This window comes from Desulfitobacterium sp. LBE (genome assembly GCF_007830365.1).
In the GTDB taxonomy this organism is placed as follows: Bacteria; Bacillota; Desulfitobacteriia; order Desulfitobacteriales; family Desulfitobacteriaceae; genus Desulfitobacterium; species Desulfitobacterium hafniense.
Genome location: NZ_VLKD01000001.1, coordinates 1338792 through 1396462 on the forward strand (window position 1 = coordinate 1338792; position 57671 = coordinate 1396462).

The window sequence follows — 57671 nt, forward strand, 5'->3', positions numbered from 1 at the left end:
TCTGCTTCTTTCAGCTCCTTCAGGAAAGCAGCAACACTTTCCCGGGAATTAAAGGTAGCTGTACAGGTAGAGTTTCTATCCTGAATCTTCTCCAGCAATTCCGCCAAGGTGTGCCTGTAGATATGCCCCAGACGCAAGCTGCCCACATTAACAGCCCCAACATTTGAAGCCTTTTCCAAAAAAATCTTAACCTTGGGGCCGGAACCCTCCACATTAATGCACTTGGAAGGCATAATCAGGACCACAAAATCCTGTTGTCTCTCTTCTTCAGTACCCAATCTATGCAAAGTATGTGTCATGATCAGTTTCCTCCTTTAGCGGGAATTCTCCCCAATCCTACGTTAATCTTCGTTCTGTCAGCTACTGGAAATCCGCATTGCTTAGCTATGTCCTCTACAGGAGACTTGCCGTTTTCATCAAGAATAGAAATCAGTGAGACACTGAACACGGTATCGACTTCATCTGCCAGCTTCCTGAGCCTCTCCAGAACTTTAGGCAGAGCTTCAAGTGGGGCAGTAAATTCGACAATAGCGGATAAAACTTTTTCTCCTAGAGCATCGTCACGGAATTTACCGGTTTGGGTATCAACCATCAGCTGTGTCACAGGATTCACCGGCTCGAACTCTTCTGCATATTCGGCCAAAGCCATGGATACCTTTTCCACTTCAGTCAGTCTGGTTCCGATACCCGGTCTGCCCAGCTCGATACCCAGGCCAAACATTCCCGGCTTAAATCTGCCCGTAACGTCATTGGATTTCATTTCCTCAGTCCCACGGCCGGTAATACCGGTGGAGGCGTGAGGCACCAAAGGATTGCTGAATTCTGCCCTCAGGATCCGCGGCCAGGAAAGCTCATCCTGATAGAAGGCGCCTTTAGGGCATTTGGCACAATTGAGGCAGATACCACACTCCACACATTCGTCATGATCAATGGACATTGTTTCGCCGTCTTTGTATAGAACACCCATTGGGCAATAAGGTGCGCATAGTCCGCATCCGCTACATTTATTAACATCAATTTTCATGTTATCGCTCCTAAGCTTTTTTCTTTATAAATCTTCCTTTAATTAAAGGCCAAATAACGACCAGGATACTGATGATAATCAAGGTGCAGCTGATAGGGCTTGTGAAAAATACACCGAAGTCACCATGGGAAAGGGCCAAAGATCTCCGTAAAGACTGTTCTGTGATAGGACCTAATACTAAGGCCAGAACCAAGGGTGCTCCCGGATAATCCATCTTCTTCATGAAGTAGCCGACGATGCCGAAGAAAATCATGATCCAGACGTTAATCATGGTAAACTCGAGGCTGTAAACTCCAAGAATCAAAAAGATGACGATACAAGGCATCAAAATGGAATAAGGAACCTTCAGGACGCTGGTAAAGGCAGGGATGCCGACAAGATTAAGAATGACCAGCATGATATTGGCGAAATATAAGGAAGCGATAATGGTAAAGACAAATTCAGGATTATCTCTGAACAAGAGGGGACCGGGGTTCAGTCCCAGCATTAATAATGCTCCCAGCATAACTGCCGTTGTCCTTGAACCCGGTAGCCCAAGAGTGAGCAAAGGAACCATAGCACCCGAGGCGGCCGCATTATTGGCCGATTCAGGAGCGGCAACTCCTTCGATAGCGCCTTTGCCGAACTTTTCAGGATGCTTGGAGATCTTTTTCGCCGTACTGTAAGAGATAAACGAGGCAATGGTGGCGCCTGCCCCCGGCAGAACCCCAATAAAGAAACCCAGTATGGAACCGCGGCTTAAAGCACCTATAGAGTCTTTCATATCCTGCTTGGAAGGTAAGATATTGCGCAGGGTAAGTTTCATCTTTTGCATAGTAATCTTAATATCTTCCTCACAGTTAATTAAAACTTCCGATAGACCGAATAACCCCATAACCACCGGGATAAAATCTATACCAACCCACAAGGAAGGGATGCCAAAGACAAAACGCTGCTGACCGGTCATAATATCGGCACCGATTACCGAAAGAAAGAGACCGAGGAGAGCCATCATAAATCCCTTCGTCGCATCCTTTCCCGTCATACCGGCTAAGGTGGTCAGTCCCAGGACCATCAGACCAAAGTATTCCGGAGGACCGAATGAGACGGCAAACTTAGCAATGATCGGCGCTATCAGGGTAAGGGCGATCACTCCAACGGTCCCGCCTATAAAGGAGGCAATGGTTGACATCCCCAGGGCAGGTCCGGCCTTTCCCTGTTGGGCCAGGGGATAGCCATCCAGAGAGGTCATCACCGCTGCAGAATCTCCGGGGGTATTGATAAGAATGGCACTGATCGCCCCCCCGAACATAGCTCCGAAATATATTCCACAGAGCATGATCATTGCCGTACTGGGGGGCATGCCAAAGGTCATCGGCAGCAAGATGGCAACACCGGCCGCGGGGCCGAAACCCGGTAAGGCACCAATGATAACTCCCACAACTATACCAAGCAGACATACCATAATATTAGTGAAAGAGAGTGCCAGCTGAAAACCCATTAACAAATTGCTTATATTCTCCAAAAGTATCACTCCCTTCTATTCTAAAAATGAGAAAATCCCCAGCGGTAACGGCACATTCAGGAATTTCTCAAAAAGCAAATAGACTGCGGCAAGGAAACCGATGGTAATGAGTGTTGATTTCTTCCAGGTGTGTTTTCCCATAAAACGCAAAACATAGACCATATAAACAGCCATCACCGGTATGGCGCCCACCATCGGGAACAAAATACCTACGACAATAATCAACAAGATCATTAAAAAGACTCGGGACATCTGACTGGCTCTAAAGAGCTTCTCATCATTCTCAGCTTGAAGTTTGAAATATTTCTTATAGATATTCCAAGCAATAATTGCACAGCAGAGCAGCATGGCCATGCCGATCCAGAAAGGCATAAAGCCGGGGCCGGGGCCGAAATTGCTGCTATACTCCAACTGAAGGGAGTTGTAAATGATGAATAACGCCATAAGGGCTAAGATAATAACGGTAATAATCTCACCATTTTTCCTGCTTCCCTTTTTTTCCTCTGCCTGTTGAATAAAAGCCACCTTCTTTCCTTAGATTTTGAGCTTTCCAGATTTCACTCAGGGGTTGAAACCAGGAAGCTCTTTAATCGTTTTAACTCCCTTGGCGGTATAGGTCTGCAGAGCGGCAACATCCCCCGACCACAGCAGCATCCGTGCTCCCCGCTCTACAGCCCAGCCCATTTTGGCAGCATCTGCCGCAGTGAAAAAGCCTTTGACAACTCCCTGCCGGTCGGCGGCCCCATAGACCTTTTCATAGCACTCGTAAACCTTAGGATGTTCGGTTTGTCCGATGATTCCCAGATCATTGGAAAGATCCCGCGGGCCAAAAATTACGGCATCCACTCCCTGGACAGCGAGGATGCTGTCTATATCCTCCACTGCCTTGACATGCTCAATCTGGGCCATAATGAAGATTTCATCATTGCGCTCCTGTACCCATTCCGCCCAGTTAACAGGTTTGAAATCCGTGACAATACTGCCGCCTACTCCTCTTTCCCCCAGGGGAGGGTATTTGGCCAGACGGACGGTCTCTCTCATCGTCTCAGCCGATTGGACACCTGGAATCATAAAACCCTCTGCGCCAATGTACAGTAACCTCTGCACATGGGCCCGATCTACCTGAGGAATCCTGACCAATACAGAGACCCCTGCGTTCTTCGCCACAGAAACCAAGTGATTTATTTCGCGAAATGTGTAGGCCGCGTGCTCGCAATCGACAATGAAATAATCGAGACCGGCTTCGGCGTAGATGCGGACGATATCAGGGTTGTAAACAAGATTGAGCATGGTTCCCACCACGGATTTCCCAGCGCTTAATTTTTTCTTTAAAAACATTCCGTTTTGCCCCCATTACTTTAGTATTGGTTAAATTGGATACCGGCTGCTGCAAACACCCCTTTCGATGGATATCTTGCCGAAGACCCTAAAGCCTCCTCGATGCGCAACACTTCATTCCACTTAGCTGTTCTCTCACTGCGGGCTGCCGACCCTACTTTCAGCTGTCCGGCATTGGTGGCAATGGCAAGATGAACGATGGTACAATCCTCCGTTTCTCCGCTTCTGGCCGATACAACCGGTAAATAACCATGGTTTTGTGTAAATTCGATGGTTTCGATGGTTTCCGTAATCGTTCCGATTTGGTTCATTTTGATCAGAACGGCATTGTCAACCTTCATCTCAACGCCTTTTCTAATGCGCTCTATATTGGTTGTGAACAAGTCGTCCCCGATTAATTGAATTTTTTTACCCAGTTTTTGCGTTAAAAGAAGGTTGCCCTCCCAGTCCAGCTCGCTCATTCCATCTTCTATGGAAATGATGGGGTAGTTATCCACCCAATCAGAGAGCATGCCCACCATCTCTTCCTTGGTCAGAGTTTTCTTTTCCAGCTCAAGGCGGTACGTGCCCCGCTCTGGATCATAAAATTCACTGGAGGCTATATCTAATGCTATCCCCAGATCCTGACCCGGCGTATACCCGGCCAATTCGATACTTTCACAGAGGAGTTTTAGTCCTTCTTCGTTTGATTGGAACCCCGTAGGCCATAAACCACCTTCATCAGCTATAGAGACAGGTTTGCCGGCCCCCTTAAAGATCATCTTAGCGGCGTTATAGACATTGACCACCATCTCATAGCCCTCACTAAAGGTTGAGGCACTGGTTGGGATGACCAGAAAATCCTGAATATCTATGGTGTTGTCGGCATGTGCACCTCCACCTATAATCTGAACCATGGGCACGGGCAGCTTATTCGCCGCCGAACCTCCCAGATATCTGTAAAGAGGTACTTTATAATAATTAGCACCTGCCCAGCAAGCAGCCATAGAACATCCCAGAATCGCATTGGCACCCAGGCGGGATTTGTTAGGGGTCCCATCAATTTCTATCAACCTGCTGTCAATGGCTTTTTGGTCGCGAACATCCATATCCAGAAGCAGCGGTGCCAGCTGTTCATTAACATGATGGATAGCCTTGCTTACACCTTTACCGTCGAAGGTTTCCTCACCGTCTCTTAATTCCACCGCTTCAAAGAGACCTGTGGAGGCGCCGGAGGGGACGATGCCGCGTCCGACTGTTCCATCCTTTAGGGTTATATCAACTTCTACGGTCGGATTAGCCCGGGAATCGAAAACCTGACGTGCCTTAACGCTTTTGATCTTAAACCCTTCCATTCTGTCATCCTCCTAATATTTCTTAGACTTTCTTAATACAGCGGCAAGTTCACTAATAACATCGTCGTAACAGGAACTGTCTTGCTCGATGATTTTAAAGGCAACCGCCCTGACTATGTCCTTATCCAAGCTGTCGGTAATGTACTCGGCAGGTGATTTCCCATCTATACGGGCAAGCATGTGGTAAGCCAGGATTTGTACTGCCTCATGTTCAAATTCCTTAGCATCCGCAAATTCAATCGCTTTAAGATAGCTTTGCGCAATAAAATCCAACATGGTTAGATAGGCGTTATACCACCGGCTGTTTTTTACAGCTTTAAGTACGAAATGGTTTGTGAAGAAAGCAAGATCAAACGCAGGATTACCATAATGGGAAACCTCGAGATCCAGTACATATAAGCGGTCCTGATCGACAAGTATATTTTTGGGACTATAATCTCCATGAACTAAGGCAATTTTTTGATTCATAAGTCGATCCACGATTCTATCCGCATGCTCTTTGAGCTGGGGATGAACTTTAACAACGGTTTCTATATAAGGTTCGATTCTTAAATCATAAAAGAACTTAATTTCTTTAAATTCTTCGGCCACCTGTTGGTCACCGGCAGTTCTGTTATGGATAGCGGATAAAGCTTGGGCCGCCTTTTCGGCGACTGAGAAATCCAACACTCCTTTTAGTAATTGCTCTTTCCACATGGAGCTGCTTCTCGGTGCGGCCTCACGCACCATGATATAGTTTTCTTCATCATAGAAAATTGGCGCAGGCACATACTCTTTAATGATCTTAGAGTAGGTAGTAAGCGCCTTTTGTTCAACCAGCATACGGCTTTGGTCACAAGCCCAATCCGCCGCTACATTGAGCTTTGCCAAGGCCTGTTTGGCAATGATGCTCTTTTTGTCATTTTCAATCATGGCCACCGTGGCGGAAACTCCATTGTTAAAGTATCTGACCGAGTAGTTCTTTCCCTCAATCAGTCCGTTTTTTTGCAAATAATCAAGCAGTTCTCTTTCCCTCGAAATATCATACATAAGCCCTTAAAACCACCATTTCTATGTATATTTCTCATTGATTACCTCACCTTGTCAATCATTATACCTTTGTGAAGTCGTTTACGTACAGGGCTTAAGGAAGACATAATTGTTATTTTTATCAGAAATTTTTGAAATAAATGTGCATATTGCACAAGACAAAATAGACACCAAGTTAAAGATGTCAATTTATTCTAAATTATGAGGATAAAAATAAACAAAATATTGCAATTTCAGTTTATCTTTCTTATACTCAAGATCAGCAGGAAACATTTGGTGGTGATTGTTTGGATATCCTCTGGTACGTTTTGGAAGAGACAATTCAAAAATACAGTTCTTTTTTTGAAGCTACTGCTTACATGCTGGATCGCAACGGTACTGTAGTGATCAGCTCGGACGGCTCTCTTCTTGGCAGCAAGCTGTTTCGCTCCCATCCTCATGCCAATCTTAATCGTGTCATAGAAGGCGGGGCAAAAGAACTGGGGGTTGCTCAGGATTTTCTATACTGTGTCTCCGTTATGCAAAACGACATGTTCTATTGCTATATAGCTGCCAAAAGCGAAAAAGTTGCCGCAGTTTCACTCTGCTGCCAAACAGCCGCCATAGCTGTCGGGGAGCTGCTGGTTGCCAACCCGGACAGGCCATTGCCGGATATACTTAAGGTATCCGAAGGTTCCCGGCACAGTATGCTGGTGGATTCTTTACTGGCCCAACCCTATAATCACCAGAAAACTCTTGCCCTGTTCCAAACCGCTGAGCTGGATGGCACTTTACTGAGGTCAATCATCTGCATTGAAATGGTTTTTCAAACCAATCAATATTTTAATATCAACCTTAACCTTGGCTATCAGCCTATTATTGAAGATGCCCGTTCAAAGATCATTTCTATAGTTGAAGCCAATAAATACTTTAATACACAAGATATCTGTGCCTATCGGGGCGAAAATAAAATTGTCATCGTAAAATCCTTTATCAACAATCATGACATTTCCAAAGTTTATCTGGCCCTGGACAAAATTTGCGAGAGTCTATGCGAGGAATTATCGGGGGCTTATTTATTGGATTTCAAGATCGCCTATGGTAACCTTTACAACACTATCTCCAAGCTTCGCTGCAGCTACGAAGAAGCAAAGGAAATCATCTCCATCGGTAAAATTGAATACCCCGATAAAAACTTTTATAATGTTGACAGTATCATAACCGATATCATTTGCCGCTTTTTGCACCCCCAAGTTGTCAATAAGGTCTTTATCCCTTTGATAAAGCGCCTGACCAACTCCGAAGGGGTTCTGGAACATAACCTTCTTGAGTCCTGCGAAGCGTTTATCGACTCTTGCATGAATCTTAACCGGGCGGCCCATGATATTATGGTTCATCGCAATACTCTCAACAACAGAATCGCCAAACTCAATTCCTTAACAGGACTTGATCCTGCCAACTCCTTTCAGGACGCCTTAATATTAAAATTACTGATTGTTTATCTAAGGCAGCAAAATAACCTGACGATTATTGAACCGTAACCATAGATCTTACTGTTTCGTGCTGTCAGTACAGCAGACTGGAGCGATTTTATGTCATTAGGAGACATGACCCCCAAAGAACGGGTAATGGCAGCCATTTATGATCATGATCTGGACTTTTTTCCGGCAATATGCCCTACATCAGTCGCAAACTTTGAGTGTATGCGACTGACCAATTCATTTTTTCCCAAGGCACACTTTGATGCCCAAAGCATGGCAGATCTTGCCGCATCCGCTCACCATGTATTGGGTTTTGATACGGTAATGCCTTATTTTTCGGTACATCTTGAGGCTGAGGTGCTGGGCTGTACTATATCCTGGGGGGACGGCACCGTTATGCCGGTCATAACTAAACGCCCGTTCGATCGGGTAGAACAGTTTGAACCCCCTGCCAATTTTCTGAATCGTCCCTTATGCAAACAACTTCTTAAGGCTATCCGCTTGTTAAAAAAGCAATCAGGAGGAGAGGTCGGGATCATTGGTAAAGTTGTTGGCCCCTGGAGCCTTGCTTATAATCTTTATGGAGCGGAAAACCTATTGCTCGATACCATACTTGAGCCAAAACGGACCTTTAATTTCATCAATGAATTGTCCAGTATTCCCATTGAGTTCGCCAAAGCTCAATTTGAAGCGGGTGCCGATATGATCACCTGGGCGGATCATGTTACTTCCGACCTGATTAGTGCCAAGTTGTATGAGGAATTCGTCTTGCCAATCCATAAAATTGCCGCAGCTAAACTTGAAAACCGGGGACCGATTATTTTGCATATCTGCGGCAATGTCATGGATCGTTTGGATTTGATCAAAAAGACAGGCTTTAAAATCTTCCATATTGATTCCCGCAACGATATCCAAAAAGCCGTAGAGATCTGCTCTGACAACATTTTGCTTACCGGCAGCATCAATAATCCCTATACCCTTACGAACGGTTCAACCAGTGATGTCAAAAAGGAAGTGCGAAGGAACATCGAACAGGGGATAAAGCTCATTTCGCCGGAATGTGCCATTCCCTTTAAGGTACCCAACGCCAATTTACTCGAATTGGTTAATTCCATACACCGCGCTCCCCTATCGTCCCTTGGCAAAACAAAGTCTTAGCCATGAACGATAGTCAACGAAGTGGAACAAACTCAAAAAGACCTGTAGAAAGCCCCTTCTCAGCAAGGGTTTCCACAGGTCCTTTTCTTATTGCAGGTCACCTTAAACTCTTAAAGATAATTTTGAGGATATTCTTAAAGGATAGCGCCAACTCGTCTTAAGTCTAAAAAAGCCCTTCACTGGGAGTATACTCTAAGCCTTGAACCTCAGCAACCGTCTTAATCGTCAGTTTTCCTTTGTAGGCATTCAGCCCTTTTCTCAGGGCTTCATCTTCAATCATGGCTTTTTCTGCACCCAAATCAGCGATTTTCAAGACATAGGGCAACGTAGCATTGGTTAAAGCCATGGTGGAGGTCCGGGGCACTGCACCCGGCATATTGCCCACTGAATAGTGAATGACATCATGCTTAACGAAATAAGGATTATCAAGGGAGGTAACCCGATCCATACTCTCAATGGCTCCACCCTGGTCAATGGCCACATCGACCAGCACCGCGCCGGGTTTCATGGTTTTGACCATCTCTTCCGTGACCACCTTAGGGGTCCTGGCCCCGGGAATCAACACGGCACCAATGACTAAGTCCGCTCTCTTGACCGCTTTAGCGATATTATAATTATTGGACATCAAAGTGACCACCCGGCCGCCAAAAATATCGTCCAGATAGGCCAGTCTGGCGCCGCTGATATCCAGCACGATAACCTGAGCGCCTAATCCCACAGCGATCTTCACCGCATTAATGCCCACATTACCACCGCCGATGATCACGACCTTAGCCGGTTCCACCCCTGAGACACCGCCCAACAGCATGCCTCTGCCGCCATTGGTCTTTTCCAGCAAGTGGGCCCCTACTTGAATGGCCATGCGGCCGGCTACTTCACTCATCGGTGCCAGCAAAGGCAAGGATTTATTGGGAAGCTCCACTGTTTCATAAGCTATGCCGACGACCTTAGCATCTAAAAGGGCTTGGGTCAGCTCCTGATTCGGTGCCAAATGAAGATAGGTGAAGAGAATTTGATTTTCCCTTAAAAAAGAATACTCCGATTTTAGGGGTTCCTTGACTTTAACGATCATCTCCGCCCGCTCATAGACTTCCTGGGCGGTCTCAAGAATAACGGCGCCGGCCTCTCGATATTCCTCATCTGTAAAACCACTGCCTAAACCCGCCGATTGCTCCAGATAACATGTGTGACCGGCCTTAACCAGAGCGTCAACACCGGCGGGAGGCATGCCTACCCGATTTTCATAGATTTTAATTTCTTTTGGTATGCCAATAATCATTTTACTCACCTTTTTATCCAGTTTCTTTTCTATAAGAAATAACACAACAATCTAATCATATATAATAGAAGAAAAATTGTAAATAGAAACAAAGAGAGTACGGCAAAACTAGAGCCAATAGTCCTGCGGTACTCTCCTTTACCTTAAAGGCAGCCGTTTATAATTTGGGCAACCGGGTACGTTTTGATTGTTCTCCCCCCTTTCCGTCAGGGCAGCGCTCACAGCGTTTTCGATGTCTTTTAGGTGGTTAATCATTCGTTGACAGGCTAATTCGGGATTGCGCTCCCGGATCGCCTCCACAATTTCCTGGTGATCGCGCACCGATAGACGCTGTCGCCCCGGTATCATCAGGACTTTTTCCCGGACCTCACCCAAAAGATCCAGAACATTAATCATGAGCCGGACCAGGACACGGTTTCCGGCAGCTTCACAAATCTTAAGATGGAACTCGGCATCGAATAGGGCCAATTTAGAGTCATTCTCCGAATTTTCAGCACTCCGGACGATATCCTCAAGCTCAGCGATACCCTCATCCGTGGCATTTTGCGTGCACCAAAAGACTGCCTTGCTTTCCAATATGCCCCGGACCTGGAACAGCTCTTCCATGGTTCCCCAGGTTATTTGCAGCAATGATGCCAACCTGCTGATATCGCCCGGTTTATCCGCCACTTCATTGATGAAAGCACCCATCCCGTGCCTGATCGTTACTACGCCAAGACCGGCAAGGGTCTTTAAGGCGTCACGGATCACCGTCCTGCTGACCGAAAACATTTCACACATTTCCCTTTCGGGAGGAAGCTTATCACCGGGCTTCAGATTTCCCGTGTTTAAGGCCTGAATGATTTGACTGACGACACTTTCAGATAAATTTCCATAAGGTTTAAGCGGCATAAACATACAAATCGATCCTTTGATCCTTTTGTTAATCCTTTTGCCTCCACCCGGCCACACTTTCGACCAAATCTTCCAAGCTTACGGCAATTCGTACTCCGGCTTGTCTCAGCTTATCCTCTTTGCTTTGGACTGTTCCTGCACTTCCCTGGATAATCGCACCCGCATGGCCCATTTTTTTGCCGGGGGGAGCGTTACGGCCAGCAATAAAGCAGAAGACCGGTTTTCCATAATCACAGCTTTGCAGGTATTCCGCTGCTTTCTCCTCACGGTTGCCGCCGATTTCCCCCAACATCACGACGGCTTCCGTATCTTGATCCTCTTTAAAGTCTTTTAAAGCGTCGACAAAGTCGGTGCCAATAATCTGGTCCCCGCCAATGCCAATCACCGTGCTTACCCCTAACCCTTTGAACATCAGATTGGAAGCGGTCTCATGACTCAACGTTCCGCTACGGGATATGAGGCCAATCTTCCCTGAGCCGTAAAGGAAACCGGGCATAATCCCTATTTTTACTTTTTCCCGGCAATTAATGACGCCGATCGTATTGGGACCCAGCAGTCTGCATCCCTTTTCCTGGGCCAGAGCTTTTATCTTCATCGTATCCCTAACGGGTATATGCTCCGTTACAATAACGATCAGCGGCACTCCCGCGTCGATTGCTTCAATTGCCGCGCTTAATACAAAGGGAGCCGGTACCATAATCAGGCTGGCGTCAATTTTATGCCTTTCTTTGGCCTCTCGGACCGTATCATAAACGGGAAGACCCCCGACCTGATTCCCCCCTCTGCCGGGGGTTACCCCCGCTACCACTTTAGTGCCATACTCCAGCATGGCTTTTACGTGATAGGAACCCTGCTTCCCGGTCCCCCCCTGGACGATAACATGGGTATCCTTATTGATGATGAGTCCCACCGGCCGTCACCTCCTTCGCCAACACTTGCATTAACAGCCTGATTGCTACATCAGTCGTCTCGAATTTAACCGTCGGAATACCATACCGCTCCAAGATCCGCCAGCCTTCTTCCTGTTCATGACCCCGCATTTTAACAACAATTTTGATATCGGTTGGCTTTTCATCCAGAAAATCCGCCAGCCCCGCGGCCATGGTCAGGCAATTATTGATCCCGCCGAATACATTGATCATGATCCCCCGCAGATTCGGGGTCTCCGTCATCAAAAGCAGGCTTTCTTTCATTCTTTCCCGGGATATCCCGCCGCCAAGATCGATGAAAGCGGCCGGTTTGGCCCCAATCGAATAGACCGCATCCATGGTCGCCATGGATAGCCCGGCTCCCCCGGCGATAATTCCGATATCTCCCCCTTCCTCAATGCTCACATAAGTCACATTTAAATCCCCGGCCCTCTTTTCCAGTGGATTGATCTCCGGGCGGGAAGCATTCCTGATGATTTCACTGCGGAAAGAAGCTTCATCGTCCAGGATCAATTTGGCATCCGCCGCTATGATCTTTCCCTCCCGTGTCATCACCAGCGGATTTATTTCTGCGGTCAGGGCATCCGTTTCCAGAAAAACCCTTACCAGCCTGCCTAAAATATTCTCCAATTCAACAACCTGTCCGCCGCGAAAGCCTGCTCTGCGCCACAAATCCCTTAACCGGTAGCCGAACACCTCCCGCCAGGGATCGATATGCTCTTTGATCAGCAGCTCCGGGTTGGCTGCCGCCAAGCTCTCAATTTCCATCCCGCCTTGGGCCGATACCATCATAACGGGTTTCCCTTCAGTAAAGTCCATGGTAATGCTGGCATAAACCTCCCGGGCAATCTCAATCTGCTCTTCTATCAACAGCTTTTTGACTTGCTCGCCATGGTGCTCCTTGCCCAAAATTTGGGCCGCTGCCTTTGCGGCTGCTTCAGGGTCAGCTGCCGGAAGAATTAATCCCGCTTTGCCACGCCCGCCTGCCATGACCTGCGCTTTTACTACAACCGGTTTGCCGATTCCGGCACAGATCATTCCGGCTTCAGCAGGGTTGGTAGCTATGCCGTTTTGCCCAAGGGGTATGCCATACTTACTAAAAACCTCTTTGGCTTCATATTCATAAAGGTACATCGTTTTCTCCCCTTCTGCGGATCCTTAACTCTACCGGACACTTTGCACTTATAACTTTACATTTATAGCTCTGCATTTATATAACTGCGTTTATATGTAAGAAGGGGAACGAAGCCGTTCCCTTTCTTGGTCCGTGTCCGGCCTTAACCGATTATCTCCGCAATTTCTACCGGCCTTTTCTCGTGAACGGATTTTACCGCAGCCAAAACCACCGCTAAATTCCGCAGGGAGGCTTCCGCACCGATCTCGGTCTCTCCCCCGTTGCGGATAACGTCCGCAACTTCTTCCACTTCCACCCGCAAGTGATCCACCGACTCGAAATCCACTTTGACATCCCGCAGAATCCGATTGTCGGGATCATCGCTCATGCTGGCGAATTCCCGTTTGATCAGGGTTGAGTGTTCGTCAGTGACATCCGAATTGCTCCACCAGCTGAAATCCAGCTGATAAAACAGGTTGGCCTTGGTGCCGTAAACATTGATGGAGAATACGCCCGGGCAGGCCCAATTGGTTCCTAAATAAGCCTGTTTTCCATCTTCAAACTCCAGCAGGGTTTGATTTACCGTGATATTTTCCACCTCGGTATACATTGGTTTCCCGAAGTTAAAGACTCTGGCCACCGGTCCCAGCAGAAATTGCAGATTATCAATCTGGTGAACCCCCAGCTGGGTGAGGGGACCGCCGGGTGCCGTGGCGGGCTCTCCCCGCCAGTTCCCTTTTTTCAGCTCCAGACCCCGTTCATTGGAGAAAACGGCTTCAATGGAAGATACTTCGCCGATTTCCTTGGTATCAATCATCTCTTTCATTTTGCGCAAAGCGCCTAAGCGGCGGGAACTGTGACCGCAGAGAAACTTAACGCCTGTTTCTTTAATGACTTGATCAATACGTTGGGCATGATCCAGGGATACGGAAATCGGCTTTTCCACATAGATATGTTTGCCGGCGCGGGCACACTGCTCAATCACTTCGGCATGCTTGTCGTTGGGAACCGTTATGATGACCATCTCTACATCTTCACGGGCCAGCAGGGCTTCCATAGTGGCGTCACCGGCGCAGTTATAGCGTTTGCCGAACTTCTCCCTTTTGTCTTCTGTCCGGGAATAACAGGTAACAAGCTTTAATTTTTCACTCTTCGTATAGGCATCGGCCATAACATAGGCCCACCGTCCTAAACCGATTGCCGCAACTCCAACTGGATTGTACATAAAAGGACCTCCTTAAATTTCACATTGAATTTTGTCTTATCTTACTATTCTTGTTCCATATAATCTCAGATAAAGGTCATTGACGATCTGCTCTTCCGGCAGCGCATAATGCTTGCCGTCAAAACTTTCGTTATTGGTAACTGCCAGCGCACCGGAAGCGCAAACTCTCGCGCACTCCGGCTCCCCCCCGCAGCGGTCGCAGAACATGGGCAGGTTGGATACCGGATGATAGGCGATAGAATTCCCCGGGCAGGCCCTTCTGCATCTCTGACAATCAATACCCCGGCTCCTGAAGCAAAACCCTTCTTGAACTCTGACAATGCCTTCCTCGTCCGCCCACAAGGCCTTATCCGCAGCCGGGCAAGCCTGAACACAGGGATGATCCGAACACTGGTGGCAAAAAACCGGAATATCAAGGGGCCCCGTTCCAACCTGCCAAACTCTGATCGAAGCTGTTTCCGTCCAAAAGGCTGCTTCCTTTTTTAACGCACAAGCCAATTCACAAGCCCTGCACCCTGTACAAAGATCATAGCGTATGTGCAACTGTTTCGGCATTCTTCTTACCCCCGTTGTCCAAAGTTATTTAACCGGTAAACTCGGCAATCATGATGCCGCTGCCGGCCCTGTCTGTTAAATAAAGCAAACCGTTTTGACCGACAAAGACATCATTGACCTGAGTGGGAGGCATACCGGCAACCGGCGGCGGTATGAGCCGATCCATCTCCTTAGGCCGGCAGGGGTCGCTGATATCGACAACTCTTAACCCGCCGCCAAACCAGGTAACAAAAATTATTTCATCGCTTTGCCAGGAACCGGGGCGGTTTTCATGAAGATTATGCGGTCCGAACCGGGGCCCGTATCTCCCATAATCTTCATTCTCCACATAGAACTCGGACAGCACCCTGGGGTTCTTATCATCTTTGATGTCCAGGATTCTGACAGCCTTAAGAGATTCTTCTCCGGGCAGTCCTTTCGCCTCATCCGTTACCACAAGCAGATTGCGCCGGGGAAGCGGAAGCCCTGTGTGGGTATGCCCTCCCCTTTCCGGACCCCAATTGATGCTGCCCGCCACTTGCGGATTTGAGATTTGAGATATATCCAAAATATACATTCCGGCATCCCACATTCCCAAATAAGCCCGGTCCTTATGCACCATGGCATGATGCAGCTTGTACTTCAGTCCCTGGGGTTGATCCGGTTTTTCTCCCCCTGCCGTCCACAGGCCCGGATACCACCAACGCCCGACCTCTTGGGGATGGGCCGGATCCTTAATGTCCACAATCAGCAGCATCCGGTCACTGAACCCTTCCGGCACCGCCGTGACAAAGATATAAGGCTCCTCCCCGCTATACCAGGTGCGGTGAACCCCTTGTCCGCCCACATGGTAATAGGCAATCTCCCGCGGGTTTTTCGGGTCCTGCAGACTATAGATTGAAAATCCGAGCCTTTCGGCAGGTTTCCCCGTACGGCATTCATAGTTGATAATCATCAGGTCATCCACAATTTGGACTTTTGAGCAAAGAGCGTTTTTGTAAGCCGGCATTTCCCCGCACACCAGGGGAAGAGACGGATTGGTAACATCGACAATGATGGTACCGATCCCTGGAACCATGTTTCCCACGTACAAATAGTCTTTGTATTTCATAACCTGCATGGTTTTGCCATGCCCCTGAAGGCTGTTTTGTCCTATCAGTTTAAGCGCCATGTTCAGTCCCCCCTGCCTTTGCTTTCAACCTGGCCCTTGGCTTTATAAGTTTGTAATGTCCCAATACTGTACCCTTATTTTGTTGCCTCAACAGCGGCTTTTAAGATGGGTACAATATTTTTGCCGGCTTCGGCAATAATCTCCACCTTACCCTGTTCTTCATCGCCCTTCAGGGGTACGATGGGCAATCCGGTCTGTTCCGCCTTAGCCTGCAATTCCGGATCGTTTAAGGCCTGGAAGATTGCTTCCCGTAAGGCTATGGTAGCTTCTTCATCCATATTGGGCGGTCCAAAGAAACTTCTGTGCATCTCGAGCATATTGACGATTGCCTGCAAGGACGCCTTCCCTGTTTCATCTTGAACCGCTTCAAGGGCTGTCGGCACCTCCGGGTACTCCGGCATTCTTTCCGGCGCAATAATCAGGATAGGGCGCTTATCTCCTTCTTTAATCATGGTGACTGCATCCATAGCGGCTGTGATATGTCCGTCGCCGTCCCCTTTGACCACGGCCAGGGCCGTATCGGCATTCCCTTCGTAACCAGTGATTGCTTTAAGCCCGAAGCCAAGACTATTGGCGATGACCGCCATGGTGAAAAAGTCTTCATCCGTACCTTGAGTAGGGAACTTAAAGTCACGTCCTAAGTCAGCTATATCCTCTATGCTTTTAATACTGCTGTTTCCCCCAACCGTCAGTATCCTCGCCTCAGTGGAGGCTCTTCCGAGATAAGTGAATTGAGTTGCGTCATACTTCACCCCTTCACCCTCGGAAAGCTGGGATAAAATAATTGTAGGTATACTGGTAAAAGCAATGGTCAACCCGTCAGGTTTGGCGTTCCATAGATCGTTAATACCGATAACCCCGCCGGCACCTGTAATATTCTTGACAATAATATTTTTTGCCCCGGAATATTTCTGAATATATGGGACAATCATCCTGGCGTAGGTATCCATTCCCTTGCCGGCAGTGTTAGGTACAATCAGAGTAATCGTTTTTCCCTCATAAAAAAGTTTCTCTCCTCCCGCAGGAGCTGTGGAACCGGCAGAACTGCTGCAGCCTGCAATACTGCTGACTAACAACGCCACAACCATGAACACTACAAACCATTTAGATCTTTTTAGCATCGCTCTTGACCCTCCTAAATTTTACTCTTGGATTCTTTGATGAAGATCATTCCCCACACTGAACCTTTTTTCACCCGGATATCCCTTCCCACAGGCAAGCTTTCGATTCAATCCCGTCTGATCACCTCCCTATCGGAATAACAATGTCAGCAGCAAACCCTCGTACATCTCCCGCTGCAAAAGCAGAACAAACAATACATACAGCACGATTGTGTTTATAGCGGCGAAACACGCCGCGACATGCCACTTCATCTTAGTAATCAAGAGGAGATATCCGAGGACAAACACGCACATCGCCGGTATAAGCCCAATCAGAAGAATCAGGAGCAAGATGATCACCAGCCAGGATAACGCCACCCATTGTGAACCTCCGGCCTGCTTCTTCCCGCCCGTTACCCCAATGGTTTCCTTTTTCTCGTCTTCAATTGTTATCCCGCTTTGAGAAGATTTGAATAAATCGGCCGGATTGACATTCAAATCGAGTTTTGTATTCGTATTCTGGATGATGAACTGGAGCAGGATCAAGAACAACGATGCAATCGCCACGGGTACCGGTATCATCCTGGCCCTTGATCCATAATCAAAGGACACCACCAGAAAGCCAACAAATATCAGGAACAAGATAATCGCTACAATATTTTCCTGTGTCCTTTGACTCACTGCCCGCTTACTCACTTTCAGATTGCTCATCAGCTTGCCCCTCCTGTCGTAGCTGATTTCCGCCACCGCTTAATAAACGGGTAGGCGGTTGTAACGATAATGATAAGCAGCATGATAAATGTGACCGGTCTGGTAATAAAGAAGGTGTTTCCATAAAGGGTGAGAGATATATGCATATAGCGCTCTATCATCATGCCGAGAACCATCCCAATCACCAGATCCGCTCTTGAATACTTGTACTTATCCAGGAAATAACCGATAACCCCGAAAACCGCAGTAACAACTACATCCCCAAACCTTCCCCGGATCGAGTATGCCCCTATGAAGCAAACGGCCAGAATCACCGGGATCAGGATATTGTGGGGAAGCATCGTCAATTTGGTTAACTTTTGCGCTATCCCCAAACCTACTCCCGTCGTTAAAATATTGGCAAAAACGATAATCCAAACCATCGCAAAAACGACGCTTAAATTCGTGGTCAGCAATTCCCGGCCCGGTTGAATACCCATGGTAAGAAAGGCGGACAGAAGAATGGTCATGCTCTCTCCCCCCGGCACACCGAACCCCAGAGTGGGGATCAAGCCCCCGCCCTCGTTGGCTGCATTGGTGGCTTCCGGGGCAATAACGCCTTCAACCATGCCGGTACCGAACTTTTCCGGATGCTTGGATGTTTGCACCGCTTGTCCATAAGCCGCTATACCCCCTACACTGGCGCCGACCCCCGGCAGTACGCCAATAAAAAGCCCCAGGATGCTTGATGAAATGACTAAGCGCCAGTGCCTGAAAACGTCTTTAACCCCGTCCCAGACCGTACATTTATTTTCCACGGTGGACAGCTGGGCGATGGTTTCACCTTTAACATAGAGCTTAATCATCTGCGACACCGCGAACAAGCCGATTACCGCTACTGAAAAGTCGATTCCGTCGAGCAAAAAGAGCAGGTCAAAGGTATATCTGGCGGTGCTCGTCACAGGGTCCATTCCTATAAAGGAAATCAAAAGTCCCAGGCCGGCGGCGACCAATCCTTTGAGCACGGAACCCTCACTGAAGATGGCAATGATGGTAAGCCCCCACACCGCCATCATGAAATATTCCGAAGGGCCCAGGGCCAGCATAACGGCCCTCATAAAGGGCAGGGAAAAGGTCAGAAAAACCGCTCCGATAATTCCGCCGAGCAGGGAAGCCATCGCTGCCGCTCCTAAGGCCCGGGAACCTTCACCCCTTTGGGACATGGGATAGCCGTCAAAACAGATCGTCACACTTTTGGCGGCACCCGGAACATTAAATAAAATCCCGCTGATTGAACTCCCGAAAATTGTTGCGATGTGTGCTCCCAACAGCAGGGCCAAAGCTGCCGTAGGTTCCAGCCCGAAGGTAAACGGCAGGAGCAACGCCATGGCCACAATCCCGCCGAGCCCCGGCAGAAAGCCAATCACCAATCCGAACGCCACCCCGATTGTCATATACAGCATGGCTTGAAATGTAAAAAGTGATAAAAGCCCGTCCAGTGAAGCCTGTAACATAACATCCCTCCTTTTCTATTCTTCTTATAAGGCAACTAAAGGGAACACAATCTTAATGCAATCTTTAGGACAATCCATGCGACAGGCTCCACATAACCAGCATTCTTCCGGATATCTAACTACCGGCATTTTTGTCCTTTCATCCATAAAAATCAGATCTCCCGGGCAATTCTTTTCACAAAGACCACACCCATTGCAACGGATATAGTCGATTTTAACTGGCTGCACCCTGCACCCTCCTCTCTGGGCGTAAATCAATGAAACAGATCAATGAAACAAGTCTCTTCCGGAAGTCAGCTGTCGGCGGGAACATAATGAACCTGCAGCTCTCCGTCCCGGCAGGTCAGGTGAGTTGACTTATGCCACTCCGCCCGGGTCTCCGGATAATCGCGGCGATAATGTGACAAGCCAAAACGGCTTTCTGTCCTGGTCATGGCCCCGAAAGCAATACCCTTGCTGATTAAAAGAAGATCTCTCAGCTCATGAATTCTCATCAGATCGTGTCCATTCTCTGCTTTAACCAGACCGAAGGTTTCCTGCAGCTTATTCAATTCCTGCCAGCCGGTTTTCAGACCTTCCGCCGACCGGTTGATGCTGAGATAATCGCTCATAATCTGACGCAGCTTGTCTTCCGCTTCCTGATAGGTGTAATCTCCCCTGCTTTGATAAGGGGCGTAGACGGTTTGTTTTAATTCGGCAATCTGTTCCGGGGAGGGTTCGGCCCCTTTCCTGTTCTGCAGCGCGTACTGAGCGGCCTCGGCCCCTGCCGATTGCCCGAAGCACATGGAGCCGGCCAAACTGCCGATTCCTACGGCGCAGGCCCCGCCGGCGAAAAGGCCGGGCAGGGTTGTGCGGCAGCACTCATCCACGAAAATTCCGCTGACCGAACCCAGGAAGGCAGGATGCTGCCCTTCGCTGATTTGTATTTCCATCAGGTCCACACCAGGGTCGATGCCCTTTTGTTCACAATAATCCATGAAGGTATTCTTATCCACGGGCAGCAGATGCTCAAGCAGGTGCTTTTTATCCTTTTCCGAAAGATGCCTGACATCAAAATAGCATGGCCCCCGGCCCTCCTGCTCCTCTATATAAGTCCCCCATGGCATGGCCCAGCGGGGTCCCTGCTCCCCCTTTTCGTGGTATTTAAAGACGTAGCGCTCGCCCTTGGCATTGACCAGGTGTCCCCCCATCCCGACCACAGCGTTCAACGCAGAAGCGCTGAAATTCTTCGGCGTAATCGTATAGTTGACAAATTCAAGATTTTTCACCTCGCCGCCCGCCCGTAGGGTCATCGCCTGGGCGGTCCCGGTATTGTACGGACTATGCCAGGTATTGAAGGCCATTCCCGACGGATTTTCATACATTCTGGTTGCATTGCCTGTGGCCAGAACAACCACTTTGGCCTGAAACACATAAAAATCTCCCGTTCTGATGTGAAAACCAACCGCCCCCACCGCCCTGCCTTCCTTTACCAACAGATCGGTTATAGCGATTTGAGCATAAAGCTTTACCCCGGCCTGCTCTGCTTTCTTGGAAACCATGGGTTTCAAGGCTCGTCCGTCAAAATTGATAAAATAATCTCCCGGCTGGGCAAAGGAGCGGGTGCGGATATACTCTTTATGTCCGGGATCTTTCATGGGAATTCCCATTTCTTCCAATTCTTTGACCAGGGATTTGATCCTTCGCACAAAAACCTTGTCCGCAATCTTAATGTCGCTCAGGCCCTGGGTAAGACGCTTATACCATTGGAGAAAAACCTCAGGGGTATCCCAATCCGGACCGGACTCCAGGACTGCCAGAAAGTGATCGTTCCCCGCCGCGCCACAGCCGCTGCGATAAATTCCGCCCTTGTCCACCAGGGCCACTTCCTGACCGGTCTTGCGCGCCTCCAGGGCTGCCATTGTCCCTGCCGAACCGCCCCCTACCACTAAAACATCTGTTTTAATCCAGCATTCATTCTTCACACTTATTCTCCCCTTAGTTACCTTTCAATACATCATTGGACTGAGCCCGGCGGGAACTCTCCATAACAGGCATGGCAAACTCCAGCCCGTGCTCCTTAAGGGCCTCCGGAGTCGGAAATCCCTCGGCATCACAGCCCAGCTCCCCATACCATGCTTTTCTGTCCATGGAAAACTGCTCCCGCGGGTATACCTGCCCTGCTCCAATCCCCGTAGTCAGTTTGTCCACGTGAACTCTTTCCGGCAGGACATCGTCACGTAAAGGAAGCAACCCTTCCCGAATGTTATAAGCCTGGGCCAGCAGCAAAATCCGCTTAGCGGTCAATGGCCAGTCCCCGGCCTGCAGCTGCCAGTCCGTCACGGCATTCAGCAGCTTCAGATAAACCTCCGGTTTAATCATCCGCCTTTGCCAGGTGCAGGCCGTCAACAGATCTGCCCAGGTCCGCTGTTGGGTATGCTCCGCTTTTCCTCCGAAATGATGGGCAGGCCCTTTATCGGAGACGGCATACTGCAGCCCCTGCTTATGATCGGCCTGGGGTGTAAAACAGGCGAATTCACGCCCTTTCACCTGCATAGCATAATGCTCGGATCCGCCGCCGATCTTTGCGGCAGCCTTTTTTACCCCTTCCGCGAAGAGGGCTCCGATGCCTTCCCGGTTAAGAATCCTGCGCCAAAGAGCAAGGACTCCTTCCACATTCCCCCAGCTGAGATCAATCCCCTCAAATTTTGCCTCAGGGAGCAACCCATTTTCATAACACTCCATAGCAAAGCCGGTGATGTTGCCGAGAGAGGTACTGTCAAAGCCATACTCGTCCGCCCAGCGCGTCAGGTATACCATAGCATTCAAATCATTGACCAGAATTCCCGACCCCATGGTAGCCGCTGCTTCAAGATCCGGGCAGACCACATTTCCTGAAAATTCCCCTTCCCGCACCACGCCCAAAGGCATACAGCCCATTGGGCAGCCAAAACACCCCCTCGATCTGGCGCGGCACAGCCTTTCGTAGGCCAGCCCGCCGATCTTGTGGATCTCCGGCCAATGTCCTTCCCGGTAATTGGCCACATCCAGATGCCCTTCATCAGAATGAGGCATATTGGTCATGCTGCCCCCCCAGCGCATCAGATCATAGGTGCGCCTTATGGTTGTCCGGCTGTCTTTGAGTATTTTTTCCATTTCATTTCTAATCGGAATGGCCTGGGACGGATTATGTACAGGAAGGGCCATGGTTCCCCTCACGGCAACCGCCTTTAAATTCTTCGACCCCCAGACCGCCCCGCCGCCGCCCCGGGCAGCCGAACGGAACATCTCCTGCTGTACTGAAGCATAAGGAATCATCTTCTCTCCCGCGGGGCCGATGTTCAGTATCCTCACCCGGCTGTCTTTCAGTTCTTGCCTTAACTGTTTTTCCGCCGCGAAAGTGGTCAGTCCCCATAGGTGTGAGGCATCCCGGAACTGAACGGCACCGTCTTCGATCAAAAGATAGACCGGTCTTTCCGATCTGCCGGTGATCATCAAACCTTCCCACCCTGCAGACCTGAGCTCCTGACCCCACTGTGCCCCGGTGATCGAGTAATTCAGGGTGTTGGTCTGAGGGGACTTGAACACGAGGCAGGTATGGGCTCCCCCGGGCGCTATACCGGTAAGAGGCCCGGTTAACAAATAGAGCTCGGCTTCCGGTGCCAAAGGATCGATTCCCTTAGGCGTCCTCTCCCACAGCAAGCGGATTCCCAAGCCGCGCCCGCCAATAAAATCATGGGCCCACTTCGGATCTATGGCATATTGTCCATGAGTTTGTGTGGTCAGATTCACTTCCATGATCCGGTGCGTAAAAACCATATCCATCCTCCTGAAGACTTTAACGGTCCAATACCTGGCGTGCGATCACCAAGAACTCCTCGTCTTCAAGCCAGTTGCGTTTGGCGATCCCGGCAGCTTTGGTGCGCGCAACAATTTCCTGTACCTGCTCTTCATTGGCCTTTAATCCTGCTGCTTCAAGCTTCATCAGAACAGATTCCTTGCCGCTCTTCTTGCCCATGACGATTTTCATTTTTTGGCCCACAAAATCCGGCATAAATGGGAAAACAGCCGTCGGGTAATCTTCCAGAACTTTCATTCCCAAGCCAATCTCCCGGGTAAAAGGCAGCAGCCCGACCACCGGCTTGTTTTGGGCCAGGGTCTTGCCGGACATCCTTTGCACTTCCTGGGAAAGCTCACTCAGTTTCTGGAAGTTGAATTTGGGCAGCTCTATGCCATAGAGCAGCTTTAAGCCCAGAGCTATCTCTTCCAGAGCAGTATTTCCGGTCCGCTCGCCCAGACCGTTGATGCAGCTGTGCACGACCTGCACACCTTCCTCCACCGCGGCGAAGGTCGTAGCTGTGCCCAGCCCGAAATCGTTGTGGGTATGAACTTCCAGGGGCAGAGCGATGGTTTCCCTGACCTGCCTGACCAGAAAACGCATGGCGGTGGGAGTGATCGAACCTGTGGTATCGACGACCGTTACCGAATCCGGTTTGGCTTGAGTTGTTACATTGGTCAGAAGCCGCTTGAGAAAAGGAAGTTCCGCTCTGGTCGTATCAAAGGGGAAATAGTTGACAAACAGCCCCTTTTCCTTGGCGTAATTGATGGTATTGATGACGGCTTCGGTCAGGCTTTCTTCCGTCCACTTACTGGCAAATTGATATTTAAGCTTCGGATAGCCGCTGGGCGCTTCCAGAACGATCCCATTTGCTCCGCAATCTACGGCCCGATCCACATCCTCCCGCATCGCCCGGCAGAATACCATAATCTTGGGTCCCAAATTGCGTTTGGCGATCTCCTCAATCGCTTGGGCATCATCTTTGGATACCGCCGGCATGCCGGCCTCAATCCGGTCAACTCCCACTTCGGCCAGCAATTCCGCAATTCTTACTTTATCCTCTTTGCCGAACACCACGCCGGGAGTCTGTTCCCCATCCCGCAGCGTCGCGTCGTGTATCTCAATCTTTTGGGGAAGGTGCAAATCCTTGACTACTTCTTCGTGGTAATTGTATTCGCTTACCCACCAATCCTTCGTCCACCACTTTCCGTTCACCGGAGTCCCTCCTTTGCTTTTTAGTTCGTCTTAATGACCGATAGTGGTTCTTTTCCTGCCAAAACCCGGACAATGCTCTCCGCCACGATTTCACTGACGGCTCCCATTGCCCCTTCTGTATAGGCGCCCATATGCGGCGCTACAATAACATTGTCCAATTCAAAAAACGGTGACTGCCGGGGCGGCTCTGTGGCAAAGACATCCAAAGCGGCTCCCGCTATCCTTTTTTCCTTCAGCAGATCATAGAGGGCTGTTTCGTCAACCACGCCTCCTCTGCTCGTATTGATGAGAAAGGCTGTGGGGCGCATTTTTTCCAGCAAACTGCGGTCGATGATATTTTTTGTGCTCTCCAGGAGGGGCAAATGGACGGAAATATAATCCGCCTCGGACATAATTTCCTCCAAAGTCGCAGCCCTCACCCGGTATTCCTTTTCAAATTGACTGTCATGGACCAGGTCATAGCCCAAGATGTTCATATCAAATCCGCTCGCCCTGCGGATCACTCCTTTGCCGATCTGTCCCAGCCCTAAAACGCCCAGGGTTTTGCCGTAAACATCTTTGCCCATGACAGTGCCCCAGAAGCCGTCCCGCGTACGCTTATCTGCCGAAACAATCTGCCTGGCCAGACTAAGCATAAAGCCGAAGGCCAGATCGGCAACTGAATTGGCGTTGGTCCCGGGGGCGTTGGCTACGGTAATTCCCCTGGCAGCAGCCGCTTTTAAGTCAATGCTGTCCACACCGGTACCATGTTTGATGATCAGCTTCAGATTGGGGGCGGCTTCCAGGTCCTCGGCGTATACTTTGTTAATACCCACCACCCAGACATGAGCTTCAGCCAAAACAGCTTTAAAGTCCTCCCTTTCGCGCAGTCCGTTGGGAGGAATCATGACCAGCCGACAACCCTTCTTTTCTAAAATGCCGGCAGCTTGAGGCGAATATTTTGTAAATGTCGGAGAAGTTGATAATACCGTGTATTGAGCCACTGCCCATCCTTCTTTCTTCATTAGTCGTTTCTTCATTAGTCGGTTCTGCAAATCTGAGTTAAGGAACCTCCACCCGGGCTTTCGGGAAAAAGCAAAGCAACCGGAGCCGCTGGCCCCCCGGGTTGATGATTCGGTGCTCCGTTTCCATGGGGACAACGATTAAGTCATCTTTTAAAATATCTTTTTCCTGTTCTTCTACCCAAATTTTCCCCTGCCCTTCCAAAACAAAGATCACTTCTTCCACATCACAGTGGGTATGGGGCTGGCGCGCTCCCCCTTGGTGCTCAGGCAGAACCTCGACAACTCGGCAGGTGACCCCTTCTGTTCCCGTTACCGCGGCAGAAACCAGCTCCGCTATCCTTCTTCCTGTGGCCTGCTGAAATTTTGCTTCATTAATATTAACCAAAGTAAACACCTTTTCTGCCTCTTTCTGCTATTGCATACGCTCAAATACTTGTTGGGCCGCCGTGATGATTTCCCCACTGACCCGCTCCACCAGTTCCGCCGCTTTTTCCTCGCTGACGATATCCAGGTCCCCGTACCATCCGGTAGGCGCTATCTGCCGGATATCTTTCAGAATAGGATAAACCGATTTGGAACGGCGTAAGGCGTCTACTTCTTTGGCCGCCTCATAAGGAGACGGGTTGGTCGCCCGCTCCAGTTTAAGCAGGTCGGGGCGGTAGGCCATAACCGGCAGCACTTCCAAGGCGCCGGCATGGGTCAGATCCGCCTCTCCTTTATAAAGCTGTTCGGTAATGTAGCAGGCCTGAGCAACAACACAGGTTACCCCGTATTCTTTCTGCAATTGAGAGGCCGCGTAATTGATGGAGGTTGTATTTCCCTCATGCCAGTTGACAAAAAGTATCTTTTGGACGCCGTGGTTGATGACGCTTACCGCCGTGTCCAAAAGCAGATTGACGTAAGTTTCCTGACGCAAAGTCAGGGTTCCGGCAAAAGATGCATGAAATGGCGTAACTCCGGTGTGACTGAAGGGAAGCAATAAACCGTCCAGCCCTGAGGCAACCTTGCGCGCAATGGCCATAATGCAGTAATGATCCGTGCCGCAGGGAAGGTGCGGGCCATGCTGTTCCACACTGCCGTTAGGTATTATGGCCAATTGGGACCGCCTGAGGATCGCTTCCGCTTCCGGCTGGGTTAACTCCAGCAAATAATTGTTCGTTTCGCTTGTCACTTTTCTCACTCCATTTAAGATCTTTTTCTTAAGACTTTTCCCATAGTTCCACCTAAGAAACCCCCGGCTGATACCCGAAAGCCGTAACACTGGACTGCCCTTATCTGGTATGAAGGCCCCGGAGCAGGGTGCGGGACTACCCGCACCCTTTACTTTTCGCTTCAGGGGCAATGAGCCTTAAGCGCTTGGATAAAGACGGGTCAGAACAAACTCATTGTGATTGAGCGCTTCGGCATCCGTTAAGCGTCCGCGGGCGGTTTTCACAAGGCATTCCATAACTTTATCGGCTGCTTCTTCAAGACTTAACTCTAAAGTCAGGACCCCGCTGATATCCACATCGATATGTTCCGCCATATGCTTGCAGGTATTGGGGTTGGCGGACATTTTGATGACCGGCTCGATGGGATTGCCGACAATATTGCCCTGGCCGGTAATAAAGATATGGAGTACGGCGCCGGCAGCCATCATGACGGTGATGCACTCAGCCGCAGCGGAAGACGTATCCATAAAGTAGCGGCCGGGGCCCTGGGGCTCTTCGCAGGGCGCCAGCACCCCGACGATGGGTGTCTTGCCGGCTTTTTGAATGTTGCCGAAAGCCTTTTCTTCAATGGTGGTCAAGCCGCCGGCAATATTCCCCTGGGTGGGCTGGGTTCCCAGCAGATCCGCACCCTTGGATTCAATCAAATCCAGATAATCCTTATGAACTTTCAGGAACTTCCCGGCAAGTTCCGGGGTGGCAAAATGCCTGGCCAGTACATGTTCCGCGCCGGTTGTCTCCGGGGTTTCCCCAAAGATAATCGTTCCGCCCATCTCAACCAGACGGTCTCCGACTACGCCGGCAGTGGGATTTGAGGCCAGTCCTGTAGTCGTATCCGACTCGCCGCATTTGAAGCTGACGACGAGCTCTTTTAATTCACACTCAACCTTTTCTAAAGAGGTTGCATATTGTACATACTCCTGAGCTTGGCGGGAAACCCGTTCAATGGTTTTGAGGTCGCCGTATCCTTCAATCCCGAAATAGGCAACAGGTTTGCCGGTCTCCGCAATGCCGTCGGCAATCTTTTTCGCCCAGTTGGGTTCAATACCCACGACAATGGCGGCTGCCACATTAGGGTTGCGGCCGGTGCCGATCAGCGTTTGAAAATGCAGTTCCAGATCGGCACCGAATTGCAAACGACCATAGGGATGAGGTACGGCCATCGTGCCTCTGATATTATGCTCAACGGCCAAACAGACGGCATTGGACAAATCATCCACAGGAATAATCAAGACATGATTGCGGATCCCAATCCGCCCGTTTTCTCTGCGGTACCCTAAAATCTTAGTTTCCATAATCCCACCTCGCAGTCTTAAGGTTATGGGTATGTACCCAATCGCCAATCTTGATATCCTGGGTAACCGTGCCGACGCTCTCACTGTATTTGATGAGGGCCTCTCCTTTTTTGACTGCCCTTAAGGCGATTTTATGGCCAAGGGGAATGTCATGATTGGATGTTACCTGAACCTTTTTGCCTGAGTGCAACTCTACTCCCATAACGTCTTCTCCGGCTTTGATGTCTTCAATGGCAACACCGACATAATCGCCGTCTTCATGCACCAGGAATTTGTGCTTGCCCATACTCTTCCTCCTTTAAAATGATGTATTTAAACAAGGGCCTTGTTTAAATCGACATTAAATATCATATATCATATATCATATGTGGTATTACCATTAGTTTATCCCTTCCTTCACATTTGTCAACCCCTTTTGAGCCAAAATTCTGATTAATTTACAAAAAGGTGCCTCTTTTAAAAGTGTCTCTTTTATACGCAGCAAGGTAACCGCACCAAAGCGATTACCTTGAAGTTTTATAAGAACAGAATCCATCTGCCATCAGCCTGCTTGGAGCAGCTGTTCATGCCGCAGGCGGTACCATCAGAGCATTAAAGCAGTCCAACCCAATGATACCAGGTAAAGCAAGATATCACCTGCACAATAATGGCTACGAAGGTGTAAGACGAGAGCAGCTTGATGGAATCTTTGGTTGTAAAATAGCCCAACCCCATCAAGGCCAGAAAGGGCATCATCATATAGGGGAAAAAGGCGACGGTATCGGCGCTCATAATGGACATAAGGGTGGGACCCAGCGCCGGCAGCTGCATGGAGTCAAAATAGGCCGCTACGGCAGGGGTAAAGGCTGCCGCCGCTGTTTTGCTTTCGACCAGAGGAATATGAGCGACAACGCCAACCAAATAGGTGATGGCCCCCATCAGCTGGGTGCTCATATCCGGCCTGATAAAGGAGCCCAGAAAAACTTTGCCGATCCAGGCCGCCACTCCCGTCTTGCCCAGCACCGTGCCGATGGTGATGGCCGCCCCGGAAAAAATAACGATGGGAAACTGAATCTTCTTCAATTGTTCTTTGCTGATCACGCCAAAGCCCGGAGCACAGAACAAAGCCGCGGAAAATATGGCTACGCCCCAGGAAGGAAGGTGATGCCAGCGGTCGGTGGCCCATAACCCCAGGGTGATGACTAAGTACAGCAAAGCCCGTTTTTCGACGATGGTCATGGGTCCTAAATTCATAAAGTCTTGATTGGCATTTTCCTTTTTCGCTGTTAACACATAGTCTTCCGGTGGAAACAGCTTCCAGGCCACAAAAATAGCGATCAAGGTCGTAATGACGGTGGGAACACCGAACCAAAGAATCCATTGGGACCAAAAGATCTCGATCCCCAGCATTTCTTTAATAATTCCCGCCCCGAGGATATTTACCGCAATTCCTGTCAAGATGCCGAAGCCAAAGGTATTTCCGGCCAGGTAGGTTATAGACATGGCCAGTTTTCCTGTATTTGTCCCCTGCACATTCCCTTTGACAAACACGGCCGCAACGCCAATGGCAATGGGATAGATAATTAAAAGTCGCTCTACTCCGGCCGGCGTCAGAAATGACAGCAAAGCACCGACCAGAACAATAATCCCCATCATGGATTTAAAGGAAGTTCCTGAAAAACGCATGAGGCTGCAGGCGATTCTTTTGCCGATACCGGACTGCTCAACCGCCGTTCCAAAGACCAGGGCCGCAAAAATAAACCAAACAATGGCGTCCCCATACCCGGAAAATGCTTCCACCGGGGTGGCCGAGCCTGTAAAAACAAAAAAAGTGCTTAAAAGAACAGCGGTTATCTCCACAGGGTAGACCTCAGAAATCCACAGCACAATAGCCGTCATGGTCAGGGCCAAAGCCATGCGCCCTTGGGGTCCCAGCCCTTCTCCCAGAAACCAGACCAGGATACCGAGGATAATTGCTCCGATCAATGCATAAACTTTTTTCTTTGTATCATTTTGTACTTTTACAACTATATCATTTTGCTCTTTCACAACAGGATCAAGGTTATCCATCTTCCATTACCTCCCCTTCCATGCCTTTTAAAATAAGGCATCCAACGAATAAGCACCCGGGCCCAATACAAACAGCACCAGGCAAATGGCTAAAGTACCCAGGGGTAAATCCATCCCGTCAAAAATTGCATGAGTATCCATATACTTTGCCCATGCAGCAACGACCATTTCCAGAGCAAGCAGCAAAGCAATCCATTGGGTCATAAAGCCCAGCACTAAAAGCGGCACCGCAATCAACTGGCTCCATGAAGTGATGTAAGAGGCCAGCAAAGGAAAGGGAATGCCGCGTTCGGCAAAGCGTTCGGCCGAGCCGCGAAATTTTTGTTTTCCGAAGGATTTAAACCAACCGTGAGAGGCAAAGACGATGGCGGCCAGGATACGAACGATCACCAGGGTCAAGTCGGAGAAACCTTGTACAAATGAGAAAAAATGCACTAAAGCAGACATGCAAACGACCTCCTTGCTCCTTATCAATTTGCCTTCTGTCGATACTGACATATTACCCTGATATACTACGAATACGAATACCGGTTCAGCTTTAAATCCTTGTGCATTTGCCTTGGAGCGTTTTCACAGATCCGATTGTGCCCAGACCTCCCTCCTCTTAGCGAAGAAAGATTCAAATCCATCTTCTGACCTTTTCTCCGGGATATCGTTCATCGCAATATATCATATATAATATATTATATATGATATATTGGTTTATGCTCTTTGTCAACGTAAAATTCGAAAAAATGCAACCTTTCAGAAAACGGCTGTCAGGCCTGATATGCAAAAAGCTTATTCCAAAAAAAGGCTTATTCCAAGATACCGCCGGCAATCTTAGCATAAGCCTCTAAAGGTTTCCCTCTTTTAATTTTCCTACTGATTAAGAGAATGTTTAAGTACGATTCATTAAGCTGCATTTGGAGATAGCTGATTACCCGAATTATGAGTCCAAGGTCTCTTTGCGCTGCAGCTTTCGATAGATGGTCCGGCGGTTAATCCCCAGCTGTTCTGCGGCCGCGCTGATATTGCCATCCACAGAGTCCAGCACCCGTTCAATCATTTTTTGTTCAGCCAGAGCCAGCAGTCCGAATTTGTTTTCATGTTCCATAGCTTCCTCTACGATCTCTTCGGTGGTGTTATTCAGGTAGTAATCCTGTATTTTCTCAGGTAAATGTTCAAGCAAAAGTGAAGACTGCTTATCGAGCATGATTACCGCGTGCTCCATGGCATGCTCCAGCTCACGCACATTGCCCCGCCATTTATAACTGAGCAGGGCATTGATAAATGACCAGTCCATTTCAATAGAAGAGCGGGAATATCTTTTCTCCAGCCGTTGAATGAATTCTTCAGCCAGGAATATTATATCTTCCTTGCGTTCTCTGAGCGGCGGAAGCTCAACTATGAAAGTGCTGATACGATAGTACAGGTCCTCACGGAATAAGCTTTCATCAGCCTGCTGCAGTAAATCGGTTTTGGTAGCGGAAATCAAGCGCACATTGACTGGAACTTCTTTCGTGCTTCCGATCTTCTGGACTTTTCCGGTTGACAAGACTCTCAGGAGTTTAATCTGGTCCTTCAATGGCATACTTTCAATTTCGTCCAGAAAAAGTGTCCCTCCTGACGCAGCTTCTATTTTTCCGACCTTGCCGCCTTTCGAAGCACCCGTGAAAGCTCCTTCCTCATAGCCAAAAAGCTCACTTTCCACCAGTTCTCCCGGGATCGCCCCGCAGTTTATCGCGATAAACGGACCGCCGCTGCGGCTGCTTGCGTTATGAATCGCCTGAGCAAACATTTCCTTGCCTGTTCCGCTTTCTCCATAAATCATAACCGGCACATACGTATCCGCGATTTTCTCGGCTGTATTTTTTGCTTTCTGAATTAAAGGGCTTTTTCCTTTAATATGATTGAATGTATACAGATCATTTTGGGCTTTCATGAATACCGGCAGGGATTTTTTCCGTCCCTGCCCGGTATTCTGTTTTTTTCTGATTTCAAATAGATCCACCATTTTTTCATTACAAAAATTGATCGTTTCTTTTTTGCTGCCCAGGGCTATCCCTTGCGGAAGGCAATTCATAATCTGCTCCAGTTGTCTTTCATGCCCGAACGTAAGCGGCCAGTATAGATAGTCGAATATTTTGGCAATCAAGGAAACCATATGAAACGCCTGCAGGCTTAATTCCGGATAATGATACAAAAGAACTACATCCCCGATCAACTCATTTTTTTCATTATGAATTGGCGCCGAGGCCCCGTGTATTTCTCCGAAATTTTTCCTGACATAGGTCTGGCGGTAATAAAAAGGCTGAAATATGACAGCGGGTTTATCTTCGTAAAGGACGATGCTGGAGCTGGTTGTTCCACTGTTCTTCTCCGAACAATCCATTAAAGTAAGTGTGGACTGGCCCAGAAGCTGGCAGATTCCGTCTCTGGTCTGCAGTTTAAATAAAAAGTCACTTAAATCAAAAATTTCAAAGACGCTTTGCAGATAAAACTCATATTTCTTCACGGTATTCAGGAAAAACTCTTTCTGCTTTGGGTTTTCCACGACGGAGAGTGTTAGGTCATAAGGATCAAGCCCGTAAGCTCTGCATCGTTTCCAAGAATCGAGATATTCCTGGGGAACGACAGAGTTGTCTACTTCCCGGCCTTCCTGAAAACGGTTCCATTGATCGTTCACCTTGGTAAAATATCGGGAATTGACTTCGCCGGATTGGATCATCTGTAATAAATCATACATCTGCATAATTTTCTTACTCCTTTTCTCCAATATTTTACAAAATATTTCCAAATATTATAGCATACTACAGTCACTCATGTGACAATTACTACTTTCACAATCGAGGTTTGTACTTTTTGCCACACTTCGTTCATCATATATCTTAACTGCATCTCGGCGCAGAGCCCTGAATCCGCCTCAAAATCCGTCTCGTTAAATATGTGGCACAGGTTTTGCATATTTAACGAGACGGAAAGGGGGCGTGATGATTTATTGTAAAAATACAACTGGAGGTGATATCGTCTTATTTCACCATATATCGTACTTTTTCACAATATCATAAAACAATCACAAACACCATTATTAACTCCATTTTTTGTTATTATCATCCTATTTTTTATTATTAAGGAGGCTAAAAGATGTCAGAAAAAGATGGGAAAACCAATAGTAAAAACCTTTCCCGAAGAGATTTTTTACGCAATACCGGTATACTTGCAGGAGGTGCTGTTCTTGGTACAGGTCTCTTAGCCGGATGCTCGGAAGGTGCAGCAAAAGATACTCCAGCTCCGGCTGGTGAGGCGTGGGATTATGAGGCCGACGTCATCGTCTGCGGTACGGGCCCGGCTGGCCTCGCCTGCGCAGCGGCGGCAGCCGAAGCCGGGGTGAGCGTCATCGCCATTGATTCCAATGACAAGATAGGCGGCAAGGGCATCCTGGCGGGCGGCAACCTGGGTATCGGCGGCGGCACCCGGATGCAGATCGCAGCCGGTTTCGAGGAAACAGCGGAAATTATCTATGAGGACCGCACCGTCCCCAACCTGCGTACCGACAAGACCATGGTCGTTGAGACCGTGGATGGCCGCGAAGTGGAGATGGGCCAATGGCGCAAAATCTCAGGCGCTGAAGACGGCGAGGGCATGGCCCGTGCTTTCGCGGACAACAGCCTGGACACCTGGAACTGGCTCGACATTATGGGCGTTCCATTTATTAAGGCCAATGTCAGTCAGATGGCGGCAGTCTATCGCGGTTCGCGCTACTACACTACCACAAGCCCCCGTCTCGTGGATCGCGAGAATGGCAAAGACGGCGACATGCAGGCAGGCGGCGCCGGTCTGTGCTGGCCGATCTATGACACGGCGGTGGACAACGGCGCCCAGTTTATCCTGAGCTGCAAGATGACCAAGATCCTGCGTGCCGAGGGCGACCGTGCCGGCCGCGTCATCGGTATCGAGGCCACCCTTGACGGCAAGACCGTCCGCATGAAAGGCAACAAAGCTGTCTTCCTCGGCACCGGCAGCTGGAAGGGCTCCACGAAACTCAAACAGCTCTTCCTCCCCTGGCTCACCAAATACCCGCATATCAGCGGCGAGCCCTATGTGTGGAATGACGGCAACGGCATCGAAGCTGCCCTCGACGCCGGAGCATCGCTGTCCACTGACCGCGGCAGCGACTGGCACGGCTGGCACCGCCACCCCGGCACACTCTGGCACAGCATCAAAATGCCCTTCGGCCTGCCCGGCACCGCCGAACCTCTCGACAGTGAGTGCATCTACGTCAACGCCGAGGGTAAGCGTTTTATGAATGAAGAGATCGGCGAAGACAACCCGGCCTGGGTAGGCGGCTCGAAACCTTTCTATTTCGCTCAGCTTTGCGCCGCCCAGACCACGGATAAGGACGGCCCGGTGGTCTGGATTATTCTCGACGAGGCCTCCCGGGCCAAACAAGAACTTAAGTTCATTGTCGGTGAGACCGTCGAGGACTTCATGTACGGCACCGCCGACACACTTGAAGAGCTGGCAGCCGCCATTAAAGTGCCTGCCGATGCTTTGGTGGCCTCAGTGACCCGCTATAACGAGCTCGTGGACAAAGGTGCGGATGAAGATTTTGCGAAGAGACACCTTAACGCTAAGATCGCTGCCCCACCCTTCCACGCTGTTAAATGGGGGATCCAGAAGCACAACACCCTGGGCGGCGTGACCATCAACGCCAAGGCTCAGGTGGTCGACTGGGATCTGGAACCCATCCCCGGCCTGTATGCTGCCGGCGAAAGCGCGGGCAACATGGACCTCATCGGCCTGGCCAAACCCATCGTGTTTGGGCGCATTGCCGGCATGACCATTGCACATGAGGAGTAGGGTCCCCATGAAGATGACAACTGTAAAGAAAGTACCTGCTACCAAGACCATCGGCGTGGTTATGATTGTGATCATGCTGTTTGCCCTGACCGCCCTCGTCTTCGGCTGTGCGCCCAGCACCGAAACAGGTGCCAAGGGCAACTCCCCGGAAGCTCCGGCGAATGACCCGTATGCTGTCTCGTTCACCTGGGAGACCAATGCTGATTGCAGCGTGTGTCACCAAAAGGAACACGATTCCTTTGCCGATGCCACCACAAAGGCAGGGGTTCATTCCACCCTCCCCTGCTCGACCTGCCATACGGACAGCGCCCTTTCCACCGTTCACAAAGAGGTAACGAGCGCCTCAAAGACACCGATCCGACTGAGGTCGACGAAGGTTGAACAGGCTACCTGCCTGAACTGCCACGAAAACCTTGAGAGCCTTGCGCAAAAATCAGCCGACACAACTGTTCTTACCGATGCCAAAGGTACGGTTGTCAATCCGCATGCACTGCCCGAAACCAGCGACCACGCCATCATTTCCTGTGTTAGCTGCCATAAGATGCATACCGCTGAAGCAGTGGAGAAAACTGCGCAGGACCTTTGTATAAGCTGCCATCACGAAAAGGTTTTCACATGCTACACCTGTCACGATTGATCTAAGCGCCCTAGAGCACGGGGTCCCGCACGGACTCTCGTGCTCTCGCAGTCTCTCGTGCTCTAACAACGCTGCAGATGCGCTTTGGTGATTTCTGCAAAGCTTAATTTAGTCCGGTGTATCTTTAAATAAATCGTATACCTTTAAGGCAAAGTAAACAGCTATCCGGAATTCATAATTATCCAAGGACTCAGGAAGCTTCCTTTGTGGAGATACCACAAAGGTTCAGCCCATTTTTTGTCTAGCCTCATTGGCCTTCAACATTTTACCGATACCACTGGCACTCTGGATAATCTGACGGATAAAAGAGGCTTATTCCAAGATACCGGACGGCAATCTTAGAATAAGCCTCTAAAGGTTTCCCTCTTTTAATTTTCCTACTGATTAAGAGAATGTTTTAAATACGATTCCAAACCTGCCCGGGTTTGAGTGGCAACGATATCCCCCGCCTTCTCTGCCTGGCCGGCTTTGATCGCCTCAACAATATCCTGATGCTCCTGAAAGGATTCCATCAAGCGTGAGTAGTCATAGCTGAAAACCGCCCGCGCCCGGTCCGTCCTGACAGTAATAGAGTCAATCAGCTTTGTCAGCTGCTCATTGCCGCAAGATTCATAAATCGTCTCATGAAATTCACGGTTCAATACACCATAACGCTTCGAATCTTCCTGATCCACGCATTCCTGCATTTTTGCCAAAATATCTTCGAGTTTTGCTATAAATTCCGGAGTTACTTGTTTCGTTGCACATTTTGTCGCCTCAGACTCCAGGATAACCCTTATTTCAGTGAACTCGCGAAAATCTTTTTCCGACAAACGACTGACCACAGCTTCAGTATGAGCGGTCAGATCGATTAATCCTTCCGCCGCTAATTGCTTGATGGCTTCGCGAACCGGACTCGGGCTTACGCCGAGGTCGCTGGCCACTTTACTCAGGACAATTTTCTCACCGGTTTTAATATCGCCGGATACAATAGCTTCCCGAAGGGTGCTATAGATCATTTCGGTTTTTGTTCTCCAATTAATTTGCGTATTCATAATTGGCATTTTTCCACCTCAATTCATCAATTAAAAGCTATGCAATATATTATATATGATTAATGGCGTTATTCCAACTTCTTTTATATAACTAATTCATCTTAAGATTTCCTTTAGGATCCATCTTGAGATAATTTTTTACTCATATAGTTGCCCGTCCAATCCGCTTTTTGCTTATCTAGATCCTTTTTCAATCCGGTAGTATAATCATATTATTGAGCTTTATTTAAACCCTATCCTCTTAAACCGCAATCATGATACCAGCCACCCTAAAATAACCATAGAAGGAACATCAGACAATGGATAAAGCAAAGCTAATCGACCTCATTAAGACTAACCCCAATGCCCTGGTCTATATCCCCAATCCCAGTGATGAGTTAAAGTTATTGGCCGTGCAGAAAAACGGCCTGGCCTTGAAGCATATTGAGCATCCCACCCCGGAGATGCAGGAGCTGGCCCTGGCCAATAACAGCCGGGCCATTCAATTTATCGATAACCCTACGGAAGAGATGATGAACAAGGCCATCCAGGATAGCTGGGTTAATTTAGAGTATCTTCAACACCCCAGTGAAACCATCATCAAATTGGCTATCACTCAAGCCGGCTGGGCGATTAAATACGTTAAGCATCCCAGTGAAGAACTGCAGCTCCTGGCAGTGCGCAGGCATTACGACTCGATCAAATTCATCAAAGACCCTTGCCCCAAGGCCCAGGAGGAAGCTGTCCGCATCAACTATGACGCTTTAAGATATATTGATTCTCCCACTCCCCAGGCTGAGCTGCTGGCGATCAGAAATCATGAAAGCGCTATCGCCTTTGTCAAGGATTTGAGCAAAGAAAAAATCCTTCAATTCCTGGGCGTCAATTTTCTCGTGATTAAATATGTGCGGAACGACATCACCAAGGCCGAACTGGAACAAGTCCTCAAGGAGACTTTGGGCCAGGAAGATGTTGATGAAAAATATGTACGGGATTTTCTCAATTCCAGTACCATCCACAAAAACAGCGGCCAGATGTCCCTGGATAAGATCATGTTTATTTATCACTATGGCAGTAGAAAAGCAAAAAAAGTAGCTGTAGATGAAAAACTGAAGATATAGGAGATGGAGCACTTATGAATTACACCGACACCTTAAAAAGTGTTGACTTAGTTCTGGCCACGGGAGAGGTCCCTTTGATCATCGGGGAAAGCGGCATCGGCAAAACAGCCTTAGCCAAGGAACTGGCTCAGCAAAACCAGTGGAGCCTGGTGATTATCAACGGAAATCTCCTCAAAGAAGGTGAAATCGGCGGCCTGCCAACCATAGAATCCTACGTCTTTAGCGGGCCTGAGGCGGTTAATCCCCTGGCCGCAACAGCAGCAAAAACCGTTGGAAATGAGCAGGGCATTCTCCAGGAAAAGAAAAGCACGGTCTATGCCGTTCATCATAAACTGCGGGAGATCGACGAAGCCATCGCGCGTGGCCAAACCGTCCTCTTGTTTATTGACGAGATCAACCGCTGTGAACATACGGTCCAGCAGGAACTGATGAATCTCATCCTTAACCGGGAAATCAACGGCTATATCTTACCTGAAGGAGTTAAAATCCTGGCCGCCATGAATCCTTCCAGCAAATACGGCTCAGATTTCGATTATCAGGTGGTGGATATGGATGCCGCCCAGGAAAACCGCTTTGTCTGGCTTTTCATGAAGCCTGATCATAAACAGTGGATCGATTGGGCCATCGGGGCCGGAATTGAGCCCAAGGTGATTGAATTTATTTCCACCTTCCCTGACTATCTGCACAAGATCAACGAAGATGATCTCAGGGCCACCCCCCGCAGCTATGAGCGGATATCCAGCAGTTATAAGATCTATCAGGAGAACAAGGACTCCATTCCCCGCTCCGTGTTCTTGAATGTAGTCAAAGGCAATGTGGGACGGGTAATCGCCGAGGAATTTGTCAACTTTGCCGAAGCCGATTATTCCCCTCTCATCGCTTATGACGACATTTTTTCCGGGACTTCCCTGCCGGAATCTCTCCGGGACAAGGTCAAAGAAGAAAGCCATACCCGGCTTTATCTCTCCGCCAGGAATATTCTCCAAACCCTGGAATCTCATCTTAGCAAGACTCCCGCCAATGCTCCTGACCATGCCCAGTCCTCTATGGATAGACTGGTGGCGTTTTTAAAACTTTACCCAGTAGATTTAAAGATCGGCATTATGAAGGATATTAGAAGCAGCTACCCGGAAATCTATCGGCAAGCCATTGAAAATGAAGGCTTTGTTGATTCCTATTTCGAATCCTATGGTTCCCTCAGGTGATCCTGATGATGAGTGAATTTGAGAACCAGGTTCAGGAGCTTTATGCACAAGCAACCCTGATTATGGAGGAATTTTATCGCTCCCAACGCCAGGGACATCAGGCGGTCATTCACATTCCCCAGGAATTCAAGGATGAGTTCTTCAGCCTTGTGGATCAAGTCAATCTCAGTCTGCTGGAAGATAAGGACAATTTCTACAGCTATTTTTTAATGCAAATGTCCCGGGAAATCCGCTTTGATATCACCAGCCCTACAGGCGTGAATTTCCAAGGGGCACACTATGTGATCCATTTTAACCCCATGCTTTTTCTGAATCTCAATCTCCAGCAGATGGCAAGCACCATCAAGCATGAAATACTCCATATCCTCTCCGGGCATTTATGGCGGGCCAAAGCCCTGCAAGGCCGCTACAGCACTTTAGCCATCAATATGGCCATGAATATCGTGGTCAATACCTATTTGGATTATCTTCCTCCCTATTCCGTTACCTTGGAATGGGTTAATGTCCATTATGCTTTAAAGCTCCTCCCTTTTAAGCCTTTCGAATATTACGTGGAGGAGATTCAAGCCGCCCTGGACTTGCTGGCCGCTGATGAGGCTGCGGAAGATCAACGGGATGGGGATGAGGCGAATGAGTCTGATAAGTCTAAGGATGCTGAAAAGCCCAAGGAACCTGATCAGAACAATGATGAAAGTCAAATAAAAACAGCTTATGATCCGGAGAGAACCCATGACCTTTGGCAAGAGTCCAGTGCTGCCGATGAACAAACCCTTCAGGAATTTACAGAGAAGTTTATCGCTCATGCCCAGAAAGGCAGCCTTCCCGGTTATCTGGAAAACATGCTCTCCTCCTTGAGAAACAGCCAGGGAGAGCTGCCCTGGAATCTCTATCTTAAACGGTTGATGGGAACGGTTCCCAGCGACATTAAAAAAACGGTCACCCGCCGCAATAGAAGACAGCCTGAACGCTTGGATTTAAGAGGCCAACTGAGAAGTCATCAAGCCAAAATTCTCGTCGCCCTGGATATCAGCGGCAGCATCAGCGATCAGGAATTTAACCAAGCCATCAAAGAAGTTCTGGCCATCGTGAAGAATTACAATCATGAAATCATCATCGTGGAATGCGACAGTGAAATCAGGCGGACATATAAGATTAAAACGGTCCGGGATGTTCAGGAGCGGCTCAAAATCCGCGGCGGCACCCGCTTTACCCCGGTTTTTGAGTATGCTAATCAAAATAAAATTAACTTATTGATCTATTTTACCGACGGCCAAGGCGAAGAAAAGCTCCAGACCATCCCCCGGGGATATAAGACCCTCTGGGTCCTGTCCGGGAGAGGAAAAGAGCTTTCCTTAGCCAAACCTTATGGGGCGGTGAAGAAGCTGAAGCAGATGGAAGTAAACGATGATACCCTGAAGATGAGCGATGTGAAGACAGAAGGGTTTTCCATGCAGGATCAGGAGAGGTTTTATATGTGAGTCCCCTTTACCATAAGCGAGACCATTCCAGATTTGTGTGAACCCCCAGATGAAGTTATGTAGAAAGCAAAGACACTACAGTACAAAACGAGGTGCAATTCACTGAAAGCACCTCGTTTATATTGTCTTTATTTATTTTACCCCAAAGAATACCTGACCGGAATAATCCACTCCTGCATCGGGCTCTGGCTCGAACGTCATATTGATACTTTGGAAAAGTATCTTCAGCTCATACCCGTCGCGGTTTACCTCCAACGTCATTTCATCAGGAGACAACTCAGATTTATGTTTCTCCCCTACTTCGGACAGCCTTTCGGCAAATTCATACAAGCCGGTACTGATCAGTTCGCTGCCCGTGGCGTCTTGAATCGATAGTTTAACCTCTGCTTGGGATAATCGTTCCACAACCAGCTCATAGGTTTTCTCTTCCAACATAAAAGAAACGGTCTGAGAAGTCATATCCTTCTCATAGCGGTTGGAATGAAACTGAAGGGAAATATCATAATCGGAGATATTAATTGGAACTCTGGTATCAAGGAAAGCTGAGAAATACCTATACTCATTCGTGTAGTTGGGGTAAGTTGCCGCGAAACCAAACGTTTCTCGCATATCATCATAAATAGCAAAATCTTCCGGCAGCCATTCAATATATTCCAGCGAACTCTGCCTATTCAAATAGTTTAAAATATTGGTGGTCTCAATTTTGGTGTTCTCGGAAGCATTAACTTTAGGGGTAAGCTTACCGTCAGCTAAAATTCCTTCTCCTTGCAGAATGCCTTCCAATCGGGTAATCTGACTTACTCTCGAAACTGTAAAGGCATCAACCGGTGGCAGTATGGAAACAATAGCAAACCCTGCAGCGAGCAGAGCAATAAAACCATTCTTCGTAAGAGGCTTCAGGCTGAGTATCAACCCAATCACAATGGAAAAGACGCCGAATAGTGCCACATAATACCGAGATTCTGTTATCCCATAGGCATTCAGGCGAATGCCCACCGAAATCATCTGCATGATGACTATGGGGATAAGTATCTTCGGAAACATCTTGTGGTAAAGTAGTGCAAAACGATTTTCAAGGAGGCTTACTAAAATAAACAGAATTATACCCACTGCAGAATAGATAAGCACCATCGGCCCGAGCTGACCCACCGGCCATTTCATTGTAAGGAGAATCTTAATGAAATACGCGAATAGCACCAGGCTGTATATGCCGACCAAGGGAACCAGAATATAGGATACGAGTATTTCTAGAAAACGGGGATAATATTCCGCGCGCTGCATAGCATCAAAGTCATACTCTTCCCTGGAGTGGAATTTGGGCAGCAAAGACAAGTAATAAAGCGGTGCGAACATAACCCAGATAAAAGCCATCGTATAGGCGTACGCATCATTATTAATATCAAACAATAGCATATCTACCGCCGCCAGAATCGCGGCGATACCGGCTGAAAGTACCGCAGAATAGAGAATAGAGGTGAAAAATCCTTTGAAATGAATCAAAGCAACTTTATCAAAATTTGTTTCCCCTTTAAAGGAGGGTACCCACAGGATGGCACACAGCATGGCAAAAACAGCTACAAAGGTACGCACAGTTATTTCAGCGCTAAGTTCCGGAGCCGGCAGTATGATCAAAAAATATCCTGCGGTTAATACAAGTGATAGGGCATAAACAGCAATTGGTTTATGCGCCAGCTTTTCAAATCTCTCAATGGAGAATTGAGCGAGCATTCCGATAAATGCTCCTACAGCTAATGCATAAGCTACCTTATTAATATACAAGGTCGGATTGAATTCAATATAAATCGTGTACCAAACAATCCCTGTAGCTCCGGCCAGGCAAAATACTGTAAATGGAAAACGGGATACTGCCTTATACAGTCCCTGTAGAAAAAGTTTAAACACCTCTTGCCAGTTTTTCACTTTTATGCTCCTTCATTCCATATTCTCTACCTTCAGTATAGCACCATTATGTGACGAAAGTGTCCGGTGGACAGTTTCGGACACACATTAACTGATGAGTAGGCCCCAGATCAAAATGTGTGGATGCATAAGAGCAACCAAGGACTTCGCCTTTCTGGATGCGTGATTAAAAGGCAAACTTGACAGCCTCGTTCATATCAGTGCGAAGACAGTGTCTTCGGGCGAAGCCGGGTTTTCTTTATCAAAAGCATCCTATCCTCCGCTCACCTCAATCTGACAGATCTTCATGGCCTGCAGGGCGTTTTGGTGCCCTGCCCAAGTCGCCCCTGCACAACAGGATGAGTCAACAACAATCGGAATCTCCGGCATTTTTGCTTTCAAAATCAGGGCATTGGAAATAACACAGATATCCGTACAAAGGCCGATCAGCTCAATAGACTGTATTTCCTTCATCCCTGCCATCAATTCAGCAAGCTCGATTGAACCGAAAGAAGGCTTTTCAATCACCTGACATCCGCTCACATAGACTTTTTGGGAAATTTCCCAGCCGGGCGTCCCTTTTATACAATGCTCTACAGGCAGCTTTTGCCCTTCTTGTGTCTGCAGATAGGCCTCAGTATGAGTATCTTGTGTATAAAGGACCGTGTCACCGGCAGCTAAATAACTGTCAATCTTCCCTTTCACTTTATCAACGATTTTTACAGCTTCCTCCGTACCAAGGGCTCCATCAATAAAATCATTCTGCATATCAATGACTATGAGAACCTTCATTCTTGAACTCCTCCCTATTCATTGCTTTTTCTAAGCTTACTTTTTCGCAAAAGTATTTGCAAGCTCTGGCTTCTCCCAAAGGCAAGGTTTATCTATCCACTATTCTCTCGATAAGAAAAATAGCCAAAACAAGGATAGCCGCCAGAGTTAAAGGAATCTCCAGAACAGCAGTTGTAAAATATACATTGCCTAAGATCACCAGGCCGCTGACGATAGAGGCAGCTAACCAAAGCTTCAAAAATGAGGTTACCTTCTTTTTCTTCATCGTGTTAAAAGCGGTCTTAGAAACATAATAGTAGATTGCAATGGCTGCCAAAACGATGATTACTGCATTAATAATATCTCCTACTGTCAATATAAACCTAAAACTTTTACTCCCTGCCAATAAACCGGACACTAGATTTTCCACCAGGGCTATAACCCCTAAGACCCCTAAGGATTTAAGAAAAATGGCTATAAACTCTATTATTCTCTCTTTTAGAGTTTTCTTCGGCATGGCAGCGATGATTTCATCACATAATTCTTTATAATCACCTCCCATGATCTTTTCAATAGTGTCCCCCCGCTGCTGACCATCTAATATCATATGGATAATATCTTCTCTGACACTTTCCTGATTATAATCGGTCATGTTAGAACTTCTAATATAAACAATCATATTTGTATATACTTCTTGGTTTTCCTTGAAAATCCCCTTTTCCCGCAGGTTATTTCTCTTCAACAGTTCCTTCGCCTTCTTCAACTTCCTCCACCTCCATAAACAGCTGATTTATAGCATACTCGAGCTCTTGCCAATTTTCCTTAAACTGAGCCAGAGCAACGATCCCTTTTTCCGTCAAATGATAGTATTTCCGTGGTGGTCCACTATTGGAATCCCGCAGGGTTGCCTCGATCATCTCCCCTTTCTGCAAACGTAAAATAATCGGATATATGGTACCTTCCGATATGGCTCCAAATCCGTATTTCTCCAATTGCTCCGAAATCTCATAAGCATAGGTTTCCTTTTTGCGTATGATTTCCAGGATACAACCTTCTAACATTCCCTTAAGCATCTGTGAAGGAATCATAACAAGCCCCCTCAGGTATCTTGCAATACATACTACTATTATATTGTATTGCAAGATACTTATTCTGTCAATCGAACCTCTTCTTGAATGGAGAATTAACTGTATAACTCCTTCTCCCCTTGGTAGAAGCAGAAGATTAACCTGGTGATCTATATTTACTGACAACCAAGACGAAGAAAAGCTCCAGACCTTCTCCCGGGGGTATAAGACCCTCTGGGTCCTATCCGGGAGAGGAAAAGAGCTTTTCTTACCAAAATTATATGAAATTGTGTGGGGAAGCTGAAGAATGTTGAAGTGAAAGATATGACGTTAAAGATGAGTGATGCGAAAACAGAAGGATCTGCCAGGCAGGATTAGGAGCGGCCGGATAGTTGAACCCCTTGGTCAGCTTTACTCTGGGCGCGCTGGCCGGGCTTGAGCAGCAGGGTAACCAGCATCCCGCTGATGATCAAGGCGCTGCCTGAGATTTGCTTCATCCCGATCACATCACCGACAAGGAGCCAGCCAAAAACGCCGCCGAATACCGGTTCCAAAACAAAGATCAACGCCGCCGTCGTGGCTGTCAAGTAACCCTGAGCCCAATTCTGTACGGCAGTATTGACCGCTGTGCCAAACAGAATGGCGAAAAGAACCAACCCCAGCAAGACGGGTGTGAATTGGACCGCAGACAATCCGGGTTCGGTAAATACGGCCAGGACCAGGGAAAAAAGTGCTGTGACCCCGATTTGGATAATGGCCAGGACCATCGGATCATGTTTGCTGGCAAAGCGGCTGATCAAGACCATGCTGACGGCAAAGAAAACAGCTCCGACAAAAACCAGCAGATCACCAAAGCCGATGGTAAAGTCCCTTTCCAGGCTTAACAGGGCAAGGCCTGCGGTAGCCAGGCACACTCCAAGGATCATGTTGTATCTTGGCAGACACTTGCACAAAAAGGATTCCATAACGGGTACCAATACCACATACAGCCCCGCCAGAAAACCGGCTTTGGACGCCGTCGTGTAATTAAGACCCATCGTCTGCAAAACATAACCACAGGCTATGGCTAAACCAATGAGCACCCCTGCCTGGAGGGTTTGCTTCGGAATATGCCTCAGGCGCTTATGAAAGCAGATGGCTAAGACAAGAAAAGCTCCGGCAAAGCGCAAGAAGGTATAGTAATTGGGGGTAATGTCCGCCATGATCAGCTTGCTGACGGCAAAGCTGGCTCCCCAGAGAATGGTGACAAAGAGTATGCCCAGCTCAGGTTTGTATTTCATACATAGGGTCTGCCTTTCATCGAATGATGGGAGAATTTAAAAGCGTCAGAACTAAAAGGCTTCTTTAAAAATTTGATAGACAGGGGCACCTTCACATTCTCTGGGAAAGCCAATGCCCATCAATGCCGCAATGGTTGGGGCAACATCGACCTGGCGGATCACACGCTCCGTCTGATAGCCCTGCTTGATTCCCTGACCCGCGGCGATAAAAACAGGCGATACCGAAGTATTGGCGTACCCCCAATAGGTGGGTAGGCTATCCCCATGGACACGGCTGAAGCCTTCTTCAATACAGAAAAAGATATCGCCGCAGTCTTTGCCGTTAACCCCCAATATGGCCGCTTCTTTATCACGCATCGCGATGGAAACGATGCGTTTTCCCGTTTTCGGGTCCCGATAATTGTAAAGATCATCGATAATCTGTTCTTCCAGTGCGTACTTTTCAGCAGGGTCAACAATACCGTGCTCATACCGTCCTTTAAGATTGAGATAGATCCAATGGGCCCTGGAGTTGATGGCTTTGGTCTTCGACCAGTCCACATTCCTTAAGGATTCACCATTTTCATCCTTCTCCAACACGGTATAGCCCAATTCCTCCATGACACCGGTGGTGACGCCGCTGCTGTCACCCAGTACCGGCGGAATCCCTTCGCCGACGATTAAGCCGTGATCCGAGACGATCAATACCGTATAGTTTTCGTCTAAATAATGGAGAAACTATCCCAGATAGCGGTCCGTCTGCCGATAGAATTCTTCGATGAAGCCCTGATATTGTTCTCATCGGTATGCGCCCATTCCGGTTGATTTTTAGCACAATGCCATAGCTGATGACCACCGCAGTCCACATTATGAAGATGACTGAACACCAAATCGTATTGGTTCTCGGCGATCAGATGATTCAAAGCCCTGGCCTGCCATTGACAGTAGATTTCCCAGGCCGGAATAAAGGCATGTTCGATCAGTTCGGGGTTTTCCCCGCCCACCAGACCCACCGGCGGCACCAGGCCAACATTTTGGATGACCTGCTGATAAAGGGAGGGCGGGGATCAAATGTCATCGTTGGCAATATCCAAAGCCGCGCTCATCCAAAAACGCACCTCCGAGCCATCCTCAGCTAATTCCAGAACCTTAAATGCTCGGCTGCCCTGATAAGTTTTTTCATCTTTTTGAATGGTGTCCACGATATCCCCGATCATTTCACCACGTTTGACCACCACCAGGGGCTGGGTGTCCTTTTTGGAACGGTAGAGGGCTACCCGGTCATAGGTTCCGTCTTCCCCTTTTAAGATGAGAGCCGGCCGTCTCAGGAGACCATCGGAAGTCAAAACTGTAAATTCCTTGGCCCCTTCCGGTGCGTCAGCCCAATTTACTGCCTCTTTCAGAGGTGAGTTCACCACATCATAAGCGATACGGCACCCCACATAAAGTTCTGTATCTTCATAGGTCATGATATAGGTTTTCATATCACGCCCATCGGTAATTTCGCCGCTGAACCAAAGGTCGGCGCTGGTTTCCTGGTTCTCTTTTTCCCCAAGCAGATCGTTGAGATCGGTGATGATGCAGCCCATACCCTGAGCACGCTCCATCTTGGGAACGAAAACAACCTCCTGGACATCTTCATTGGCCACCACGATCCGCTCCCAATCGATACAGGCAACGGCCATGTTGACGGATTCCGGCTGGGTGCCGTCCACCACATGAAGGTTAGGGCTATCGGAGGTCGGAGGCCAGGAACTGCCGGGCCAGTGCCATACCAGAGTCTTTTTGCCGGCGGCCGCCGCCGTATTCCAAAGGGGTTCGGCTTCACAGAATTGCGAGTTGAGATTATTAGGTCACTGCATCCAAGTTTTTGCGGGATTGCCGCCAAAAATCGGTGATGCCATGGGTACCTGGATAAGCGCCTGTTGCCAGAGTCGTCCAGCAAGGAGGGGTTACGGTAGGAATGGCGCCCATCAGCACGAGATCCTCCCGAGCGGAACCACGTTCGATGAAGGCTCTGATATTGGGCAGTTTACCCTCGTCTACCAACTTTTTTGTGATTCTGGGGTCCATACCATCAATACCAAGGACGATAACTTTTTCACTTGTGCTGCCTCTATTCATGATTCGACCTCCTGTTTGAGAAAAACTTTACAAAACACCCTTACACTGGATATGGTACCTTACCCTATCCCGTTTGTCTGTATCGTTTTTCAAGGAGGGGATATCGGCAAAACCTTGAACTAGTTATCACATGGAACAAGCCGAACCTGAAAAAGGCTCGGCTCTGCAGGGAATTGGCGGCCCCCATGAAACATGAAAGGAGCCCGGGGGTTAAACAGTTTTATACACGGTGTACCCCAGTCTGGTCAGGATCTTTCTGAAGTAATCCAAAAAAACAGTGTAATTTTTGGTCAGCTTATAGCGGGTATTCTCTATGTAACCAAACTGCGCCGATAAATAAATATCATCGATCCGCACCGGCTTCATCAAATTACTTTTAACATAGATATCATCGGCTACCATAAAGCGCGGGAGAAGAGAAACATAGGGGCCGTTGATGATCATCTTTTTCAGGGTGTTTAAATTACTGACCTGGGATTCCACCTTGGGCATGGAAAAAGCCAGAATATCCTTAGCCCAATCGCTGTTGGGGGTGACGAAATCATCCCCCAGGGCAATATAGGGCTGACTCAGCATCTGCTCCAGGGACACGCTCCCCTGCTCCCAAAAAGGAGACTGATGACCGATATAAAGCACGTACTCATCTTCGAACAGAGGGGTATACTTGAGGTCGGCGGTGAGCAACTTGGGGATGTAGGCCACTATCCCCAAAACCGAACTCCCTGAGGCAACCCGGGGATAGATCGCCTCACTTTCCAAAGAGGCCGCCGCTACTTTACAGAAGACCTTGGCCCCCTCCATCTCTAAAAGCACCTGAGGCAGGATTTCTTCGCAGATGCTCAACACAACGGCAATATTAATGGTCTCGCAATAGGAACTATTGCTGGCCAGCAGTTCAATCTCTTCAACCATGGCAAAGATAACATCCGCTTTATCCATAATCTCCATGCAGATATCCGTAGGAGTGCAGCCGCGGTTAGAGCGGTTTAAAAGCTTGGCACCCAGTTCTTTTTCCAAATTGGTAATGGCCGCGCTGAAAGAAGGCTGAGAGATAAAGTTTTCCCGTGCTGCAATAGACAAGGATCGGTAACGAATAGCTTCTTTTAAATAATGCAACTGCTCCAGTTTCATAATGATCGCTCCTTCCAGTCGAACATTGAGAGGAAGTAAACTTCACAAGGTGAATTTGTACTAACTATATCATAATACAGCATCCCTGATGAAAAAATCTATAGCCGACAGGAGCGGTTTCCGGCGATGATAAAAGCACCGTCATAGCGATTTGAAGTCCCTATGATTTCTACACTGCTGATATGCCGGAGCAATTATAAGGAGGAGCAGAAAGCGAATTAATCTGTGATCGTAAATTCAAATGTGGCTAATGTTTGACCTGTACTATCCATAATGATTGTGAGGCTGCCTGGACCAGGATTACAGGATTGCGAGCACCCCCAACTCTCCTGATTACCTGCAACGAAATAGTACCGTTCATTTTCAGATGTCGTGCCATCCGGCCACTCCCAAATAAGGGTTAAATTTTCCTCACCCGCCCAGCCGTAGTAACGGCCCGCAAGATACAAGGTTTCTCCTGATTTAAAAGATGTTTTAGGATTAACAGGTTTCACTGTCGTACTATCAGACCGCACATCAAGTTTTTCGCAAAGCCAGCCTTCAAAGCGTGGCGAGCCCTCCGTATAGGGATTTCCTGATTTTTTCACAGTTTCAGGCGGCTTGGCGGGACTATCAGAAGGCACCAAATTATTTGCTTCTACCCGCGTTTCTATTTTTGATTGGGACCCTTCTTCAATATTATTTGCCGGTTCTTGGTTCTTGCTCACGGAGACCATAGGGGAATTACGGGAAATATAAAGGCCCAGGCTCTCGTTTGTTACAGAATAAAAATAATTCATTCGCCCGCCAATTGCAGGACGGTTCTCTTCACGGCTGATATTATCGATTTTAATGGTATCAAGGATGTCGGATGCCCGCGCATCATCCAATGCATTCACCGCTATGGTAAGTGTATAACCAAACCGGCTCAGGCTGTCGGATGTGACACTATTCAAAAGAGCAATAAATTCAACCCTTTCCAGCCTGCCTGCATCAGAAGCAAAGAGGTACATCCTTACTCCCGGTCCCAGTGAATAATAGACTCCTTCACAGATGTCAGGCGACAACCCTTCCAAATCTTCAGCCCCGACAGAAACAGGGCGGGTATCCGACAAAAGCGGCATCTCTTTCTTCATCGCATATTCATCAAGCTTCGCGACAAAGTCAGCTATCGTCCAATCGATCTTTTGTGATGTTATTTCACCATTTGCAAAATCAAGGGCTTGCATATCTATGAGTTCTTCGCCAGTCGCACAAACGTTGAAAGCGGTAAACGCCTCATTGTTTTCATGAAAATATTCAAAAGCTCCATTCGCAGCAAGAGATTGTCCTTTGCCGGAGGAAACGCCAATAGCCAGCTGATTGCTAAGCTCCTCCCATCTATCCGGTTCAAAGAAAAAAGGCAAAGAAGATAAAATGTAGCTTTGTAATTCTTCAGCTGGAGCTGATATTTCATCGTGATTCGTATAAAAAATAAGCTGATGTAATCTGTTATCTTCCGGATCTGAAATGAAATATAAATACATTCCACGACTTGGAATATATAAATCACATTGATAAGATGCACTGGCAAAAGCATGTGTCAATTCGCTGTGTACCCCCATCTCCAGCGTAGGATAGCCATTTTTATTCAGGCGCGTATCCAACCAGGAAATTACTTCGCGTCCGGTAATAACAGCGGGGCCGCTAACCGTTTCATCAGGATTTGCAGAAATGCCGTCACGGCTATTCTGAGAAGAAGATGAGGAGCATCCGCAAAAGAAAATGGCCACTGCAATAAGCAAAAAAAGAACTTTTTTCATCATATCACGCCTTCCAAAATTACGTATTTCCTTGTTGTACACAACCCAATGCAGTTGTTATTCAAACTCTCAGATATCTCCACCGGCTGCATAGTTATATATGGTAATTATAAAGGAAACTTCTTACAATGAATATATATATTTTACTAACGGTCAAGACGAAGAAAAACTCCAGACCATCCCCCAGAAGTAATGTCGCCAATAAGAACTCGGTGCAGGTGGTCTATAAAATGCTTTGAACGCGAATTTATCGAGTATTATGCTCTTATTTCGAAAAATAAAAAAAAGCCCTTCTGCTGAGGAAGAGCTTAATTAAAAATTTCTTATATATTTTTCCAACATGCAATAATACCAAGAACGCTCGCTTACTTCCTGAACTTATCAATAAGAGCAGGAACGACTTTATACATATCCCCGACAATTCCGTAGTCTGCTTGCTTGAAGATAGGGGCATTTTTATCCTTGTCAATGGCTAAAATCGTTTTGGCCTGATTGATTCCAACCGTATGCTGAACTTGCCCGGAAATTCCAAGGGCAATATAAACCTCCGGTTTGAGCATGACACCGGAAACACCAATATAACGTTCCTTAGCCATCCATTTTTCTTCTTCGGCAATGGGACGGGAACAGGCTAATTCCGCTTTTAGTTCCGCCGCCAGTGCCTCGATCATTTTCAAGTCCTCTGCAGCCTTTAAACCGCGGCCAACCCCAACAACGCGTTTAGCTGCCGCCAGATTGACTTTTTCGCCGCTTTTTGCTTTCTTCTCCAGGCACTTAATCGAAACATCGGGAGTTACATCGTCTACATCAATAATCGAAGGGATAGCCTGCCTGTCTCCTGCCTGAAATAATCCGGCTCCCACACAGGCGATATTGATCCGATTGGTTGATTTTTCTTTACGGAACGCAGCCCCGCCGTATACCATACGCTGGGTCTCTACACCGTTACCGACAGCCACAATCTCCGTAATATCAGTCAAAACATTAGTCCCGCAGTTTGCTGCCAAAGCTCCTGCGATTAAACGCCCTCTTTTCGTATTTCTAATCAGAAGCAGATTGGGTTTCTTTTCTGCAACCAAATTGATAATGGCCGGAATATAGTTTTCCAGGATTTTATCTGTTAAGGCTCCCAGATAATATACCTTGTCCGCACCCAAAATCTGAGCAATCTGCTCTCTATCCCCTGCAAAGAGGACGGCAGTTTCATCCCCCAGCGTCTTGGCACCGGCAGTTAATTCATTGATTGCAGCGACTTCTTCGCCGATTACCCATACACATGCTAATTTACTCATGTCCTTCACCTCTTTCAATTATAAAACCTTACGCAGATGTTCATAGAATTCGGCAATGTTTTCATCGCTGTCGCCCTCAATGACGATTCGTTTCCGGTCTGTTTCTTCCGGTGCTAAGGTACTGATGCATTCTGTCTTATTGCTTACATTCAGCTGAAGATCAGTTAACGACCACTTTACGGTTGTTTTTTTCCCGGCCGCCATAATCTCTTTTAAGGTGGGAATCCTTGGTTTGTTGATATCCGTGGTCACTGAAATAACCGCTGGCAGCAAAACTTCCAACACTTCCACTTCATTCTCCAAAGTGCGTTCTACAACCAATTTATCACCATCCGGTGTAATTTTACTGACCGCATTCAAGGTGGCCCGTCCCAGCATTTGACCAAGTACGACCCCTACCTGCTGGGCATAAATATCTCCGGAACCCTCACCGCAGAGCACCAGATCTACGCCGCCAATCTTCTCGATAGCTGCAGTCAGGGCGGCAGCTATTGTATAACAATCGGCAGTCTCCAGAGCCTGATCAGCGACAAGGTATAAGCTTTGCGGCCCCCGGGATAAGGCGGCCTTTTTTAGTTTAGAATTATCAACAACCTGGCCGCCTGCACTAAGTGCGACCAGTTCACCGCCGGTAACCTCAGCTAACTGAACGCCTGCTTCGATAGCATTCAAGTCATATTGACCCATCTTCCACTCTGCTTTATCAATATTCAATGTCTGCTCCGCCTTAACGATAATATCCTGTTCTTCCGGTACAACTTTGTAACATGCTACAACTTTCAACTCAATCACCTTTCCTCTTGCTTATTTTTTCAGCCCCATCTGAACTCGATTCCTAAGGTTCCTACGGGGAATTCCCACTTCTCTAATAGGGTGGTGCCGCACAGCACCCGGCAAGTTCCACATTCGAGGCAACCTGCGTAATCAAAATGAATCTCACCTTTATCGTCTTGTTTATAAAGACCTGCCGGACAAGCCAGCATGAGTTTATGATATTCTTTGCGGTCGATATCTTTTTTCAGGACAATATGAGCGTTTTCCTCATCCACATAAAACTTATCCAGTCCCAGCTTTTCATCCACATTTACCGTGTTGGCTGTGCTCATAGGGATCGAACTCCTTTCCACGCATCTTTGGCAATAGTCGTCAACCCAACCTCCTTAACATGTCTCATCATGTTCTTCATAAGGGGCTGAGCCGGCTGACCATTCATAATGAACAATTCTGCCAGCATATCTGCCGCCATTCGGGGATAAGCAGCAAAGATCCGCGGCGTTTCTTCCAGGAAGCGGGGGAACTTCTGGTAATGGATCATATCCTTCATGACAAAACTATTGCTCAAAAAAGTCTGATAACATTGCAGAAAGCTTTCCGAATAATTCTCAGCCTCTTTGGCTGCCAAGACTGCTTTTACTGCACATTCGGCTGAGGCAACGGCAAAGTCCATCCCCCGCACGGCATAGCCTAAGTTGATGCAGAACCCGGCGGCGTCGCCGACAACCAAGACCCCATTGCCGGTCATTTTAGGAATCATCTTTAAGCCCCCTTCGGGAACAAGGTGACCGGAATACTCGATCAATTTCCCGCCCTTAAGCAAGGGCTCAATCACTGGATGCTTTTTAAAATCCTCAAGCATTTGGGGCACGGATTTATGGCCTTTAACCAGTTCACTAAGGGTACTGACCACACCTATGGAAATGCTCTCCTTATTGGTATATAGGAATCCGCCGCCCACACGCCCTGCTGAGGGGGTCCCGGCAAACAGCCATGAAGTTCCTTCATGGCCCCGGCAGCTAAAGCGGTCTTCGAGGACCGGCACCGGCAACTCAATAACTTCCTTGACCCCGACAGCCACATGCTCCGGCCGTAATTCGCCCCGGAATCCTAATTTCTGTGCCAGGAGAGAATTAACTCCATCAGCTAAAATCGTAACCTGGGCTTCCAGTTCATCTCCTCCGGCAATAACGCCGCAGACTTTACCCTCCCTGAAAATTAAATCATCGATGCGAATCCCGGTAATAAACATCGCCCCTGCTTCTTCCGCCTTTTCCTGCAGCCACTTATCAAATACTCCGCGCAAAACGGAGTAGGAGTCGCTGCCCTGGATTCCGAGCATGTCGGAATAGTAATCCAAGGTAACATTGCTTTCCTCGGTCATCAGACTGATCTTTTCACGGGTAATCTTCCGCTCAACCGGAGCCTCCTGGGCGAAATCAGGCATAATTTTCTCCAGACTGTGACTATAGATGCGCCCGCCGGTTACATTTTTACTGCCCGCATAATTCCCCCGCTCTACGACGGCTACCTGCAGTCCTTCTTTGGCCAATAAATACCCGGCGACTGTCCCTGCGATCCCCCCGCCGACGATTACAGCATCAAATTGATCCTCAGACATGTCTATCCCCCTCCATTTTTCGTCCCATTTCCGCCGCCTTCTGTTATATTCACACCGTTGCCAAAGCAAATTTTCGGCAATGACCCTATTGAAATTGTTTAAAACCTTTATTCAGCTATATCTCCTAATAACTTGCCGCCCTTTGGCCAGTGCCTTCTTATCGATTTTTCCATTAGGTGATCTAGGCATTTCCTTTATTAAAATCACCTGGTCAGGAATTTTAAATTTAGCAATTTTACCTCTGGCATACTCCCTTAAGGTTGTTTCCGTTTCTTCACTATCTTTTTTCAATTGGATAAAAGCATAGATCTGCTCTCCCAGTTCTTCCTGCATAACACCCATTACACAGACTTCCAGAACCTCCGGGTGAGTATAATAAACCTTTTCCACCTCCCCAGGATAGATATTATAGCCCCCGCGAATGATTGTATCTTTCTTTCTGCCGACAATCCTGATATATCCTGAGTGATCAATCGTCCTTAAATCCCCTGTGTGCAGCCAGCCATTTTCATCAATGATCTTTGCCGTTTCCTCCGGCGCAAGATGATAACCTTTCATCACATTGAAACCTTTACAAATCAATTCACCAACTTCTCCCGGCCCCAATGCTCTGCCATCCCCATCGATCACCTTGACCTCCACACCCTCATAAGGCCTTCCTGCCGTTTGTGTCCGAAGCTCAAGATCATCCTGCAAGGTTGTCATGGAGACGGTAACCGCCTCTGTGGAGCCATAGGCAACCATAATATTGCAATTCAGTACGGAGCGTATTTGCCGAACCAAATGCTCATCGACCATGGTGCCGCCAATCATACCTGTCCGCAGTGAACTTACATCCTTTTTATGCTGGAGATGTTCATTGATTTCTCGTATGAACATGGTGGGCACACCATAATGCACGGTCACTTTTTCCTGTTCTATTAAGGCTAATGCTTCCCGGGGACTGTAGTTCTCCATTAATACGATCTTGCCGCCGAAATAAAGCGGTAACACTATTCCGGTGACCAGACCATAGAGATGGCTGCAGGGTACAGGAACCAGGAAAATATCCTGATGGGTACATTCCAGGCGCTCCCCTATGCTTTTAGCCCCCTGAAATAAATTTTCATAAGTCAGCTCTACTCCCTTTGGGCGCCCTGTTGAACCCGAAGTAAGCATAATTGTTAAAACATCACTGTAACTATCCACTTCCACCGGCCTTATCGCGCCATTTCTTCCTTTTTCCAAAAGTTTGGCAAAAGACAACAGGCCCTTTTCCTCCAAGCGTGTTGTAATGATTTCGGAAGCTAGTTTTTGTTCTTGCAATAGGCAAAAATGGCTCTTATGGGCGATAAAAACTGCTTTTGGTTCCACCTGCTGCAGACGATCACAAATTTCATTCTTCGCAAAGATTTCGTTACAGGGAACAAGAATAGCCCCCAATTTGGCAAGGGCAAAGAAAATTACGATGAATTCATACCAATTGGGGATGATAGTTAACACCTTATCCCCTTTTCTAATCTCCAGCTGAGAAAGTGCAAAAGCAAGGCACTGAACCTCTTCTTTCAGTTCCCGAAAAGTCCGCCGCTGCTGCCCATCAAAGATCGCCTCCCGGTGCGGCGCTATCTCTGCCCAATAATCCAGGATGCCCTGAAAGGTTTCTTGATTGTTCATTTCCATCCCTCACTTTACCTTAGCAAGATGCTCTAGGCCCTGAATAAATTCAAGAAAAAACCCAAGGGATTGAGCTGCTCTATGCATTGGTTATCGTGAAGCGGAAAAACGGCTGACCCGTTTTTCCACTTCATTCAAACTGGTTTGTATTTGAGTAAAAACAAGCAGCTTTACAGCCATTATTTGGGAAGCTTTTTAGCCGTCACCGTAGTCAGCAGATAACCTCCGTAAGCAATCAATAAAAACAAAAGAGAGGCCAGCAAGGAATTGGCATAGCTTTTACTCAGGTCAAATATGAACCCATACAGGGTCATAGCAAACGCCATCAGCAAGGTCGTAATCGATTGGATATTGGAAAAAATCGAACTGAAATCCTTTTGACCAAAGAACTGCCTGACGACCATAGGGGGCATAACCGTACCCATGGATATGCCACCGAATCCAAAGATAAAAGCACCGACGTATAATAATGTTGTATTGCTTCCCGCTGCTAAAATAGTGATAAGTCCTGCCGCTGACAGTACTGTTCCTGTGGTAATGGCTTTGCTTAAACCGATTTTGTCATTCAGGTAACCCATGACTAATTTGCCGAAGATGATGCCAAAGGATGTCATGGAAATGGCAAAACCGCCAACGATCGCGGAAAGACCGATCGAGGTTACATATCCGGGGATATGAGTTTGCACCGTACCGCTCATTGTCATCATACCGGCAAAAATCAAGGCAGTATAAAAAGCAGGGGATTTTAAAGCCTGGCCGGCAGTAACTCCGGGCAGCTCGGCAGGTTTCGCACCTGCCTGGGGCTGCACTTGGGCAGTTGCTGCAGCTTCCGCTGCTCCGTAAGGTTCAAGTCCCATTTCGGCCGGTTTAAAACGAACCACAAAGATCATAAACGGCATGGTAATCGCAAAAGCAATAAGACCAAGGGCAAGATAGCCCGTTCTCCAACCATAGTTTTGAATGATATAAGCGCCAACAGGGTTAAACAGGGTTCCTCCGACCCCTGACATAGCTAAGGCTAAACCCAGCGCGAAGCCAACTTTTTGTTTAAACCAATTGTTGATCAGAATAGGGATGGGAAGGAACATCACAAAAGCGCCGGAAATACCCATTAACACACCGGCCGCATACCAGTGATATAAGGAAGTAAATTGTGACATTGCGGCAAAAGTTAAAGTAAACACAGCCATTGCCGCAATCAGAAATTTTTTAAAGTTAGCCGTAGGCATTTTCTTGCCGGCTATCGGCAAAACAATAAACATGGCCAGATAGATAATCGTCATGTACAGGGAAAAAGCACCTCTTGAAACCCCTAAATAATCACAAACCGGTTTGAAGAAAATCCCGGAGCAAGCCATGACTACACCAAGTACACAAAAGGATATGGTTCCGCAACTAATCATGATCCACCAAGCGTGATGAGCTTTCTTATTCATGATATCTACCGCCCTTCATAGTCATTCCGAGGTCGATAATTAATCCAGGCAGCCTGTGTGCCAAGGAGAGCACCGCATGTGCTTCAAGCAGGCCGCCTTATCACTTAGCACACAGGCTTCCCTTATCGTGATCCTACTCTTTCGCCAGAACTTTATCGTTGTAAAGCGCCAGAATTTCTTCAGAGGAATAACCCAGTTCGGCCAAAATGTCCTCATTGTCCATGCCATACTTGGGAGCGCCCCTCCATACCTTGCCGGGTTCCTTGGCCAGTTTGGGCACTACATTGACACCCTTAATTTTTTCGCCGTCGACGGTTTCCCATTCCGTAAAGGTTTCCCGGGCGATATAGTGAGGATGTTTTTCTGCCATGGCGTAGGTCATAACCGGACTGACCGGGATACCTGCCTCATTCAATTCTTTTTCAGCTTCTTCAACCGTTTTGGCAGCACACCATTCATTGATTTTTGCCTCCAGAACCCTGGCCCCTTCGGTTCCTTGCAGTACCCAGGGAACAGCTCTGGGGAAAAGCTCCGATCCCCACTCAAAGCCAAAGAAAGGCAGCCCGACTTTCATAATGCCCGGCCCGCCGAAACAAATGAAGACGAATCCATCCTGGCATTTAAAGGCCTTAAATGCCGCACCTACCGCATTTTCGCCGCCCGTTCTCGCGGGTTGGAACCC

At 48.1% G+C, this 57671-nt stretch carries 51 protein-coding genes and 1 pseudogene (2 of these 52 cut by a window edge); 7 read left to right on the top strand and 45 right to left on the bottom strand.

From position 1 onward, the window contains the following. The 7 genes in view from DESLBE_RS06505 to DESLBE_RS06535 are tightly spaced (at most 39 nt apart) and all read right to left on the bottom strand, a layout consistent with a single transcriptional unit that may run on beyond the window. Positions 1-299: the start of a hypothetical protein gene (locus tag DESLBE_RS06505; protein ID WP_058491567.1), read on the bottom strand. The gene continues 340 nt to the left of window position 1, outside the view; the window shows 299 of its 639 coding nt (coding positions 1-299); its start codon is at positions 297-299; its stop codon lies off the left edge, out of view. A gap of 2 nt (positions 300-301) precedes the next feature. Further along, entirely contained in the window at positions 302-1024 is a 723-nt protein-coding gene (locus DESLBE_RS06510; protein WP_144675830.1) for a 4Fe-4S binding protein, read from the bottom strand. A 10-nt stretch (positions 1025-1034) separates the two neighbouring features. After that, positions 1035-2504 (bottom strand): tripartite tricarboxylate transporter permease, encoded by a 1470-nt coding sequence (locus DESLBE_RS06515; RefSeq protein WP_172625518.1) that lies wholly within the window; start codon positions 2502-2504, stop codon positions 1035-1037. A 39-nt stretch (positions 2505-2543) separates the two neighbouring features. Then, positions 2544-3053, bottom strand: coding sequence for a tripartite tricarboxylate transporter TctB family protein (locus tag DESLBE_RS06520; RefSeq protein WP_058491560.1), 510 nt, complete (start codon positions 3051-3053; stop codon positions 2544-2546). A 36-nt stretch (positions 3054-3089) separates the two neighbouring features. Beyond that, on the bottom strand, positions 3090-3866 hold the full coding sequence (locus tag DESLBE_RS06525; protein ID WP_144675834.1) for an aldolase/citrate lyase family protein: 777 nt from the start codon (positions 3864-3866) through the stop codon (positions 3090-3092). A 20-nt stretch (positions 3867-3886) separates the two neighbouring features. Further along, a complete protein-coding gene (gene eno / locus DESLBE_RS06530; protein WP_144675836.1) occupies positions 3887-5200 on the bottom strand; it encodes a phosphopyruvate hydratase in 1314 nt (437 codons plus the stop codon). A gap of 12 nt (positions 5201-5212) precedes the next feature. Beyond that, entirely contained in the window at positions 5213-6229 is a 1017-nt protein-coding gene (locus tag DESLBE_RS06535) for an aminoglycoside phosphotransferase family protein (protein ID WP_058491554.1), read from the bottom strand. A 287-nt stretch (positions 6230-6516) separates the two neighbouring features. Here DESLBE_RS06535 and DESLBE_RS06540 point away from each other — a divergent pair, with 287 nt between their 5' ends. Continuing rightward, positions 6517-7749: a helix-turn-helix domain-containing protein gene (locus tag DESLBE_RS06540; protein WP_144675838.1), complete on the top strand. Its 1233-nt coding sequence runs from the start codon at positions 6517-6519 to the stop codon at positions 7747-7749. Between the two features lie 51 nt (positions 7750-7800). Beyond that, positions 7801-8847 carry an MtaA/CmuA family methyltransferase gene (locus tag DESLBE_RS06545; protein ID WP_005814073.1) on the top strand — a complete coding sequence of 349 codons (1047 nt, stop codon included), beginning with the start codon at positions 7801-7803 and terminating at the stop codon, positions 8845-8847. A 163-nt stretch (positions 8848-9010) separates the two neighbouring features. Here the strand turns inward: DESLBE_RS06545 and ald are convergent, their stop codons facing one another. The 22 genes from ald to DESLBE_RS06655 all read right to left on the bottom strand — a co-directional run bounded on the left by ald (position 9011) and on the right by DESLBE_RS06655 (position 32619). Next, positions 9011-10126: an alanine dehydrogenase gene (gene ald, locus DESLBE_RS06550; protein ID WP_144678627.1), complete on the bottom strand. Its 1116-nt coding sequence runs from the start codon at positions 10124-10126 to the stop codon at positions 9011-9013. A 138-nt stretch (positions 10127-10264) separates the two neighbouring features. After that, positions 10265-11023: a FadR/GntR family transcriptional regulator gene (locus tag DESLBE_RS06555; RefSeq protein WP_144675840.1), complete on the bottom strand. Its 759-nt coding sequence runs from the start codon at positions 11021-11023 to the stop codon at positions 10265-10267. A 25-nt stretch (positions 11024-11048) separates the two neighbouring features. Further along, positions 11049-11930 (bottom strand): succinate--CoA ligase subunit alpha, encoded by an 882-nt coding sequence (sucD, locus tag DESLBE_RS06560; protein WP_018305303.1) that lies wholly within the window; start codon positions 11928-11930, stop codon positions 11049-11051. Then, complete coding sequence (locus tag DESLBE_RS06565; RefSeq protein ID WP_018305302.1) at positions 11911-13083, bottom strand: ATP-grasp domain-containing protein; 1173 nt, start codon at positions 13081-13083, stop codon at positions 11911-11913. The genes sucD and DESLBE_RS06565 overlap by 20 nt, the downstream gene beginning before the upstream one ends. Positions 13084-13226: 143 nt before the next feature. Next, positions 13227-14288 (bottom strand): Gfo/Idh/MocA family oxidoreductase, encoded by a 1062-nt coding sequence (locus DESLBE_RS06570; protein WP_144675842.1) that lies wholly within the window; start codon positions 14286-14288, stop codon positions 13227-13229. Positions 14289-14324: 36 nt separating this feature from the next. Next, positions 14325-14843 carry a 4Fe-4S dicluster domain-containing protein gene (locus DESLBE_RS06575; RefSeq protein ID WP_144675844.1) on the bottom strand — a complete coding sequence of 173 codons (519 nt, stop codon included), beginning with the start codon at positions 14841-14843 and terminating at the stop codon, positions 14325-14327. Between the two features lie 28 nt (positions 14844-14871). After that, positions 14872-15993 carry a hypothetical protein gene (locus DESLBE_RS06580; protein WP_011459457.1) on the bottom strand — a complete coding sequence of 374 codons (1122 nt, stop codon included), beginning with the start codon at positions 15991-15993 and terminating at the stop codon, positions 14872-14874. A gap of 74 nt (positions 15994-16067) precedes the next feature. Then, positions 16068-17114, bottom strand: coding sequence for a tripartite tricarboxylate transporter substrate-binding protein (locus DESLBE_RS06585; protein ID WP_015943820.1), 1047 nt, complete (start codon positions 17112-17114; stop codon positions 16068-16070). A gap of 129 nt (positions 17115-17243) precedes the next feature. Beyond that, complete coding sequence (locus DESLBE_RS06590; RefSeq protein WP_005814056.1) at positions 17244-17804, bottom strand: tripartite tricarboxylate transporter TctB family protein; 561 nt, start codon at positions 17802-17804, stop codon at positions 17244-17246. Continuing rightward, positions 17804-19297, bottom strand: a complete 1494-nt coding sequence (locus tag DESLBE_RS06595; RefSeq protein ID WP_005814055.1) for a tripartite tricarboxylate transporter permease — start codon at positions 19295-19297, stop codon at positions 17804-17806. Before DESLBE_RS06595 ends, DESLBE_RS06590 begins: the two co-directional genes overlap by 1 nt. A gap of 24 nt (positions 19298-19321) precedes the next feature. After that, a complete protein-coding gene (locus DESLBE_RS06600; protein WP_015943819.1) occupies positions 19322-19525 on the bottom strand; it encodes a ferredoxin family protein in 204 nt (67 codons plus the stop codon). A 65-nt stretch (positions 19526-19590) separates the two neighbouring features. Next, positions 19591-21261, bottom strand: coding sequence for an FAD-dependent oxidoreductase (locus DESLBE_RS06605; RefSeq protein WP_144675846.1), 1671 nt, complete (start codon positions 21259-21261; stop codon positions 19591-19593). Positions 21262-21274: 13 nt separating this feature from the next. After that, entirely contained in the window at positions 21275-23095 is a 1821-nt protein-coding gene (locus tag DESLBE_RS06610; RefSeq protein WP_144675848.1) for an aldehyde ferredoxin oxidoreductase C-terminal domain-containing protein, read from the bottom strand. Positions 23096-23114: 19 nt separating this feature from the next. After that, positions 23115-24329 (bottom strand): 3-hydroxy-3-methylglutaryl-CoA lyase, encoded by a 1215-nt coding sequence (locus DESLBE_RS06615; RefSeq protein ID WP_144675850.1) that lies wholly within the window; start codon positions 24327-24329, stop codon positions 23115-23117. A 20-nt stretch (positions 24330-24349) separates the two neighbouring features. After that, entirely contained in the window at positions 24350-25348 is a 999-nt protein-coding gene (locus tag DESLBE_RS06620) for a phosphoglycerate dehydrogenase (protein WP_144675852.1), read from the bottom strand. A 22-nt stretch (positions 25349-25370) separates the two neighbouring features. After that, positions 25371-25727, bottom strand: a complete 357-nt coding sequence (locus DESLBE_RS06625) for a cupin domain-containing protein (protein WP_005814045.1) — start codon at positions 25725-25727, stop codon at positions 25371-25373. Positions 25728-25745: 18 nt separating this feature from the next. After that, entirely contained in the window at positions 25746-26504 is a 759-nt protein-coding gene (locus DESLBE_RS06630) for a creatininase family protein (protein WP_015943814.1), read from the bottom strand. Between the two features lie 177 nt (positions 26505-26681). Beyond that, positions 26682-27836 carry a UxaA family hydrolase gene (locus tag DESLBE_RS06635; protein ID WP_005814041.1) on the bottom strand — a complete coding sequence of 385 codons (1155 nt, stop codon included), beginning with the start codon at positions 27834-27836 and terminating at the stop codon, positions 26682-26684. Next, positions 27826-28122 (bottom strand): UxaA family hydrolase, encoded by a 297-nt coding sequence (locus DESLBE_RS06640; RefSeq protein ID WP_144675855.1) that lies wholly within the window; start codon positions 28120-28122, stop codon positions 27826-27828. The genes DESLBE_RS06635 and DESLBE_RS06640 overlap by 11 nt, the downstream gene beginning before the upstream one ends. A gap of 305 nt (positions 28123-28427) precedes the next feature. Then, positions 28428-29885, bottom strand: coding sequence for an SLC13 family permease (locus DESLBE_RS06645; protein WP_144675857.1), 1458 nt, complete (start codon positions 29883-29885; stop codon positions 28428-28430). Positions 29886-29912: 27 nt separating this feature from the next. Continuing rightward, positions 29913-30332, bottom strand: a complete 420-nt coding sequence (locus tag DESLBE_RS06650; protein WP_243131248.1) for a DoxX family protein — start codon at positions 30330-30332, stop codon at positions 29913-29915. Positions 30333-30813: 481 nt separating this feature from the next. After that, positions 30814-32619: a sigma 54-interacting transcriptional regulator gene (locus DESLBE_RS06655; RefSeq protein WP_144675861.1), complete on the bottom strand. Its 1806-nt coding sequence runs from the start codon at positions 32617-32619 to the stop codon at positions 30814-30816. A 392-nt stretch (positions 32620-33011) separates the two neighbouring features. Between DESLBE_RS06655 and DESLBE_RS06660 the strand changes: the two genes are divergently transcribed. Continuing rightward, positions 33012-34727 carry an FAD-binding protein gene (locus DESLBE_RS06660; RefSeq protein WP_005814032.1) on the top strand — a complete coding sequence of 572 codons (1716 nt, stop codon included), beginning with the start codon at positions 33012-33014 and terminating at the stop codon, positions 34725-34727. After that, entirely contained in the window at positions 34717-35364 is a 648-nt protein-coding gene (locus DESLBE_RS06665) for a cytochrome c3 family protein (RefSeq protein WP_144675863.1), read from the top strand. The genes DESLBE_RS06660 and DESLBE_RS06665 overlap by 11 nt, the downstream gene beginning before the upstream one ends. A 377-nt stretch (positions 35365-35741) precedes the next feature. On the opposite strand, the gene DESLBE_RS06670 is transcribed toward DESLBE_RS06665, so the two are convergent. Next, positions 35742-36398 (bottom strand): GntR family transcriptional regulator, encoded by a 657-nt coding sequence (locus tag DESLBE_RS06670; RefSeq protein WP_018305291.1) that lies wholly within the window; start codon positions 36396-36398, stop codon positions 35742-35744. A gap of 299 nt (positions 36399-36697) precedes the next feature. Between DESLBE_RS06670 and DESLBE_RS06675 the strand changes: the two genes are divergently transcribed. From DESLBE_RS06675 to DESLBE_RS06685, 3 genes are read left to right on the top strand one after another with little or no spacing between them, the layout of a single operon-like run. After that, the gene (locus tag DESLBE_RS06675; RefSeq protein ID WP_005814027.1) at positions 36698-37498 is read left to right on the top strand and encodes a hypothetical protein; all 801 of its coding nucleotides are present in this window, start codon (positions 36698-36700) and stop codon (positions 37496-37498) included. Positions 37499-37512: 14 nt separating this feature from the next. Continuing rightward, entirely contained in the window at positions 37513-38703 is a 1191-nt protein-coding gene (locus DESLBE_RS06680; protein WP_015943808.1) for an ATP-binding protein, read from the top strand. A gap of 5 nt (positions 38704-38708) precedes the next feature. Further along, on the top strand, positions 38709-40181 hold the full coding sequence (locus DESLBE_RS06685) for a VWA-like domain-containing protein (RefSeq protein WP_026198702.1): 1473 nt from the start codon (positions 38709-38711) through the stop codon (positions 40179-40181). A 132-nt stretch (positions 40182-40313) separates the two neighbouring features. On the opposite strand, the gene DESLBE_RS06690 is transcribed toward DESLBE_RS06685, so the two are convergent. From DESLBE_RS06690 to DESLBE_RS06765, 15 genes and pseudogenes are all read right to left on the bottom strand, one after another. Next, positions 40314-42101, bottom strand: a complete 1788-nt coding sequence (locus DESLBE_RS06690; RefSeq protein WP_144675865.1) for a DUF4153 domain-containing protein — start codon at positions 42099-42101, stop codon at positions 40314-40316. Between the two features lie 252 nt (positions 42102-42353). Beyond that, complete coding sequence (locus tag DESLBE_RS06695) at positions 42354-42872, bottom strand: isochorismatase family cysteine hydrolase (protein ID WP_005814019.1); 519 nt, start codon at positions 42870-42872, stop codon at positions 42354-42356. An 88-nt stretch (positions 42873-42960) separates the two neighbouring features. After that, complete coding sequence (locus tag DESLBE_RS06700) at positions 42961-43614, bottom strand: hypothetical protein (protein WP_018305286.1); 654 nt, start codon at positions 43612-43614, stop codon at positions 42961-42963. Continuing rightward, complete coding sequence (locus tag DESLBE_RS06705) at positions 43580-43939, bottom strand: PadR family transcriptional regulator (RefSeq protein WP_011459447.1); 360 nt, start codon at positions 43937-43939, stop codon at positions 43580-43582. The genes DESLBE_RS06700 and DESLBE_RS06705 overlap by 35 nt, the downstream gene beginning before the upstream one ends. Positions 43940-44292: 353 nt before the next feature. Next, positions 44293-45198 carry a DMT family transporter gene (locus tag DESLBE_RS06715; protein ID WP_005814015.1) on the bottom strand — a complete coding sequence of 302 codons (906 nt, stop codon included), beginning with the start codon at positions 45196-45198 and terminating at the stop codon, positions 44293-44295. Between the two features lie 51 nt (positions 45199-45249). Then, positions 45250-47301, bottom strand: a pseudogene (locus DESLBE_RS06720) (alkaline phosphatase family protein). Between the two features lie 210 nt (positions 47302-47511). Next, the gene (locus DESLBE_RS06725; protein WP_005814010.1) at positions 47512-48432 is read right to left on the bottom strand and encodes a LysR family transcriptional regulator; all 921 of its coding nucleotides are present in this window, start codon (positions 48430-48432) and stop codon (positions 47512-47514) included. 218 nt (positions 48433-48650) lie between these two features. Continuing rightward, a complete protein-coding gene (locus tag DESLBE_RS06730; protein ID WP_144675868.1) occupies positions 48651-50216 on the bottom strand; it encodes a hypothetical protein in 1566 nt (521 codons plus the stop codon). Between the two features lie 362 nt (positions 50217-50578). Beyond that, the gene (locus DESLBE_RS06735; RefSeq protein ID WP_172625394.1) at positions 50579-51505 is read right to left on the bottom strand and encodes an FAD-binding protein; all 927 of its coding nucleotides are present in this window, start codon (positions 51503-51505) and stop codon (positions 50579-50581) included. An 18-nt stretch (positions 51506-51523) separates the two neighbouring features. Beyond that, positions 51524-52288, bottom strand: a complete 765-nt coding sequence (locus DESLBE_RS06740) for an electron transfer flavoprotein (protein WP_172625520.1) — start codon at positions 52286-52288, stop codon at positions 51524-51526. A 29-nt stretch (positions 52289-52317) separates the two neighbouring features. Continuing rightward, positions 52318-52611 carry a hypothetical protein gene (locus tag DESLBE_RS06745; protein WP_005814003.1) on the bottom strand — a complete coding sequence of 98 codons (294 nt, stop codon included), beginning with the start codon at positions 52609-52611 and terminating at the stop codon, positions 52318-52320. After that, positions 52608-53900: an FAD-dependent oxidoreductase gene (locus DESLBE_RS06750; RefSeq protein ID WP_144675874.1), complete on the bottom strand. Its 1293-nt coding sequence runs from the start codon at positions 53898-53900 to the stop codon at positions 52608-52610. The genes DESLBE_RS06745 and DESLBE_RS06750 overlap by 4 nt, the downstream gene beginning before the upstream one ends. Before the next feature lie 111 nt (positions 53901-54011). Continuing rightward, on the bottom strand, positions 54012-55553 hold the full coding sequence (locus tag DESLBE_RS06755; RefSeq protein ID WP_144675876.1) for a class I adenylate-forming enzyme family protein: 1542 nt from the start codon (positions 55551-55553) through the stop codon (positions 54012-54014). A 179-nt stretch (positions 55554-55732) separates the two neighbouring features. Continuing rightward, a complete protein-coding gene (locus tag DESLBE_RS06760; RefSeq protein ID WP_144675878.1) occupies positions 55733-56989 on the bottom strand; it encodes an MFS transporter in 1257 nt (418 codons plus the stop codon). A gap of 133 nt (positions 56990-57122) precedes the next feature. Continuing rightward, positions 57123-57671, bottom strand: the 3' portion of a protein-coding gene (locus DESLBE_RS06765) for a CoA transferase (protein ID WP_144675880.1). Its footprint extends 657 nt past the window's final position; only the last 549 of its 1206 coding nucleotides appear in the window; the start codon falls outside the window, past its right edge — the gene reads right to left on this strand; it ends in the stop codon at positions 57123-57125.

Bases quoted from the DNA above. Each gene is read 5' to 3' on its own strand.
- DESLBE_RS06510 (WP_144675830.1), bottom strand. From the start codon at position 1,024: ATGAAAATTGATGTTAATAAATGTAGCGGATGCGGACTATGCGCACCT.
- DESLBE_RS06515 (WP_172625518.1), bottom strand. From the start codon at position 2,504: ATGGGTTTTCAGCTGGCACTCTCTTTCACTAATATTATGGTATGTCTG.
- DESLBE_RS06525 (WP_144675834.1), bottom strand. From the start codon at position 3,866: ATGTTTTTAAAGAAAAAATTAAGCGCTGGGAAATCCGTGGTGGGAACC.
- eno (WP_144675836.1), bottom strand. From the start codon at position 5,200: ATGGAAGGGTTTAAGATCAAAAGCGTTAAGGCACGTCAGGTTTTCGAT.
- DESLBE_RS06535 (WP_058491554.1), bottom strand. From the start codon at position 6,229: ATGTATGATATTTCGAGGGAAAGAGAACTGCTTGATTATTTGCAAAAA.
- DESLBE_RS06545 (WP_005814073.1), top strand. From the start codon at position 7,801: ATGTCATTAGGAGACATGACCCCCAAAGAACGGGTAATGGCAGCCATT.
- ald (WP_144678627.1), bottom strand. From the start codon at position 10,126: ATGATTATTGGCATACCAAAAGAAATTAAAATCTATGAAAATCGGGTA.
- DESLBE_RS06555 (WP_144675840.1), bottom strand. From the start codon at position 11,023: ATGTTTATGCCGCTTAAACCTTATGGAAATTTATCTGAAAGTGTCGTC.
- DESLBE_RS06565 (WP_018305302.1), bottom strand. From the start codon at position 13,083: ATGTACCTTTATGAATATGAAGCCAAAGAGGTTTTTAGTAAGTATGGC.
- DESLBE_RS06570 (WP_144675842.1), bottom strand. From the start codon at position 14,288: ATGTACAATCCAGTTGGAGTTGCGGCAATCGGTTTAGGACGGTGGGCC.
- DESLBE_RS06575 (WP_144675844.1), bottom strand. From the start codon at position 14,843: ATGCCGAAACAGTTGCACATACGCTATGATCTTTGTACAGGGTGCAGG.
- DESLBE_RS06580 (WP_011459457.1), bottom strand. From the start codon at position 15,993: ATGGCGCTTAAACTGATAGGACAAAACAGCCTTCAGGGGCATGGCAAA.
- DESLBE_RS06585 (WP_015943820.1), bottom strand. From the start codon at position 17,114: ATGCTAAAAAGATCTAAATGGTTTGTAGTGTTCATGGTTGTGGCGTTG.
- DESLBE_RS06590 (WP_005814056.1), bottom strand. From the start codon at position 17,804: ATGAGCAATCTGAAAGTGAGTAAGCGGGCAGTGAGTCAAAGGACACAG.
- DESLBE_RS06595 (WP_005814055.1), bottom strand. From the start codon at position 19,297: ATGTTACAGGCTTCACTGGACGGGCTTTTATCACTTTTTACATTTCAA.
- DESLBE_RS06610 (WP_144675848.1), bottom strand. From the start codon at position 23,095: ATGGTTTTTACGCACCGGATCATGGAAGTGAATCTGACCACACAAACT.
- DESLBE_RS06620 (WP_144675852.1), bottom strand. From the start codon at position 25,348: ATGAAGAAACGACTAATGAAGAAAGAAGGATGGGCAGTGGCTCAATAC.
- DESLBE_RS06635 (WP_005814041.1), bottom strand. From the start codon at position 27,836: ATGGAAACTAAGATTTTAGGGTACCGCAGAGAAAACGGGCGGATTGGG.
- DESLBE_RS06640 (WP_144675855.1), bottom strand. From the start codon at position 28,122: ATGGGCAAGCACAAATTCCTGGTGCATGAAGACGGCGATTATGTCGGT.
- DESLBE_RS06645 (WP_144675857.1), bottom strand. From the start codon at position 29,885: ATGGATAACCTTGATCCTGTTGTGAAAGAGCAAAATGATATAGTTGTA.
- DESLBE_RS06650 (WP_243131248.1), bottom strand. From the start codon at position 30,332: ATGTCTGCTTTAGTGCATTTTTTCTCATTTGTACAAGGTTTCTCCGAC.
- DESLBE_RS06655 (WP_144675861.1), bottom strand. From the start codon at position 32,619: ATGCAGATGTATGATTTATTACAGATGATCCAATCCGGCGAAGTCAAT.
- DESLBE_RS06660 (WP_005814032.1), top strand. From the start codon at position 33,012: ATGTCAGAAAAAGATGGGAAAACCAATAGTAAAAACCTTTCCCGAAGA.
- DESLBE_RS06665 (WP_144675863.1), top strand. From the start codon at position 34,717: ATGAGGAGTAGGGTCCCCATGAAGATGACAACTGTAAAGAAAGTACCT.
- DESLBE_RS06670 (WP_018305291.1), bottom strand. From the start codon at position 36,398: ATGAATACGCAAATTAATTGGAGAACAAAAACCGAAATGATCTATAGC.
- DESLBE_RS06675 (WP_005814027.1), top strand. From the start codon at position 36,698: ATGGATAAAGCAAAGCTAATCGACCTCATTAAGACTAACCCCAATGCC.
- DESLBE_RS06680 (WP_015943808.1), top strand. From the start codon at position 37,513: ATGAATTACACCGACACCTTAAAAAGTGTTGACTTAGTTCTGGCCACG.
- DESLBE_RS06685 (WP_026198702.1), top strand. From the start codon at position 38,709: ATGATGAGTGAATTTGAGAACCAGGTTCAGGAGCTTTATGCACAAGCA.
- DESLBE_RS06695 (WP_005814019.1), bottom strand. From the start codon at position 42,872: ATGAAGGTTCTCATAGTCATTGATATGCAGAATGATTTTATTGATGGA.
- DESLBE_RS06705 (WP_011459447.1), bottom strand. From the start codon at position 43,939: ATGATTCCTTCACAGATGCTTAAGGGAATGTTAGAAGGTTGTATCCTG.
- DESLBE_RS06715 (WP_005814015.1), bottom strand. From the start codon at position 45,198: ATGAAATACAAACCTGAGCTGGGCATACTCTTTGTCACCATTCTCTGG.
- DESLBE_RS06725 (WP_005814010.1), bottom strand. From the start codon at position 48,432: ATGAAACTGGAGCAGTTGCATTATTTAAAAGAAGCTATTCGTTACCGA.
- DESLBE_RS06730 (WP_144675868.1), bottom strand. From the start codon at position 50,216: ATGATGAAAAAAGTTCTTTTTTTGCTTATTGCAGTGGCCATTTTCTTT.
- DESLBE_RS06735 (WP_172625394.1), bottom strand. From the start codon at position 51,505: ATGAGTAAATTAGCATGTGTATGGGTAATCGGCGAAGAAGTCGCTGCA.
- DESLBE_RS06745 (WP_005814003.1), bottom strand. From the start codon at position 52,611: ATGAGCACAGCCAACACGGTAAATGTGGATGAAAAGCTGGGACTGGAT.
- DESLBE_RS06750 (WP_144675874.1), bottom strand. From the start codon at position 53,900: ATGTCTGAGGATCAATTTGATGCTGTAATCGTCGGCGGGGGGATCGCA.
- DESLBE_RS06755 (WP_144675876.1), bottom strand. From the start codon at position 55,553: ATGAACAATCAAGAAACCTTTCAGGGCATCCTGGATTATTGGGCAGAG.
- DESLBE_RS06760 (WP_144675878.1), bottom strand. From the start codon at position 56,989: ATGAATAAGAAAGCTCATCACGCTTGGTGGATCATGATTAGTTGCGGA.